60 protein-coding genes, 4 tRNA genes, 1 other RNA gene and 2 pseudogenes (1 of these 67 only partly in view) are annotated in these 53634 nt (G+C 71.4%); 43 read left to right on the top strand and 24 right to left on the bottom strand.

The window, feature by feature from the left end; genetic code table 11:
• Window positions 1-337: the end of a TSUP family transporter gene (locus LB823_RS13695; protein ID WP_224647781.1), read on the top strand. It extends 449 nt beyond the left edge of the window; 337 of the gene's 786 nt are visible here — the last part of the coding sequence; the start codon falls outside the window, past its left edge; its stop codon occupies window positions 335-337.
• Window positions 338-359: 22 nt separating this feature from the next.
• Here LB823_RS13695 and LB823_RS13690 read toward each other — a convergent pair whose 3' ends face one another.
• Window positions 360-917: a MaoC family dehydratase N-terminal domain-containing protein gene (locus tag LB823_RS13690; protein ID WP_224647780.1), complete on the bottom strand. Its 558-nt coding sequence runs from the start codon at window positions 915-917 to the stop codon at window positions 360-362.
• A gap of 155 nt (window positions 918-1072) precedes the next feature.
• Here LB823_RS13690 and LB823_RS13685 point away from each other — a divergent pair, with 155 nt between their 5' ends.
• The 3 genes from LB823_RS13685 to LB823_RS13675 all read left to right on the top strand — a co-directional run bounded on the left by LB823_RS13685 (window position 1073) and on the right by LB823_RS13675 (window position 3437).
• Window positions 1073-1780 (top strand): hypothetical protein, encoded by a 708-nt coding sequence (locus LB823_RS13685; protein ID WP_224647779.1) that lies wholly within the window; start codon window positions 1073-1075, stop codon window positions 1778-1780.
• Window positions 1781-1909: 129 nt separating this feature from the next.
• Window positions 1910-2707 (top strand): DUF6578 domain-containing protein, encoded by a 798-nt coding sequence (locus LB823_RS13680; protein WP_224647778.1) that lies wholly within the window; start codon window positions 1910-1912, stop codon window positions 2705-2707.
• A 184-nt stretch (window positions 2708-2891) separates the two neighbouring features.
• Window positions 2892-3437 carry a DUF6578 domain-containing protein gene (locus tag LB823_RS13675; RefSeq protein ID WP_224647777.1) on the top strand — a complete coding sequence of 182 codons (546 nt, stop codon included), beginning with the start codon at window positions 2892-2894 and terminating at the stop codon, window positions 3435-3437.
• Window positions 3438-3476: 39 nt separating this feature from the next.
• Here the strand turns inward: LB823_RS13675 and LB823_RS13670 are convergent, their stop codons facing one another.
• Window positions 3477-4802, bottom strand: a complete 1326-nt coding sequence (locus LB823_RS13670) for an MFS transporter (protein ID WP_374201325.1) — start codon at window positions 4800-4802, stop codon at window positions 3477-3479.
• Window positions 4803-4830: 28 nt separating this feature from the next.
• Between LB823_RS13670 and LB823_RS13665 the strand changes: the two genes are divergently transcribed.
• The 3 genes from LB823_RS13665 to LB823_RS13655 all read left to right on the top strand — a co-directional run bounded on the left by LB823_RS13665 (window position 4831) and on the right by LB823_RS13655 (window position 8185).
• A complete protein-coding gene (locus LB823_RS13665; protein WP_224647776.1) occupies window positions 4831-5796 on the top strand; it encodes a GlxA family transcriptional regulator in 966 nt (321 codons plus the stop codon).
• 78 nt (window positions 5797-5874) lie between these two features.
• Entirely contained in the window at window positions 5875-7017 is a 1143-nt protein-coding gene (locus LB823_RS13660) for an acyltransferase (protein ID WP_224647775.1), read from the top strand.
• Entirely contained in the window at window positions 6998-8185 is a 1188-nt protein-coding gene (locus tag LB823_RS13655; protein WP_224647774.1) for a hypothetical protein, read from the top strand. Before LB823_RS13660 ends, LB823_RS13655 begins: the two co-directional genes overlap by 20 nt.
• Here LB823_RS13655 and LB823_RS13650 read toward each other — a convergent pair.
• The 9 genes from LB823_RS13650 to LB823_RS13610 form a co-directional block, all read right to left on the bottom strand.
• Complete coding sequence (locus tag LB823_RS13650) at window positions 8158-8592, bottom strand: thioesterase family protein (RefSeq protein WP_082809595.1); 435 nt, start codon at window positions 8590-8592, stop codon at window positions 8158-8160. The two genes, LB823_RS13655 and LB823_RS13650, sit on opposite strands and share 28 nt — an antisense overlap.
• Complete coding sequence (gene hisC / locus LB823_RS13645) at window positions 8589-9647, bottom strand: histidinol-phosphate transaminase (protein ID WP_224647794.1); 1059 nt, start codon at window positions 9645-9647, stop codon at window positions 8589-8591. The genes LB823_RS13650 and hisC overlap by 4 nt, the downstream gene beginning before the upstream one ends.
• A gap of 120 nt (window positions 9648-9767) precedes the next feature.
• On the bottom strand, window positions 9768-9953 hold the full coding sequence (locus LB823_RS13640; protein ID WP_224647773.1) for a CsbD family protein: 186 nt from the start codon (window positions 9951-9953) through the stop codon (window positions 9768-9770).
• Between the two features lie 120 nt (window positions 9954-10073).
• Complete coding sequence (locus tag LB823_RS13635) at window positions 10074-10283, bottom strand: CsbD family protein (RefSeq protein ID WP_224647772.1); 210 nt, start codon at window positions 10281-10283, stop codon at window positions 10074-10076.
• 2 nt (window positions 10284-10285) lie between these two features.
• Window positions 10286-10876 (bottom strand): alkaline shock response membrane anchor protein AmaP, encoded by a 591-nt coding sequence (locus tag LB823_RS13630; RefSeq protein ID WP_224647771.1) that lies wholly within the window; start codon window positions 10874-10876, stop codon window positions 10286-10288.
• Complete coding sequence (locus LB823_RS13625) at window positions 10873-11664, bottom strand: hypothetical protein (RefSeq protein ID WP_224647770.1); 792 nt, start codon at window positions 11662-11664, stop codon at window positions 10873-10875. Before LB823_RS13625 ends, LB823_RS13630 begins: the two co-directional genes overlap by 4 nt.
• 2 nt (window positions 11665-11666) lie before the next feature.
• On the bottom strand, window positions 11667-11852 hold the full coding sequence (locus LB823_RS13620) for a DUF2273 domain-containing protein (RefSeq protein ID WP_224647769.1): 186 nt from the start codon (window positions 11850-11852) through the stop codon (window positions 11667-11669).
• Entirely contained in the window at window positions 11849-12172 is a 324-nt protein-coding gene (locus LB823_RS13615) for a hypothetical protein (protein WP_224647768.1), read from the bottom strand. Before LB823_RS13615 ends, LB823_RS13620 begins: the two co-directional genes overlap by 4 nt.
• The gene (locus LB823_RS13610) at window positions 12169-12645 is read right to left on the bottom strand and encodes an Asp23/Gls24 family envelope stress response protein (RefSeq protein ID WP_224647767.1); all 477 of its coding nucleotides are present in this window, start codon (window positions 12643-12645) and stop codon (window positions 12169-12171) included. Before LB823_RS13610 ends, LB823_RS13615 begins: the two co-directional genes overlap by 4 nt.
• Before the next feature lie 115 nt (window positions 12646-12760).
• Here LB823_RS13610 and LB823_RS13605 point away from each other — a divergent pair, with 115 nt between their 5' ends.
• From LB823_RS13605 to LB823_RS24085, 6 genes are all read left to right on the top strand, one after another.
• Window positions 12761-13321, top strand: coding sequence for an RNA polymerase sigma factor (locus tag LB823_RS13605; protein WP_224647766.1), 561 nt, complete (start codon window positions 12761-12763; stop codon window positions 13319-13321).
• 71 nt (window positions 13322-13392) lie between these two features.
• Window positions 13393-13914, top strand: coding sequence for a hypothetical protein (locus LB823_RS13600; RefSeq protein ID WP_224647765.1), 522 nt, complete (start codon window positions 13393-13395; stop codon window positions 13912-13914).
• Between the two features lie 130 nt (window positions 13915-14044).
• Window positions 14045-14136, top strand: a tRNA-Ser gene (locus tag LB823_RS13595).
• Window positions 14137-14173: 37 nt separating this feature from the next.
• Window positions 14174-14246, top strand: a tRNA-Arg gene (locus LB823_RS13590).
• Window positions 14247-14330: 84 nt separating this feature from the next.
• The gene (locus tag LB823_RS13585; protein ID WP_224647764.1) at window positions 14331-14708 is read left to right on the top strand and encodes a DUF779 domain-containing protein; all 378 of its coding nucleotides are present in this window, start codon (window positions 14331-14333) and stop codon (window positions 14706-14708) included.
• A 77-nt stretch (window positions 14709-14785) separates the two neighbouring features.
• Complete coding sequence (locus LB823_RS24085; RefSeq protein WP_224647763.1) at window positions 14786-15196, top strand: carboxymuconolactone decarboxylase family protein; 411 nt, start codon at window positions 14786-14788, stop codon at window positions 15194-15196.
• On the opposite strand, the gene LB823_RS13575 is transcribed toward LB823_RS24085, so the two are convergent.
• Complete coding sequence (locus LB823_RS13575) at window positions 15144-15854, bottom strand: phosphatase PAP2 family protein (protein WP_224647762.1); 711 nt, start codon at window positions 15852-15854, stop codon at window positions 15144-15146. The two genes, LB823_RS24085 and LB823_RS13575, sit on opposite strands and share 53 nt — an antisense overlap.
• Window positions 15855-15947: 93 nt before the next feature.
• Between LB823_RS13575 and LB823_RS13570 the strand changes: the two genes are divergently transcribed.
• Window positions 15948-16646 (top strand): hypothetical protein, encoded by a 699-nt coding sequence (locus tag LB823_RS13570; protein ID WP_224647761.1) that lies wholly within the window; start codon window positions 15948-15950, stop codon window positions 16644-16646.
• A 1-nt stretch (window position 16647) separates the two neighbouring features.
• On the opposite strand, the gene LB823_RS13565 is transcribed toward LB823_RS13570, so the two are convergent.
• Window positions 16648-17400, bottom strand: coding sequence for a hypothetical protein (locus LB823_RS13565; RefSeq protein WP_224647760.1), 753 nt, complete (start codon window positions 17398-17400; stop codon window positions 16648-16650).
• Window positions 17401-17469: 69 nt separating this feature from the next.
• On the opposite strand from LB823_RS13565, the gene LB823_RS13560 reads away from it, so the two are divergent.
• Window positions 17470-17724: an AbrB/MazE/SpoVT family DNA-binding domain-containing protein gene (locus tag LB823_RS13560; protein ID WP_224647759.1), complete on the top strand. Its 255-nt coding sequence runs from the start codon at window positions 17470-17472 to the stop codon at window positions 17722-17724.
• Complete coding sequence (locus LB823_RS13555; protein WP_224647758.1) at window positions 17712-18116, top strand: PIN domain-containing protein; 405 nt, start codon at window positions 17712-17714, stop codon at window positions 18114-18116. Before LB823_RS13560 ends, LB823_RS13555 begins: the two co-directional genes overlap by 13 nt.
• A 375-nt stretch (window positions 18117-18491) precedes the next feature.
• Here LB823_RS13555 and LB823_RS13550 read toward each other — a convergent pair whose 3' ends face one another.
• The 3 genes from LB823_RS13550 to LB823_RS13540 form a co-directional block, all read right to left on the bottom strand.
• Window positions 18492-20015: an aldehyde dehydrogenase family protein gene (locus tag LB823_RS13550; protein WP_068526037.1), complete on the bottom strand. Its 1524-nt coding sequence runs from the start codon at window positions 20013-20015 to the stop codon at window positions 18492-18494.
• 101 nt (window positions 20016-20116) lie between these two features.
• Window positions 20117-21349, bottom strand: coding sequence for a GAF domain-containing protein (locus tag LB823_RS13545; protein ID WP_224647757.1), 1233 nt, complete (start codon window positions 21347-21349; stop codon window positions 20117-20119).
• A 31-nt stretch (window positions 21350-21380) separates the two neighbouring features.
• Window positions 21381-23363, bottom strand: coding sequence for a CocE/NonD family hydrolase (locus LB823_RS13540; protein ID WP_374201323.1), 1983 nt, complete (start codon window positions 23361-23363; stop codon window positions 21381-21383).
• 244 nt (window positions 23364-23607) lie between these two features.
• Here LB823_RS13540 and LB823_RS13535 point away from each other — a divergent pair, with 244 nt between their 5' ends.
• The 3 genes from LB823_RS13535 to LB823_RS13525 all read left to right on the top strand — a co-directional run bounded on the left by LB823_RS13535 (window position 23608) and on the right by LB823_RS13525 (window position 25179).
• On the top strand, window positions 23608-24048 hold the full coding sequence (locus LB823_RS13535) for a hypothetical protein (protein WP_224647756.1): 441 nt from the start codon (window positions 23608-23610) through the stop codon (window positions 24046-24048).
• A gap of 2 nt (window positions 24049-24050) precedes the next feature.
• On the top strand, window positions 24051-24443 hold the full coding sequence (locus LB823_RS13530) for a RidA family protein (RefSeq protein ID WP_374201322.1): 393 nt from the start codon (window positions 24051-24053) through the stop codon (window positions 24441-24443).
• A gap of 121 nt (window positions 24444-24564) precedes the next feature.
• A complete protein-coding gene (locus tag LB823_RS13525; RefSeq protein ID WP_224647754.1) occupies window positions 24565-25179 on the top strand; it encodes a putative glycolipid-binding domain-containing protein in 615 nt (204 codons plus the stop codon).
• A 9-nt stretch (window positions 25180-25188) separates the two neighbouring features.
• On the opposite strand, the gene LB823_RS13520 is transcribed toward LB823_RS13525, so the two are convergent.
• The gene (locus LB823_RS13520) at window positions 25189-26148 is read right to left on the bottom strand and encodes a prephenate dehydrogenase (protein WP_224647753.1); all 960 of its coding nucleotides are present in this window, start codon (window positions 26146-26148) and stop codon (window positions 25189-25191) included.
• 79 nt (window positions 26149-26227) lie between these two features.
• Here LB823_RS13520 and LB823_RS13515 point away from each other — a divergent pair, with 79 nt between their 5' ends.
• The 3 genes from LB823_RS13515 (at window position 26228) to LB823_RS13505 (ending at window position 27344) form a co-directional block, all read left to right on the top strand.
• Window positions 26228-26746 carry a tRNA adenosine deaminase-associated protein gene (locus LB823_RS13515; RefSeq protein WP_224647752.1) on the top strand — a complete coding sequence of 173 codons (519 nt, stop codon included), beginning with the start codon at window positions 26228-26230 and terminating at the stop codon, window positions 26744-26746.
• 29 nt (window positions 26747-26775) lie between these two features.
• Window positions 26776-27210, top strand: coding sequence for a nucleoside deaminase (locus LB823_RS13510; protein ID WP_224647792.1), 435 nt, complete (start codon window positions 26776-26778; stop codon window positions 27208-27210).
• A 46-nt stretch (window positions 27211-27256) separates the two neighbouring features.
• A tRNA-Ser gene (locus LB823_RS13505) sits at window positions 27257-27344 on the top strand.
• Here LB823_RS13505 and LB823_RS13500 read toward each other — a convergent pair.
• Window positions 27326-28015 (bottom strand): DUF2306 domain-containing protein, encoded by a 690-nt coding sequence (locus LB823_RS13500; RefSeq protein ID WP_224647751.1) that lies wholly within the window; start codon window positions 28013-28015, stop codon window positions 27326-27328. The two genes, LB823_RS13505 and LB823_RS13500, sit on opposite strands and share 19 nt — an antisense overlap.
• Window positions 28016-28126: 111 nt before the next feature.
• Here LB823_RS13500 and LB823_RS13495 point away from each other — a divergent pair, with 111 nt between their 5' ends.
• Complete coding sequence (locus LB823_RS13495; protein ID WP_224647750.1) at window positions 28127-28966, top strand: arylamine N-acetyltransferase; 840 nt, start codon at window positions 28127-28129, stop codon at window positions 28964-28966.
• On the opposite strand, the gene LB823_RS13490 is transcribed toward LB823_RS13495, so the two are convergent.
• Window positions 28953-29342, bottom strand: a complete 390-nt coding sequence (locus LB823_RS13490) for a hypothetical protein (protein ID WP_224647749.1) — start codon at window positions 29340-29342, stop codon at window positions 28953-28955. The genes LB823_RS13495 and LB823_RS13490 overlap by 14 nt on opposite strands.
• On the opposite strand from LB823_RS13490, the pseudogene LB823_RS24080 reads away from it, so the two are divergent.
• The 4 genes and pseudogenes from LB823_RS24080 to LB823_RS13470 all read left to right on the top strand — a co-directional run.
• A pseudogene (locus LB823_RS24080) lies at window positions 29333-31783 on the top strand (MMPL family transporter); the annotation flags it as partial. The gene LB823_RS13490 and the pseudogene LB823_RS24080 sit on opposite strands and share 10 nt — an antisense overlap.
• A 558-nt stretch (window positions 31784-32341) precedes the next feature.
• Window positions 32342-33643, top strand: a complete 1302-nt coding sequence (tgt, locus tag LB823_RS24075) for a tRNA guanosine(34) transglycosylase Tgt (protein ID WP_374201326.1) — start codon at window positions 32342-32344, stop codon at window positions 33641-33643.
• A 34-nt stretch (window positions 33644-33677) separates the two neighbouring features.
• Window positions 33678-34667, top strand: a complete 990-nt coding sequence (locus LB823_RS13475; protein ID WP_224647748.1) for a GlxA family transcriptional regulator — start codon at window positions 33678-33680, stop codon at window positions 34665-34667.
• A 57-nt stretch (window positions 34668-34724) separates the two neighbouring features.
• Window positions 34725-34943: a hypothetical protein gene (locus LB823_RS13470; protein ID WP_224647747.1), complete on the top strand. Its 219-nt coding sequence runs from the start codon at window positions 34725-34727 to the stop codon at window positions 34941-34943.
• Here the strand turns inward: LB823_RS13470 and gluQRS are convergent.
• Together gluQRS and LB823_RS13460 are read right to left on the bottom strand one after the other, a co-directional pair.
• Complete coding sequence (gene gluQRS, locus LB823_RS13465; protein WP_224647746.1) at window positions 34932-35792, bottom strand: tRNA glutamyl-Q(34) synthetase GluQRS; 861 nt, start codon at window positions 35790-35792, stop codon at window positions 34932-34934. The genes LB823_RS13470 and gluQRS overlap by 12 nt on opposite strands.
• Window positions 35793-35801: 9 nt before the next feature.
• Window positions 35802-36752: a YafY family protein gene (locus LB823_RS13460; protein ID WP_224647745.1), complete on the bottom strand. Its 951-nt coding sequence runs from the start codon at window positions 36750-36752 to the stop codon at window positions 35802-35804.
• Window positions 36753-36813: 61 nt separating this feature from the next.
• Here LB823_RS13460 and LB823_RS13455 point away from each other — a divergent pair, with 61 nt between their 5' ends.
• The 7 genes from LB823_RS13455 (at window position 36814) to LB823_RS13425 (ending at window position 42725) form a co-directional block, all read left to right on the top strand.
• Window positions 36814-37350, top strand: a complete 537-nt coding sequence (locus tag LB823_RS13455; protein ID WP_224647744.1) for a DinB family protein — start codon at window positions 36814-36816, stop codon at window positions 37348-37350.
• An 80-nt stretch (window positions 37351-37430) separates the two neighbouring features.
• The gene (locus tag LB823_RS13450) at window positions 37431-38459 is read left to right on the top strand and encodes an ATP-dependent DNA ligase (protein ID WP_224647743.1); all 1029 of its coding nucleotides are present in this window, start codon (window positions 37431-37433) and stop codon (window positions 38457-38459) included.
• Entirely contained in the window at window positions 38459-39544 is a 1086-nt protein-coding gene (locus tag LB823_RS13445; RefSeq protein WP_224647742.1) for a DNA polymerase domain-containing protein, read from the top strand. Before LB823_RS13450 ends, LB823_RS13445 begins: the two co-directional genes overlap by 1 nt.
• Before the next feature lie 39 nt (window positions 39545-39583).
• The gene (locus LB823_RS13440) at window positions 39584-40051 is read left to right on the top strand and encodes a hypothetical protein (protein ID WP_224647741.1); all 468 of its coding nucleotides are present in this window, start codon (window positions 39584-39586) and stop codon (window positions 40049-40051) included.
• Between the two features lie 88 nt (window positions 40052-40139).
• The gene (locus tag LB823_RS13435; protein ID WP_224647740.1) at window positions 40140-41663 is read left to right on the top strand and encodes an esterase-like activity of phytase family protein; all 1524 of its coding nucleotides are present in this window, start codon (window positions 40140-40142) and stop codon (window positions 41661-41663) included.
• 73 nt (window positions 41664-41736) lie between these two features.
• Complete coding sequence (locus LB823_RS13430) at window positions 41737-42087, top strand: helix-turn-helix transcriptional regulator (protein ID WP_224647790.1); 351 nt, start codon at window positions 41737-41739, stop codon at window positions 42085-42087.
• A complete protein-coding gene (locus LB823_RS13425; RefSeq protein WP_224647739.1) occupies window positions 42084-42725 on the top strand; it encodes an SRPBCC family protein in 642 nt (213 codons plus the stop codon). The genes LB823_RS13430 and LB823_RS13425 overlap by 4 nt, the downstream gene beginning before the upstream one ends.
• 4 nt (window positions 42726-42729) lie before the next feature.
• Here the strand turns inward: LB823_RS13425 and LB823_RS13420 are convergent, their stop codons facing one another.
• Both LB823_RS13420 and LB823_RS13415 read right to left on the bottom strand, forming a co-directional pair.
• Window positions 42730-44229, bottom strand: coding sequence for a PE-PPE domain-containing protein (locus tag LB823_RS13420; protein ID WP_224647738.1), 1500 nt, complete (start codon window positions 44227-44229; stop codon window positions 42730-42732).
• A gap of 86 nt (window positions 44230-44315) precedes the next feature.
• Window positions 44316-45158, bottom strand: a complete 843-nt coding sequence (locus LB823_RS13415; protein ID WP_224647737.1) for an alpha/beta fold hydrolase — start codon at window positions 45156-45158, stop codon at window positions 44316-44318.
• Between the two features lie 86 nt (window positions 45159-45244).
• Here LB823_RS13415 and LB823_RS13410 point away from each other — a divergent pair, with 86 nt between their 5' ends.
• From LB823_RS13410 to LB823_RS13400, 3 genes are all read left to right on the top strand, one after another.
• Window positions 45245-45685 (top strand): SRPBCC domain-containing protein, encoded by a 441-nt coding sequence (locus LB823_RS13410; RefSeq protein ID WP_224647789.1) that lies wholly within the window; start codon window positions 45245-45247, stop codon window positions 45683-45685.
• Window positions 45686-45809: 124 nt separating this feature from the next.
• A complete protein-coding gene (locus tag LB823_RS13405; RefSeq protein WP_224647736.1) occupies window positions 45810-46523 on the top strand; it encodes a hypothetical protein in 714 nt (237 codons plus the stop codon).
• 79 nt (window positions 46524-46602) lie between these two features.
• Window positions 46603-47256, top strand: coding sequence for a DUF6226 family protein (locus LB823_RS13400; RefSeq protein ID WP_224647735.1), 654 nt, complete (start codon window positions 46603-46605; stop codon window positions 47254-47256).
• 98 nt (window positions 47257-47354) lie between these two features.
• Here the strand turns inward: LB823_RS13400 and LB823_RS13395 are convergent.
• Window positions 47355-47440, bottom strand: a tRNA-Ser gene (locus LB823_RS13395).
• A 61-nt stretch (window positions 47441-47501) separates the two neighbouring features.
• Here LB823_RS13395 and ffs point away from each other — a divergent pair.
• From ffs to LB823_RS13365, 6 genes and pseudogenes are all read left to right on the top strand, one after another.
• Window positions 47502-47596: signal recognition particle sRNA small type (gene ffs / locus LB823_RS13390), an RNA gene on the top strand.
• A gap of 35 nt (window positions 47597-47631) precedes the next feature.
• Window positions 47632-48918 carry an aminotransferase class I/II-fold pyridoxal phosphate-dependent enzyme gene (locus LB823_RS13385; protein WP_224647734.1) on the top strand — a complete coding sequence of 429 codons (1287 nt, stop codon included), beginning with the start codon at window positions 47632-47634 and terminating at the stop codon, window positions 48916-48918.
• 30 nt (window positions 48919-48948) lie between these two features.
• Entirely contained in the window at window positions 48949-50253 is a 1305-nt protein-coding gene (locus LB823_RS13380; protein WP_224647733.1) for a glycosyltransferase 87 family protein, read from the top strand.
• A complete protein-coding gene (locus LB823_RS13375) occupies window positions 50243-51466 on the top strand; it encodes a threonine/serine exporter ThrE family protein (protein ID WP_224647732.1) in 1224 nt (407 codons plus the stop codon). Before LB823_RS13380 ends, LB823_RS13375 begins: the two co-directional genes overlap by 11 nt.
• A gap of 65 nt (window positions 51467-51531) precedes the next feature.
• Complete coding sequence (gene phoA, locus LB823_RS13370; protein WP_224647731.1) at window positions 51532-53001, top strand: alkaline phosphatase; 1470 nt, start codon at window positions 51532-51534, stop codon at window positions 52999-53001.
• Window positions 53002-53122: 121 nt separating this feature from the next.
• A pseudogene (locus LB823_RS13365) lies at window positions 53123-53634 on the top strand (hypothetical protein); the annotation flags it as partial.

Below are 53634 nucleotides of genomic sequence, written 5' to 3'. Positions count from 1 at the left end.
CGGCGTCTACGACGGTGCGCTCGGCCCGGGCACCGGATCGTTCCTGGTCTTCGCGATGGTCGGCCTCATGGGCTACGCCTTCCTCGAGGCGTCGGCGAAGGCGAAGGTCGCCAACTTCGCGACCAACCTCGCCTCGCTCGTGGTCTTCCTGCCCCAGGGCGCGGGTTACTGGAAGCTCGGCGTCGCCATGGCGTGCGCCAACGTCGCGGGCGGCTACCTCGGCGCGCGGACCGCCGTCGCGAAGGGCAGCGGCTTCGTCAAGGTGGTCTTCCTCGTCGTGGTCTCGGCGTTCATCTGCAAGCTCGGCTACGACGTGGTGCGGCAGTTCGCGCTGTGACCGCCCGGCAGCGTCGCCGCGGTCAGGCGATGACGACGCCGTGCATCACCACGCTCTTCGCGGCCTCGCTGAAGTCCCCGGCCTCGTCGCCGTCGGGCGAGCCGCCGATGAGCGTGGTGGAGAGCGTGACCAGGTGTTCGCCGTCCTGCGCGTACATCTCGTTCCGGAGCGTCACCATGTCGTACCCGCCGACGCGGCGGTGCTTGTCGACGTACACATGGATGGTCAACTCGTCACCCGCGACCACGGGTCGGTGGTAGGTCATCGCCTCGTCGGCCTGGATCAGCTGGCTGGCGCCGTACCCGATCACGGAGTCGTCGAAGAGCGGGCGGTTGGAGACGATGCCCGCGACGCTCACGAGCATCGGCGGCGCGACCAGGTCGGAGTAGCCGGCGGCGCGCGCCGCCTCGACGTCGAAGTGCACCGGGGCCGAGAACTGAGACGCGAGGGCGTACTCGCGAATCTTCTCGCGGCCCACCAGGTAGGTGTCGCCGTACACGTAGTGGTGGCCGACGGCCCTCGCGGTGCGCTCGCTGATCTCGTCGGGGGTCAGCGGGGCGGTGGCGGTTTCATTCGGCATCCGACCACGGTATCGGCGCGCGCGTGCGGATGACTTGTCCGAACCTCCAACAATCCCCGCGCCTCCTTGGTCGCGGCGGGCGCGGGGGTGTGGCCGAGTTCACGTCGAGGTCGACGGTTTGCGTTGCACCCCATGGATCGCCGTAAAATGAGTCGGTGAGCGAAGCCGGTGCTGCAGTCCCCGAAGACCCGACCGACCTCGAAGCGTGGCGCACCGCCAACGAACTGTCCGTGCCCTTCTCCGAGGCGCTGGACCTCTGGGCCGACACCGCGCATGCCGCCCTCGTCGAGCTGGCCGGCCGGTACGGATCGTTCATCTCCTTCGCCGAGCTCGCCGCCCGCGCGCAGGCCGACGCCGGCATCGCTACCCGCGCCCCCGTGCGCCTGTGGGTCGCCGCGCTGCAGCGCCGCGTGACGGACCGCTGCGAGGCCGCCGGGGAGCCGCCGCTCGTCGCGCTGATGGTCGCGCACGACCAGACCGTCGGTGAGGGCTACGCCTACGCCGTCGCCGCCGCCGGGCTGCCCGTTCCCGAGAGCCTCGACCAGCACGCCGCCGCCGCGCGTTTCGCCTGCTACCTGCACTTCGGGGCGACGATGCCCGCCGGCGCGGCCCCGCAGCTCACCCCCAAGCTGGAGGAGGCCCGTCGGGTCGCCGCGGCGCGTGTCGCGAAGGTGAAGCCGGCGAAGGCCGCGTCGAACGGCCGCGTCGTCAAGGCCCGCACGCCTGCGGCGCCGCGCGCGGCGAAGGCGCCGTCGGCCCGGCCGGCTAAGGCCGCACCTGCCAAGCCCGAGCCCCGTCCGGCGAAACTGTGCCCCAACTGCTTCACCCAGCTCGCCGCCAACGGCGAGTGCGGCTTCTGCTGAATCTTGCATCCCGCGTGCGGCCTTCGCTAATCTGAACGCGGGTACACCGGGCCCCGGGGCCTTCGCGCCGCGGTCGTCGATCGCCCGGTGACTTCTGTGAACACTCCGTCGTCCTCTGACGATCCGCTGGTGTACGTCCACATCGACACCTGGGAGTACCAGTGCTGCGGCACGGTGCCCCGCGTCGGTGCCGAGCTCAGCGGAACCCTGACCGTCTACGAGAGCGGTATCCCCGGCTACCTCGCCCCGCCGGTCACCGGCTTCGACAAGCGCAGTGGCCTGGTGCAGCTCGGAGCCGTCGTCGCGCAGCTCGGGTACGGACTCGACGAGCCCGTCGGGGACCTGCGGCTCGGACTCGGTTGGCACGACCGCGACGCACGTCCGGCTGTGACCGGCGTCGTCGAGCATGTCCTCGAGGAGACGGGTCGGTTCCTCCCTGTCGGCGACGATCGGACGCTGCTGGTGGATCCCGAGTCGCGAGGGTTTGCCGCCGTCGACGAAGCGACGCGCTGGCCGGAGGAACAGCTCGAGGGCGGCGGTGCCGCGACCATCGGTGTCGTAGTCGGGCTGCGGGTCACGGAAGTGCGGGTCCCGACGCCGGACGAGATCGAGGCGCGCCTCGCCGACGAGGAACGCGGCCGTCGCACGGTGCACCTCACCGGCCCGACGGAATTGTTCGGGCCCGCGCTCCCGAAGGAGGGGAGCGTGATCGAGGTGGACCTGGGTGACGACCGGCTGGACAAGACCGGCTCCTTGGCGCACATGATCGGCGTGGTCCGTGGAGAGGTGCTCCAGGCGAGCGCGATGAGCGACATGGGCGGGCAGCTCTTCGGTGTGGTGTTCGTCCGACCCGATCCGGCGAATCCGCCCGCCGAACTGTTCGTCCGGCTACTCATCGATCCGCGTGACGCTGAGATGAGCGCCTGAGCGGCGCGACCCCCGGCGACACGCCGGGCCCGCGCCGCTGGAGCGCGCATCTCAGCGCCACGGCGAGTGCAATCGCATCAGTCCGACGACGGCGTGGCTACGATAGCCGCGGAGGTACGCCGGGACCCCGCGGAACCACTCCTGCGGGTCGCCGAACGCCCGGTGCAGAGTCGTGAATTCTCCTTTGTCGCTGGACGTATCGCTGCTGTACGTGCACATCTCCAACTGGGAGTACCAGTGCTGCGGCGCGGTACCTCGCGTCGGCGGCGCGGTGCGCGGTTCGCTCACCCTGCACCCCAGCCGGCGGCCCGGATATCCGGCGCCCGAGGTGCTCGACTGGGATCCCGAGACGGGGCTGGTCCGCGTGGGCGACCTGTACGCGCAGCTCGGCTTCTCCGTGACCGACCCGTACCGCACCGACCTCATCGTGAGCCTGGGCTGGCACGACGCCGGGCCGGCGCCGACGATGCTCGGCACCGTCGAGGTGCTGCTCGAGGAGACCGGCACCTACGCGCGCGAGCGTTCGGGCGAGCTCGACATCGACCCCGCCTCCGTGGACTACCGCGAGGTGCGTGAGGCCACGGTCTGGCCGGAGGACCGGCCCGAGGCGGGCGGGCCCGCGGCGGCGGGCGTGGTCGCCGGGGTCCGGCTCGCGGGCGTCGTCCCGGCAGCGGATCCGGCGCAGGTCCGGGCCGAGGGCCTGCGCCTGTTCACCGACGCCGCGGTCTGAGTCGTTGCGGGCCGCGTCGTCGCGGCCCCGACCCGGAGATCAGACGGCGACGGGCTCCGGCTCGGCCGCGCGGGAGCGGGCGCGCGGGATCACCCAGCACATCGCGGCGGCGCCGACGCAGAGCGCGCCCGCGGTGTAGAAGGCCGGGTCGTAGCCGCCCGAGGCGTCGCGAATGTAGCCGGCGCCGAACGCCGCGACCGCGGCGCCCAGCTGGTGCGAGGCGAAGATCCAGCCGAAGACCACCGGCGTCGACTCGCCGAAGTGCTCGCGGGCCAGCGCCATCGTCGGCGGCACCGTCGCGACCCAGTCGAGGCCGTAGAACAGGATGAAGACCAGCAGGCCGGGCGCGATGCCGGGGGAGAGCAGCGCGGGCAGCAGCGCGAGCGCGAGTCCGCGGCCGAGGTAGTAGACCACCAGCAGGATCCGCGAGTCGACGCGGTCCGTGAGCCAGCCCGACGCGATCGTGCCGACCACGTCGAAGACGCCGATGACCGCGAGCAGTGAGGCGGCGGTCGTCGCGGGCATCCCGTGGTCGCCGGCGGCGGGGATGAAGTGCGTCTGCAGCAGGCCGTTGGTGGTGGCGCCGCAGATGGCGAAACTCGCGGCGAGCAGCCAGAAGGCGGGACGCCGTGCGCCCATCGCCAGCCCCGCGAAGGCCGCGCGCACCGCACCGCGCGTCGGCTCCGGCGGGGGTGCGACCTCGTCGGCGCCGAAGGGAGGGAGCCCCAACTGCGCCGGCCACGACCGGAGGAACAGTCCGGCGACGGGGATCACCGCGACCGCCACGGCGGTCACCACCAGCGTGGCCGTCCGCCAGCCGTGCGCCTCGGACAGCGCCGCGACCACGGGCAGGAAGATCAGCTGGCCGGTGGCGCTGGCGGCGGTGAGGACGCCCGTCACCAGGCCCCGTCGGGCGACGAACCAGCGCATCGCGATGGTGGCGACGAAGGCCGTCGACAACGAGCCGGTGCCCAGGCCCACCAGCACGCCCCACAGCAGCACCAGCTGCCAGGCGTCGGTCATGAACACCGCGAGCCCGGTGCCGGCGGCGACGAGCGTCAGCGCGCCGATGACTACGGGGCGCACGCCCAGCTTGTCCATGAGCGCCGCGGAGAACGGCGCGGTGAGCCCGAACAGCGCCATGTTCACCGACATCGCCGCGCCGATCGTCGCGTGCGACCACCCGAACTCCATGTGCAGCGGGTCCATCATCACGCCGGGGACGGACCGGAAACCGGCCGCACCCAGCATCGTCACGAAGGCGACGCCGGCCACGATCCAGGCGTAGTGCGGCGCGCGCAGGCGCCTCAGCGGTGTAGTCACCGGACTAGATTCCCGGATCCGGCGCCCGCGAACCAGTGGCATTAATGACAAGATATGAAAGAATCATGCCATGCACACCGTCGCCGTCCTGCTGCTGGAACCCATCGTCGGCTTCGACGCCGCGATCCCGCCGCTGTGCTTCTCCGAGGCCACCGACGAGGCCGACCGGCCCCTCTACCGCGTCATCACCTGCGGCGTCGACCGGAATCCGGTCCGCGCGACGGGCGGCTACACGATCACGCCCGAGGCGGGCCCCGAGGCCCTCGCCCTCGCCGACACGGTGATCGTGCCGGGCACGAAGATCAACGGCCCCCGGTTCGACGGCACCCTCCCGGACGACATCCGCGCCGCCCTCGCCACCATCCGCCCGGGCACCCGCATCGTCTCCATCTGCACCGGCGCCTTCGTGCTCGCCGCCGCGGGCCTGCTCGACGGGCGGAGCGTGACCACGCACTGGAAGTACGGCGCGCAGCTGCGCAAGCTCTACCCCGCCGTCGGGCTCGTCGACCACGTCCTGTTCACCGACGACGGCGACGTCTTCACCTCCGCCGGGCTCGCCGCCGGCCTCGACCTGTGCCTGCACCTGATCCGCAGCGACCACGGCGCGGCCGTCGCCAACAAGGTCGCGCGACACTGCGTGGTGCCGCCCGCCCGCGAGGGGACGCAGGCGCAGTTCGTCGACGTCCCCGTGCCCGTGAGCGGGGCGGGCAGCACCGTCGAACCGCGGGACTGGGCCGTCCGGAATCTGCACGAGAACCTCTCGGTCGAGGTGCTCGCGCGGCGCGCGGGGATGTCGGTGCGCACCTTCAATCGGCGGTTCCGCGAGGAGACGGGACAGACGCCGGGGGCGTGGATCCTGCGCCGCCGCCTCGACCGCGCCCGCGAGCTGCTGGAGACCAGCGAGCTGTCGGTCGACGCCGTCGCCCGGGATTCCGGGCTCGGCACCGGCGCCAGCCTGCGGGCCCACCTGCGGCGCGATACCGGCATGACGCCGCTCGGCTACCGTCGCGTCTTCCGGGAGGCCCCGGTCGCGTGAGCCGCGCACCGTCGGGCCCGGGCGACCGCCGCCCGGGCGGCTGGACGGGGCCCGGGGGACACCGGGCAAAATGAAGGGATGCAGAGTCGGGTAGCGCCGCTCACCGGGCTGCGTGCCGTCGCGGCGGCCACGGTGTGCCTCACGCACGCCGCGTTCTCGACGGGGCACTACACCGACGACTTCGCCGGCCACCTCTGGGCGCGGTTCGAGATCGGCGTCCCCATCTTCTTCGCGCTGTCGGGCTTCCTGCTGTTCCGGCCGTGGGTGCGGCTGCTGCAGGACGGCACGGGCCACCAACCCGACCTGCGGCGGTACGCCTGGCACCGGTTCCGGCGCGTGGTGCCGGCGTACTGGGCGGTCGTCGTCGTGGTGTACGCGCTGGGGCTCGTCCGGCACGAGCCGAACCCGTCGGGCGGCGGGATCGACGGGCTCCTGCGCAACCTCACCTTCACCCAGATCTACGGCTTCGGGCACCTGCGGGTCGGGCTCACCCAGGCGTGGAGCCTCGCCGTGGAGGTGGCCTTCTACCTGGCGCTCCCGCTGATCGGCTGGGCGCTCACCGCGGTCCTGTGCCGGTACCGGTGGCGGCCCGCGCGGCTGCTGGCGGGCCTCGCCGGCGTCGCCGCGATCACGCCCGTGTGGATCATGATCGCCCCCGAGATCGAGCGCACCGCGCGCATGTGGCCGCCCGCCTACCTGTGGTGGTTCGTCGGGGGCATGGCCCTGACGGTCGCGGTCCCGCTGGTCCGACGGTGGCCGGCGTGGGCCACACCCGCGTGCCTCGCCGTCGCCCTCGCGGGGTTCGTCGTCTCCGCCCTGCCGGTGATCGGCGGCCCGCCGACAATGGTCCCGGCGAGCCAGGTGGAGGCGCTCGTGAAGTCGGCGCTGTACCTGCTGATCGCGACCGCGCTGATCGCCCCGCTCGGGCTGGCGCCGGGTGCGCGCTCGCCGTACCACCGGCTGCTCGGCAGCCGCCCGATGGTGTGGCTGGGCAGGATCTCCTACGAGTACTTCCTGGTGCACCTCATCGTCATGGACGTGCTGCTCCTCGACGTCTTCGGCTGGCGGCCGTTCACCGGGAACATCGCCGTGGCCTTCCTCGCGACCTCCGTCGTGAGCGTGGTGCTCGCGTGGGCGCTGCGCGCGGCCCTGCCCTTCGGGGATGATGAAGGTCGCACGTCGACGCAGAAGGGGGTGACGGATGTCCGCGCAGGAGCCTGAAGTGCACATCGAGGCGCCGGTGCGCCGCTGGTGCGACGCCCGCGCCATCCCCATGCCGCGGCGCGAGCTCTCCGACGAGGCCGCACTGCTCATCGCCGCGGGGCACCTGCAGCCCGCGGCCCGCGAGGTGGTGCTCAACCGGTTCGACACTGAGCGCGCCTTCCCCGACATCGGCGGCTACGCCAAGCTGCGCCGGCTCAGCCGGATCGCCGAGCACGAGGCACCGCCGCCCTCGGCCGACGGCCTCCCGCCGAACCCGTTGCAGCAGGCCAAGGCCGCCGCCGACGCGGTCCGCGGCGCCGACGCCCGCCGCAAGCTCGCCGGCTTCCGGCACGCCTTCACCCTCAACCGCATCTCGTTCGCCGCGGGCGTCCGCGCCGTGCGGCGGGCCCGCAAGGACGCCGTCCACCTCGACCTCGACGAGCGCGACGCCCTGTTCGACGCGCTGTGCCTGACGCCGCTCCCGGTGACTCCGTCGGCCGCGGCGGTCGCGGCGCGGACCGTCGCGCGGGTGGCCGGTCCGGCCCTGCGGCTCGCCCCGCAGCTCGCTGGCTGGGTCGACGGGCACGGCGCGCCCGACGAGGGCCTGCTCGTCTTCGAGGACCGGTACGACGTGCTGCTCTTCGTCGCCGGCCTGGTCTACGACAAGGTCAGCTACTCGCGGTCGGTGAGCTCCGGCGAGTTCGACGAACAGCTCGGCCAACTGGACCTCCCGACCGACCTGGTGCAGATCTCCGCCGACGTGGTGCAGCTCAAGTCCGTCTGGGGCCAGCTGCGGTACGCGCCGGGCCTCGCCGACGGCACCCGGTCGAGCGAGCTCGACACGGTGTGGGAGGAGCTCGTCGATCGGGTAACTGCGCTCACCCGCGTGGGTGACCTCGTGGACGTCGCCGATTCCAAACGGCCGCGCCGCCTGTCGATCGAGTCGATCGACCAGCAGATCCACGAGCTGGTGCAGCGCTCCGGCGAGCGCGAGATCTCCACGCAGAGTGCGCGTCGCGTCGCCGGGCAGATCATGGGCGCGCGGGGCGACCTCCCGCCCGCGCTGCCCGACGGTACGCGGCGCGCCCTGCCCGGTGCGGCGCTACCGGATTCGGCCCTTCCGGGGGAGGCGCCGAAGGCGTGGAAGCCCGCGCCGGCTCAGCCGCGCGACCAGGACGCGAGGTAGGTCTTCTCCTCGTCGGTGAGACGCCGCAGGCTGCGCTTCTCGATGTCGACGACCGCCATCTGCGTGGTCGCGAGGATCGCCGGCTTCGACTCCGGCGCGGCGTCTTTCGCGCGGACCTCGTAGCCGATGGTGAAGTCGACGCTGCGGTTCGACGCGATGTACATGCCCACCTGCACCGGCGAATCCTCGTGGTACAGCTGCGCCTTGTACTTGATCGCGACGTCCGCGATGAAGGCGCTCTTGATCAGCGGCGCGTACTTCTCGCCGGCGGAGAGCAGCCACTGGATGCGGGCCTCCTCCAGCAGCGTGACCATCCGCGCGTGGTTCACGTGGCCCAGCGCATCCATGTCCGACCAGCGGACGGGAACGTGTGCGGTGAAGGCGAACTCGTACTTGCCGAGGGTCATCGCTGCCACTTCGTGGCGAAGGCGAGGAAGGCGTCGTTCTCCTCGGGCACGGTGACGGTGACGCGGACGCCGGCACCGTCGAAGCCCCGGACCAGGAGGCCGGCCTCGGCGGCGTCGGTGGTGAACCGCACCGAGTCAGCGCCCAGCGGGAGCCAGACGAAGTTGGCCTGGGTGTGCGGGACCTCGAAACCGGCCTGCAGCAACGCGTCCCGGACGCGGGCGCGCTCGGCGACGACGGTCTCGGTGCGGGCCAGCAGCTCGTCGTTCGCGTGCAGCGAGGCGATGGCGGCGGCCTGCGCGGGCACGCTGACGGAGAAGGGCAGGTGCACCTTGGTGAGTGCGGCGATGAGCTCGGGATCGGCGATGGCGTAGCCCACCCGCAGGCCGGCGAGGCCGTAGGCCTTGGAGAAGGTGCGCAGGGCGATCACGTTGCGGTGCCGGGCGATCAGGGCGGCGCCGTCGATGCGCTCGCCGGTCTGCTCGTTGGCGCGGTGGTACTCGTAGTAGGCCTCGTCGAGGGCGACGATCACGTGCGGCGGCACCTTCTGCAGGAACGCCTCGAGAGCCTCCTCGGAGACCGTCGTGCCGGTCGGGTTGTTCGGGTTGCAGACGAAGATCAGGCGCGTGCGGTCGGTGATCGCGGCGGCCATGGCGTCGAGGTCGTGCACGTGGTCCGTGGTGAGGGGCACCTGGACCGGCGTCGCGCCGACGACGCGGGTCACGATCGGGTAGGCCTCGAAGCTGCGCCACGCGAAGATCACCTCGTCGCCGGGGCGGCAGGTGACCTGGACCAGGTCCTGGCAGAGGGCGACGGAGCCGCAGCCCGCGTGCAGCTGCTCCTCCGTGGCGCCGGTGAGCTTCGCCAGCTCGGCCTTGAGGGCCACCGCCCCGTTGTCGGGGTACCGGTTGGCGCTGCGCAGCACCCCGGCGAGGGCCGCGGCGACGGACGGCAGCGGACCGTCGACGATCTCGTTGGAGGCGAGCTTGATCGCGCCCGGCGCGGACTTCCCCGGAACGTACGCCGGGAGCGCGTCGAGATCGGAGCGGATGCTCAGCGGCGCGGGACGGGAGGAGTTCTCAATGGCCACTCGGCCAGGGTAGACCGACGGCCCGGCCCCCGGGGCCACCGAGGCCGGTCCGCGCGGACCGGCCCCGGTGGCCGTGGGTGCAACGGATCAGTTGCCCGAGAGCTTGTTCTTGAGGGAGTCAGCCTCGCCCTTGACCTTGTCGCCGAACTCGCCCGCCTTCTCCTTGGCGGCGGCGGTGGCCTGGTCGACCTTCTCGCCGGCGGCCGCGGCGGCCTCCTGGGCGCGGCCCTTGAGCTCCTCGGCCTTGTTCTTCGCGTCGTCTGCGATGCCCATGCGTGATCCTTCCGATACACCCGATGTGTTCCCCCGAGGCGGATCCCCGAGGCTTTGATTGTGCGCTGTTCGGCACAACCGCGCAGGGTTATCGATTGCGATAACGACGGACCTGCGGTTTCAGTTTCCGGAGAGCTTGTCCTTGACGGCGTCGACGCCCTCCTTGACCTTGTCCGCGACGTCGGCGATCTTCTCCTTCGCTGCGGCGAGGCCCTGATCCGCCTGCCCCTCGGCCTTGAGATCGTCGTCGCCCGTGGCCGCGCCCGCGGCCTCCTTGGCGCGCCCCTTGAGGTCCTCAGCCTTGTTCTTGGCGTCGTCTGCGATGCCCATGGTCACGTCCTCTCGATGGTCGTTGGATCTTCATCTCGGGGGAGTTCCCCAAGTCTTCTGTCGCCGCGCCGGTCGTTCACGAGGACCTGGAACGCGACGTCGGGCCCGGTCGCGGCGGCCACGTCGTGGCGGGCGGCGGCCGCCAGGGCGGTGAGCTCGTCGACGGGTGCGCCGGGGGAGATCGCGACCGCCACCCGGATGACGGGCCGGCCCTTCTCGATCACGGTCGACGGGCGGGCGCGCCGGATCAGGGGGCTGCGCCCCAGGTCAGCGGCGACGGCGTCGGCCACCCGCCCGAGGTCGACGGTGCCGTCGCCCGGGACGTGCGCGGTGCGCGAGGCGGAGCTGCGCAGGTGCCGGACCAGCAGCCACAGCGCCACCAGCACCAGGACCGCGCCGGCCGCGCCGGTGACGGCGGGCCACCACGGCTGGTCGGGCAGGCGCACGATCGTCGGGACCGAGACGCGGTCGGCGGCGTCGGCCGCGGTCCGCTGACCGAGCCGGTCGCCGAGCGCCCACAGGCCGCCGCCGAGCAGCACCAGCCCGACGAGGCCGGCGACGATCCGGTCGATGAAGCGGGTCGAGCCCTTCATCGGGCCACCTCCTCGGCGCTGCGGCGGTCGGGGTCGATCCGCCGGTGGAACCAGAGTTCGTCGGAGACGGGGGTGTGACTGCGCCGGCGCGGCTTCAGCGCGGCGATCAGCAGCAGCAGGCCGAGCACGATGGCGCCGACCGTCGCGGGCCAGGCCCACCACGACCAGCGGACGTCGTCGGCGATGCGGGGCACCGCGTCGATCCAGCGGCTCCCGGCGACCCAGCCGAGCGAGACGAGGGCGTCGCGGACCGCGATCACGCCGAGCGCGAGGACGGCGAGCAGCAGGGGCACCGTCGCGATGCTGGCGCCGGCGGTGCGGCGCGGCGCGTGACGGCGCAGGTCCCGGGCTGTGGGCGCGTCGTCCGTCGCGGCGACGGCGGCGTGGTGCGCGAGTGCGGCGCGAGACCCGGTGCGCTCGTCGCTGATCCGGGTGATGTGCACGTGCACCTCCTTCGGGGCCGTGCCCAGGCTGCGGGCGAGCTCGTCGTCGACCGCGGAGCGGACCGCGGGAACCAGCCGGGCGGAGTCGAGCGGCCACTGCGCGGCGATCTGCACGTCGACGTCACTGCGGGCGCGGTCGGCGAAGCGCACCGCGGGCAGCTGCCGCGTCGTGAGCCCGCGGACCCGCTCGGTGCCGGGCACCGAGAGCGCGGCGTGCTCGACCAGTCGGCGCCGCACGCGGTCGTCGATGACGGTGCGGCCGCGACCCGCGGTGTCGGCGGCACGCCCGGCGCCGGTGTCGTCGGGGATGCCCGGGGCATCCGGGGTCTCCGATTCGGTGGTCATGGTCAGCTCCGGTCGCGGCGCCGCAGGGCGGTGAGGTCGATGAGCCCGTCGAAGTGTGCGCCCACGGCCGCCCCGGCCGTGCCGAGGACGATCGCGAGGAGGAAGCCGACCAGGCCGCCGACCACGATGGCGATCGCCACGAGCAGGCCGATCACGCCTCCCCACACGGTGAAGTGTCCTGGCGTCATGCGGTGAACTCCTTCGGTGCTGCGGTGCCCTGGTCGGACACCGCGATGTCGGATACGACGACGTCCACGGGGACCCCCGCGGCGTCGGAGGCGGCCGCGCGGACGCGGTCCGCGAGGTCGACGAGGTCGAGATCGCGCCGGAACTCGAGCACGACGGAGACCTGTCCTCCGTCGTCGTCGAGCCGGACGCCGCGCACCGTCCGGCCCGGGAGGTACGTGGCGGGGGAGCCGGGCCCGCCCGCGTGGACGCCCACGACGCCGTCGATCGCCGTCACGGCGGCGACGACCCCGTCGACCCGGGCGGCGCGTGCGGAGCTCACTGGACCCGCGACTCCGCCGACGCCTCGCCGGTGGCGACATCGTCGTCGTCGGCGAAGTGGACGTCGTGGACGGTCACGTTGACCTCGGTCACTTCGAGACCGGTCATGGACTCGACGGCGTCGATGACGTTGCTGCGGATGCCGGCGGCCAGGTCGTGGATCGCGACGCCGTACTCGGCGACGATCGTCACGTCGACCGCGGCCTGCCGCTCTCCGACCTCGACGGTGACGCCCTGCGTGAGGTCCGGTGCGCCGGGGAGGGTCTCGCGGATGCGGCCGACCACGCGGGCGGCCTGGCCGCCGAGATCGTAGACACCGTCGACCTCGCGGGCCGCGATACCGGCGATCTTGGACACGACCACGTCGGCGATGTTGGTGCTGCCGCGCCCGACCTGCGTCGCGACCGCGGTCCCGGGCTTCGCGGCCTTCGACTCGTCGGCGGTCGCGGCGGGCTTGGTGGTGGTCGAGGTCATGTTCGGTCTCCCTTGTGTCGACTGATGTACCGGGATCCGTTCCGGCACACTGGGTGAGTCGCCGTCTCGCGGAGATCGGCACGCGATTGTGACCCATCTCACATTTGGAGGGTGGTTGTTCGACTCGGAGCTGCTGCCGTCGCTGTCCGACGAGACCCTGACGAGGCGCGCCCAGCGCGGCGACGCCGCGGCCTTCGACGTGCTCGTGCAGCGGCACGCGCCCGCCCTGCATCGCTTCGTCGCGCGGACGATGCCCGAACGCAGCGACTGCGACGACATCGTGCAGGAATCCCTCATCGCCGCGTGGAAGGCGCTCCCGAGCTTCGCCTTCCGCTCGACCCTGCGGACGTGGCTGTTCTCGATCGCGGCCCGCAAGACCGCTGACGTGCTGCGTCGCCGCGCGCCCGTGGTCGATTCGGAGGCCGTCGACGAGGCCGTCGCGCGGGAGCCCGGCCCCGTCGAGAAGGCGACCGATAGGGACTTCCTCGACGCGCTCGCCCGGGAGCTGGGGCGCCTGCCGTACCCGGCCCGCGCGGCGTGGTGGCTCCGCGAGGTCGACGGGCTGTCCATCGCCGAGATCGCGGGCGTCCTGCGGACCACGGAGGGGTCGGTGCGCGGCCACCTCCAGCGGACGCGGCAGCGGCTCGCGGAGACGCTGGGGGAGTACTGGCCATGAGCGATCCGACGCGGCCCACGGAGGCCGGACCGTTGTGCAATCCGACAGGACGTGGTCACACTGGGGGAGCGATGAGTTTCAGGCGAGTGGAGAGTGGCGACGCCGAACCGGCGCAGGCCACCGATTGGATTGCCGACGCGACGCGTCGGCTCGCCGGGCTGTCCGCACCCGATGCCGAGGCGCCCGAAGTCGATCCGCGCTGGGGTGCGGACGCGATCGACCGGCTGCGCGAGGCCGTCGCCCAGCAGGTCTCCGCGCTGCCCCGGCGCTCCCGCCCGATCCCGACGGTGCGGCGGGGGGTCTCGGTGACCGAGCTGGCCCTCTCGAAGGCGATCACGGCGGCGCTCTCCGACACCGCGGCCGCCGAGTCCGCAGCCGTCGCCGATGTCGCGCTCGATCTCGGTGGAGGTGCGCTCGCCGCCGTGCACGTCCATCTCGTCGCGGTGGGTGCCGACGGCCGGTCCCACACGCTGTTCGACGGTGGCGAGCGACTCCGCGCCCTGACGGCCGACGTCGTGCGGCGCATGGTCGGCACCGCCGACGTGCGCATCGACCTCACCTGGGAGGACGTGCTCACGCCCGAGCCGATCTGAGCGCACCGCGCGGCCCGCACGTGAACGGAAGATGACCAGCGGTTTTGTGGGTTGCGGAGAGGTTGTGTAATGTAGCTGCTCGGCGGTTGCGCGTGACCCGTAAGGATCGCTCGCGCATCGCGTCCGATTTGGAGGCGTGCCAGAGCGGCCGAATGGGACTCACTGCTAATGAGTTGTCCGGCCAACACCGGACCGGAGGTTCAAATCCTCTCGCCTCCGCCACGTCGGTCTTCGGACCGGCGAGAATTGAATAGGGTATGCGCCCGTAGCTCAGTGGATAGAGCATCTGACTACGGATCAGAAGGTCAGGGGTTCGAATCCCTTCGGGCGCACAGGCAGACGCCGGGTCAGTTCATCTGACCCGGCGTTTCTGCGTTCCGGCTGCGTTACCGTCGAAGGCGACGACGGGAGCGGGCATGGACGAGCGGGTGGAATCGACGCAGGCGGCGCGGGCGATGCTGGGCGAGCTGTGGGACGGCAGCGGCCCGCTGCTGATCCACCAGAGCGGCGGCTGCTGCGACGGCTCGGCGCCCATGGTGTTCGCCGTCGACGAGTTCCGCGTGGGCGATGCCAACGTGCGGCTCGGCACCGTCGAACTCGGGGACGGGCGCGACGTGCCGGTCTGGGTGTCCGACGGCGAGGCGCGGGTCTGGGAGAACAGCGTGCTCGTCCTGGACCTCGAGCCGGGCCGCGCCGCCGGCTTCTCGCTCGAGGGCTCCACGGGCAAGCGCTTCGTGTCGCGGGTCCGGATCGCCGGCGCCGACGGTGCCGCCTGCCCCGTCCCGCAGGCCTGAACGAGCGTGACCGGAGGCGCGGGGATACCGTCGATCGTGAGACATGCGAATGACATGTCGTCGACGGAGGTGGGACCGTGCCCGAGCAGTACGACATCGATAGCGAGGCGTCGATCGCCCGCCGGGAGGCCGGCGTGGAGGTGCTGGAGGGCATCGACGGGTCCGCGGCCCGGACGGTGATCGACGGGCTGGCGGAGGTGAACCCCGCGCTCGCGCACCACATCGCGGCGTGGGGATTCGGCGACGTCTACGCCCGGCCCGGCCTGAACCCGCGCGACCGTCAGCTGGTGACGCTGGGCATTCTCACCGCGCTCGGCGGGACCGAGAACCAGCTGCGGGTGCACGTGAACACCTCGCTCAACGTGGGCATCACCCGCGAGGAGATCAACGAGGTCCTCCTGCATGCCGCCGTGTACACGGGCTTCCCGCGCGCGATCAACGCGACGCTGGTCGCGCGGGACGTGTTCGCGGAGCGCGACCGCGCCTGACGGTGTCGGCCAGCCGGCGGTCCCAGCGCGGCCACGATGCGGGCGGGAGCAGCGCGAGCCCGACGGCGACGCCCGCGAGGCCGATCGCGAACCCGGCCGCGGTGTCGGAGAACCAGTGCACGCCCAGGTACAGGCGGCTCGCCGCGACGGCGCCGATCACCACCGCGGGGGCGAGGAGTGCGAGCAGCCGCCGGCGGGCGGTCCAGCCGGCGGTGACGGCCACCGTCGTGGCCAGGAGCAGGGCCGTCGTGCCCGTGACGTGGCCCGACGGGAAGCCGTAGTCCGTCTCGTTCGCGAGATGGTCGACGAGCGGCGGGCGTTGGCGGGCGAAGGCGTACTTCAGCGCGAGGGTCGCCGCGGAGGCGACGGCGGTGCTGCCGAGCACGAAGACAGCGGAGCCGGCGGACCGTCGCCACGCCAGGAGCGCGGCGACGAGCACGCCGAGTGCGATGGTGCCGCCCGGCGAGAAGACGTCGGTGATGAGGGTCATCACCGACGTGGTGGCAGAGCCGCGGTGCTCGATCATCTCCTCCAGCACCTCGCCGTCGGCCTCGGTGACGGGCCGCCACCCGACGAGCAGGCCGAGGGCGACGACGGCGCCGACGAGCGCGACGGCGGCGGCCAGGTAGTACCGGCCGAGCCGGTCGAGAGTGGGCATCAGTCCAGATTGCCCGCGCGAAAGTCGTTCGCGCAACCCAAGACCGGGTAAAGCACGCCTCATGACCGGGGGTGGTACGGGTAGCGTGAGGCCATGCGGAAGCGACTGAGGCGGGCGCGCGCGGCGCGGCTGCAGCGCGACACCCTGTACGCGGACGTCTCCGAATGGCAGCCGGAGCTGCCCGAGAAGTACCCCTACCGATGGGTGGCGATCCGCTCCAACGACGGCACCTACCGCGACCGCAGGTTCGCCGCCAACTGGGACACGGTGCGGCGCATGCTCGACGACGGCCGGCTGGTCGGCGCGATCGTCTACGCCGTGGTCCGCCCCAACTGGGAGGAGACCCTCGCCGTGCACAAAGAGATGCAGGGCGAGGACCGGCCCGACGTGGTGACGATGGCCGACGCGGAGTCCTGGGGCGGGCAGATCGTCGGCGACCACTCGGAGGCCTTCAACGGCTTCACCTGGGGCGCCTCGGACTGGCGCGGCGGCGGTGCGGACCCGCGGCCCACCCGGTGCATCGGCTACCTCAACCCCAACGACATCAGCATCTGGCCGACGCTGCCCGACATGCCCTTCGTGGTGCCCTCCTACGGCGCGCTGCCCGACTTCGCCCGGGCGCCGGAACTGGGGCGGCGCTTCGCGATCCACCAGTACACCGACGGCAGCGGTTACGGCGGTGGGCTGCCCGAGGGCTACGGCCGCGTGCGGTGCGACATGAACGCCGCCAACGGCCTCGATCCGTGGCAACTCGGGGATCTGCTCGGTACCACCACCATCCCGGTGGACTGAGTCACTCGCACCACGGCGTGAATGTCACGTCCGGTAGCGTCGGCAGCCAGCCGTCGACCCACGCGCCCGCGTAGACGGGGACGTCGCCGGTCTGCAGTTCGACGACGTGTCCGGGGAGTTCGGCGGCCACGAGCGGGAGGAGCCGACGCCCCTCGGCGGCATGGGTCGCCGCGAGTTCGTCTCTCCGCCAGCCGGTCTCCCAATGGAACTCGCGGTCGAACTCGGCCTGCCAGGCATCGAGCTCGAGGCCCAGAGCTTCGGGCAGGTCGAGGTGTTCCGGCCCGATACCGCCGTAGGTGGCCCACAGCGGCGGGCCGGAGTAGTCGTTCATCAGGCGGACCCAGCGCTCGGGTGCGACGTCGAACTGGCGCACCTGTGTGCCGGCGAGGAGCGGCGTCTCGCCCGACGGTGACCACCCCGTCGCCCAGCCGCCGGCGTAGCCGCGCTCGGCGATCGGCCAGAGGCTGTACTTGATGACGAAGCCGGGTAGCTCGGCGACCAGGCCGTCGAGGATCGCGTGAGCCTCACGCGCGTAGTCCGCTTCGGCTGTCGCCGTGCGCCAGCCTTCGCGGCCGCCCAGGTGGTCGGTCTCCAACAGCGCCTGCCAGGCGTCGACGCGGCCGGCGAGTGCGCCCGAGAGGCCGAGGTCCTCACCGCTCAGCGGGTGCAGTTGGTCGACACCGACCAGCGGGGGCCGGTCGACGTCGGGCCACACATGGAGGACGCGGTCCGGGACGAGCGGAGAATCGGGCATCCGCCCAGGCTACGTGGGTGATTGTGCGACCGCATCGACATATTACAGGCGTGATGGTAGGAAAATGGTATGAGAACTACCATCGACGGAGCGGGCCGGATCGTGGTGCCGAAGGCGATCCGGGACGCGATGGGGTTGAGCGCGGGGAGGGCGGTGGACGTGACGTTCGCAGACGGGCGCATCGAGATCGAGGTGGCACCCGTCGAGATCGATATCGTGCCGGGCGACCCGTTTCCGAAGGCTGTACCGCGGGAGCCGGTTCCGCCACTGACCGACGAGATGGTCCGTCGGACCCTCGAAGAGGTCCGGCAGTGGCCTCGCTAGCGTGCGACACCAGCGTTCTGCTTCCGTCGTTGCTGTCTTGGCACCATGCGCACACCAGGTGCGCCTTCGCGTTGGCGCAGCAGGAGTTCGCGGTGCCCGCGCATGCGCTGATGGAGACCTTCAGCGTGCTCACCAGGCTCCCCGAGAATCGGCTCTCGCCGGAGCAGGCCGCCGCGCTCATCGCGGGTGTCGACGCACCGTTGATCGATCTTCCCGGCAGTGAGCACGGGCGAGTGGTGGCGGCCCTAGGAGCGCGCGGGATCGGTGGCGGCGCGACCTACGACGCACTGGTGGGCGCAACTGCAGCGCACCACGGAATGACTCTCCTGACCGCCGACCTGCGGGCGCCGCGGACCTACGAGGCGGTCGGGGCAACCTACCGGACGGTGTGAGGCGGCACCGTCGGGCGGAACAACGGGAACCGCCGTCCGCGCGTCCGCCCGAGCCTCGGTGCGTGTCGGCGACGGTTCGACGGCGTGTCGTCGCAGGACTGCACCGAAGATGGGAGCGCGTTCGAGCGCTCGGGGCCTGATCGAGGTTGCGGGTGAGGGGTATGCGTACCACGCATCGTCTTCTCCCTGAATATCGCTGTGACCTGCATGTTCATGGGTATGCGCAGGGTGCATCACCTGCGCGAACAACGACGCCTCCCTCCTCGGGGACAGGTTGCCCCAGCTGCCCAAGAGAGCACCCGGACATGCGAGCGGCGCCGCCCCCGGATGGGAGACGGCGCCGCTGACACCCTCAGGCGTAGCCCGGGCAGGGGATCAGAAGAAGCCCTGCGCGCCCGGTGCGTACGAGACCAGCAGGTTCTTGGTCTGCTGGTAGTGATCGAGCATCATCTTGTGGTTCTCACGGCCGATGCCCGAGTCCTTGTAGCCGCCGAACGCCGCGTGCGCGGGGTACTGGTGGTAGGTGTTCGTCCAGACGCGGCCGGCCTGGATGTCGCGGCCCGCGCGGTAGGCGACGTCACCGTTGCGCGACCACACGCCGGCGCCGAGGCCGTAGCGGGTGTCGTTGGCGATCTCCATCGCGTTGTCGTAGCCGTCGAAGGACGTCACCGCGAGCACCGGGCCGAAGATCTCCTCCTGGAAGATCCGCATGTCGTTGGTGCCGGAGAAGATGGTCGGCTGGATGTAGTAGCCGCCGGAGAGATCGCCGCCCAGGTCGGCCGCCTCGCCGCCCGTCACCAGCGTCGCGCCCTCGTTCTTGCCGATCTCGATGTACGACAGGATCTTCTCGTGCTGCTCCTTCGACGCCTGCGCGCCGATCATGGTGTCGGTGTCCAGCGGGTCGCCCTGGATGATCGACTTGGTGCGGATGGAGCCGAGCTCGAGGAACTCGTCGAAGATCGGCTTCTCCAGCAGCGCGCGCGACGGGCACGTGCACACCTCGCCCTGGTTCAGCGCGAACATCGTGAAGCCCTCGAGGGCCTTGTCCTGGTAGTCGTCGTTCGCGGCCATGACGTCCTTGAAGAAGACGTTCGGGCTCTTGCCGCCCAGCTCCAGGGTCACGGGGATGAGGTTGTCGGCGGCGTAGCCCGCGATCAGCTTGCCCGTGGTGGTCTCGCCGGTGAAGGCGATCTTGCGGATCCGCTTCGACGAGGCCAGCGGCTTGCCGGCCTCCAGGCCGAAGCCGTTGACGATGTTCACCACGCCCGCGGGCAGCAGGTCGCCGATGAGCGACCACAGGTACAGCACCGACACCGGCGTCTGCTCGGCCGGCTTCAGCACGATCGCGTTGCCGGCGGCCAGCGCGGGCGCCAGCTTCCACACGGCCATGAGGATCGGGAAGTTCCACGGGATGATCTGGCCGACCACGCCGAGCGGCTCGTGGAAGTGGTACGCGACGGTGTTCTCGTCGATCTCCGAGATCCCGCCCTCCTGGGAGCGCAGGCACGACGCGAAGTACCGGAAGTGGTCGATCGCGAGGGGGATGTCGGCGTTGAGGGTCTCGCGGATCGGCTTGCCGTTGTCCCACGACTCGGCGAGCGCGATCGACTCGAGATTGGCCTCCATGCGGTCGGCGATCTTGAGCAGGATCCCCGCGCGGACGGCCGGCGCGGTCTTGCCCCAGGCGGGGGCGGCGGCGTGCGCGGCGTCGAGCGCCAGCTCGATGTCCTCGGCGGTCGATCGCGCGACCTCGCAGAAGCCCTGGCCGGTGACGGGGGTGACGTTCTCGAAGTACTGCCCCTTGACGGGCGCGACCCACTCGCCGCCGATCCAGTTGTCGTAGCGGGACTGGTAGCTCATGAGCGAGCCGGCTGCCCCGGGGCGTGCGTAAACGGTCATGGAGGACCTCCAGAAGAGTGGCGTGATGTCAGTCACATTCCACCCTACGCAGTGACCGTTGCAACAACGTTGCAGTCGGTTGCAACGTCGATCCGCCCAGGTCAGGCCAGGTCGATGGCGATCGCCGCGAGGCGGCCGTCGGCCTCGGCGCGCGCCCGCGCATCGCCGTGCGCGCGCAGGACGCGCCAGCCGTGCTCGTCGTCGCGCGCGTCGGGGAGGTCGAGCCACCGTCGGAGCAGGCCCAGGTCCCGGCTCGCCAGCACGGCCGAGCGGAGGCTCTCCGCCAGCTCGGTGCGCAGCCGCGCGACGCCGGGTGCCGCGGAGTTGGGGAGCAGGGGCCCGCGGTAGACGGCGAGGGCGTCCGCGACACGGCCCGCGCGGATGGCGCGCGCGGCGTCGTCGGCGTCGGAGGCCAGGGCGCCCAGCAGCCGGTAGGGACGCGAGCCCAGCAGGTCGGCGCCGACGGTCTTGCGCAGCCGCGAGACCTCCGCGCGGACCGTCACCACGTCGAGGTCGCGCTCGTCGAGCAGCAGGGCCAGGTGGTCGGCGGTGAGACCTTCGGGGTGCCGTGCGAGCAGGGCGAGGATGTCGGCGTGCCGTCCCGTGAGCGGCACCTCGCGGCCGTCCCGCTCCAGCACGGGGCGGCCGCCCAGCAGTCGCAGCCGCGGGCCCGCCGCGGGGGCGGGCGGGGCCAGCCGGAGGATCGCCAGCTGCCCCTCGACGGCCAGCGCCGCGGCCCGCACCAGGGCCAGGGCCTGCGGCGTCGCGACCTCGGGGCCGCCGGTCACGTCGAGCACGCCGATCGGCGCGCGGGTCACCGGATCGTGCACGGGCACGGCGGTGCAGTTCCACCGGTGGGCCCGCCGGGCGAAGTGCTCCGACCCGGCGATCTGCACCTCGGTGTCCAGCGCCAGCGCCGTGCCGGGCGCGTTCGTGCCGGCCGCGGTCTCGCTCCAGTTCGCGCCCGGGATGAAGTTCATCGCGGCGGCCCGGCGGACGGCGGCACCGTCGCCCTCCACCCACAGCAGCGTCCCGTCCCGGTCGCCCACGGCCACCATCGCGCCGGCGGAATCGTCGACGAGCAGCCTGCGGATCACAGGCATCACGCCCGACAGCGGGTTGCGGGCGCGCAGCGCGTCGAGCGCACCGTCGCCCGACGGTGCCTCCCCGTCCGGGTTCACGCCCAGGTCGCGGCTGCGCTGCCAGCTCTCGGCGATGAGGTGCCGCAGCTGGGACGCGCGCAGCGCGGACTCGTCGACCGCACCGTCGACGAACATGCTGTGCAGCCGCGCGGCCGCACCCGCGGACGCGACGGCTCGGGAACCGGTCACCATCGTGCTTCCGACGATAGCCCGGAAGAGGCCGTCACCAGCCCGGATCGCCCACGATCTGCAGGCTCACGTAGGACGGCTGCTCGGGGCTGAGCAGCACGGTCTGCTTGCCGAACCGCGTCTTCACCAGATCGGGGACCGTCGCCAGGTAGCGCGGCACGCTGCCGGCGTAGACGTCCACCCGCAGGCGGTGGCCCTCCTCGAGCAGGGCGTCGGTGGGGACAACGTCGACGTCGATCTCGATCGTCTCGCCCGGCACGACCTTCTGCTTCGCCGACCAGGTGAGCGGGTGGAAGGCGCCGAGCAGCTCGCCGTCGAGGTCGTAGGTGCTGCGCGCCGGATCCAGGGCGCGGTTCGAGGCCATGACGGCGCCGCCCGAGAGCACCGTCGACGTGCCGTCGGGCGCCACGTCGTTGACGGTGACGGTCCAGATCGCCTCCTCGCCCTCGCACTGCGTCACCAGGTGCACGTTGATCGCGCCGCTGATCTGCACCGGCACCGCGGCCGGCGGGGAGGTGAAACAGATCGCGCCGCGCTCCTGGACGCCGGCGTGCCCCAGCGCGGGGACGGCCTTGGTCAGGCCCGCGAGTACCTGCGTCAGGTCGGGCGAGGCCAGGCCGCGCAGGTCGATCCGCGTGGACGCGGACGCGTGCCGGCGCGCCGGGAAGGTCGCGAGGCCACCGTCGTACTTCGCGTGCTCCGCCGTGCCCGACGGTGCCGGGGTCGCGTAGAGCCGCCGGGTGCGGGCGCCGGGGCGCGGGAAGGACTCGCCGGCGGTCCAGCCGCCGCCCTGCTGCTGCAGGGTGACGGGGCCGTAGCGGTCGACGCCGTTGTCGATGCCCTTGAGCCAGCGGTCGTACCAGGCCCGCTCGAGGACGTCGATGCGCGGCGGCGCCTGGGTGCCGCCGAAGCCGGCGCCCATGTCGACGTGGAAGCCGTCGGTGATCACCATCTGCTTGCGCCCCGCCGGCAGGTTCAGGCGGTCGAAGGTGCGGGGCGTGCTGCGGCCGAAGAGGTCGTGCCAGCCGCCGAACAGGAAGGTCGGGGCGGTGATGCCCTCGATCTTCGCGTTCCGCTCGGTGAAGTACGGGTTGTCGTTGACGCGGGGGTCGCGGCCGGTGAGTACGCCGGTCACCACCGACGGGATCTCCGTGGCGGGCGAGACGATGCGGCTGTGCAGCCAGCGGAAGACGTTGCCGTTCACGGTGTCGCGGAGCAGCGTGCGGGGGTTGTAGAGCCACTTGAGCGCGTTCACAGCGCCGAGCCACAGCGGGATGAACACCGACGGGAGGCCGCCTGTGATGTAGATGTCGCGGACGATGTCCTCGCTGCCCTCGATCGCGAAGACCGCGCCCAGGCCCTCCGGCGCGTGCCCGGCGGCCTGCAGCGAGTTGATCGCGGAGTACGACCAGCCGCCCATCCCGAGCTTCCCGTCGCACCAGTCCTGCCCGCGCGCCCAGCGCAGCACCTCGACCGAGTCCTGCTGCTCGCGCGGCCCGAGGATCTGCCACACGCCGTGCGACGTGCCGGTGCCGCGGACGTCGACGATCACCTGCACGTAGCCGCTGCGCACCAGGCGGCGGTTGATGCCGAAGCCCTGCAGCAGGCCGCCGGAGAAGTCGACGGTGCCGCCCGTGAGCGCCTTCGAGGCGTTGGTCAGCGCCGGCCCGACGAACGCGGCGTGCGTGGTCTCGTCGATCGCGTCGACGATCATCCGGTTGTATGGGTTGAGGTTGAGGATCGCGGGGTACGGGCGCTCGACGGCCACCCCGTCGAGCTCCGCGGGCCGGACGACGGTCGCGCGCAGGACGACACCGTCGGACATGCGGATGTCGATGTTGCGGTCGATGTGGACCCGCGGGTAGGTGAGCCGGCCGTCGACGGCCTCGCGCCAGGCGAGGGCGTCGGCGCCGCCGGTGGGATCGCCGAGGGGGAGCGTGTGGTCGACGCGCGAGTGGTGCTCGCCGCCCGACGGGGACGGCAGCACGGGGCTGCGGTCCCAGAGCGGGAAGCGCACACCGGACAGTCGTGCGTTCGCTCTACCGGATCGGCTGGTCACCATTGCAACCCCTTCCTTCAATCGTCAACTTAGATCACGGGTGACGTACCTCACAAACCGCGGTGGCTGTTGTTGCAGATCCGATGCAGAACGGTTGCATTCCCGGCGGGTCCGGCTCAGCGTGGATTCAGCACTCCGCACGCCGCCGGAAGGCCCGATAAGCTCGTCATCGCAATCGACCGCGAAGACTCGGAGGTACCCCATGTCGCTGACCACCACGCTCCTCGACCCCGCGCGCCAGCCGGCCGTCGTCGCCGACTTCGCGTCGGTCGTCGAATCGGAGGTGGGCGACAAGAGCGGGCTGTCGGGCACCGTCATCAAGACCGCGTACGCCGCGGTCAAGAAAGTCTCGCCGAACGTCATCGAGTCGGCGCTGACCAAGCTGCTCCCCGACTTCGCCGCCGCACTCGACCCGTTCTGGACCGACTTCCAGGCCCAGGGCCCCGGCGACTTCGGCCAGTACCTCGCCGCCCGCGGCGACGCCGTCGGCGACGCGCTGCTCGCGGTGACCGACAAGAAGGCCGAGTCCACCAGCCAGCCCGCGCTGCGCAAGGCCTACTCGAGCCTGCGCGGCAAGGCCAAGGAGAACGTCGTCGCGGCGCTCCCGCGCGTCGGCGCGGCCGTCCAGAAGAACGCCGCCTGATCATGGGCGGGGTGCAGCTCCACGGCTCGGACCAGCTGACCACCGCGGTCGAGCACGCCTACAGCGCGACGGTGCCCGCGGGGGCCACGGTCCACGTCGCCGGTGTGGCGCCGCTCGACCAGGGCGGCACCACCGTCGCCCCCGGTGACGTGCAGGGCCAGGTCCGCGCGGCCGTGGCGAACCTCCGGGTGATCCTGGGCGAGCGCGGCGCGCAGCTGTCCGACGTCGCGCGACTGACCGTGTTCGTCGCCGAGCACCTGCAGGTGGACCTGCAGGTCGCCTCCGAGACGCTGGCCGAGGTCTTCGTCGACCTGCCGCCCGTGTCGATCATCGGCGTCAGCCGCCTGCGCTACGACGATCAGGTGGTCGAGATCGAGGCCGTCGCGGCGCTCTGAGCGGGCCCGACGGACGCGCGTGACGGGCGGCCCCCTGTGAGCGCCGGCACAGCGACAGCGCTGACCGAGTGGCGGCCACAGGGGTTCGTTCGCGCCGGATGCGAGGGGTTACCGTAGGGGCGTGAGTACCCCTACATCCGCAGACGCAGTGGCCACCGTGATCACCGGCGCGAGCTGGCCCAGGATCCTCACCTGGCGTTCCGAGGACGGGAACCTCCTGGAGTCGGTGCGCGTGCAGCTCACGGGCGACCGGATCAAGGCCTACGGTCGGATCATCGCGGCCCCGTCGGCCGACGGCCCCGCCTTCAACGCCTCGTACGACCTGGTCACCGACGACGAGGGCGTCACCAAGCGGCTCTCCGTGCACGCCCTCACCGAGGCCGGCGAGGCGCAGGTGACGATCGCGCGCGACGGCGAGAACCACTGGCTGGTCCAGGGCGCCCAGGGCTCGGAGCGCGGCTTCTTCTCCGGCGCGCTCAGCGTCGACGTGCTCAAGTCCGCGTTCTTCAACGCCCTCACGATCCGCCGGTTCGACCTGCAGAGCCACCCGGAGGAGATCGACGTGCCGGTCGTGTACGTCGACCTGCCGACGCTTGCGGTCAAGGAGACGGTCATCAACTACGACGGTGCCGCCGACGGCATCACGGTGATCTCCCCGATCAGCAGCTCGAAGATCTCCGTCGACGCCGATGGCTTCGTCGTCGACTACCCGGGCCTCTCGCGCCGCGTCGAATAAGTCGAATAGTCAGTCGAGCGCGGTGATCACGCCCCCGGCGTGACCGGCCTCGCGCAGCGCCCGCTGCCACCCCGCCCCGTCGAGCACGGGGGTGAAGGGGGTGCGGCGGGCGTTCTCGTACCGCCTGCGCGCCGCGTAGCCGCGCTCGGTGATGTCGCCGACGGTGCCCTGCTCGGCCAGCTCGGCGCGGGCGGCGATGAGCTCGGCGATGGTGTCGTCCAGCGCGTCCAGCAGGGCCTCCGCGTTCGCCTCGCACATCGCGTTCACCAGCGACGGGGCCGTGCCCGCCACCCGCGTGACGTCGCGGAAGCTGCTCGCGGCCAGCGACAGGGCCAGTTGCTTGGCGGCCGGGTCGAGCTCCGCTGTGATCGCGACGGCCTCGGCCACCACGTGCACCGAGTGCGAGATCCGCGCGACGGCCGCGTCGTGCTCGGTGGAGCCCGCGGGCACGATCACCGCGCCGCAGTCCAGGCCCACGGAGGCGGCGAGCCGCCAGGCCTCCGCCGGGGTCTCGTCGTCGGCGGTGACCACCCAGGTCGCGCCGTCGAACAGCGCGGCGTCGGTGGCCTCCCAACCGGAGAAGGCGGTCCCGGCCATCGGGTGACCGCCCGCGTACCGCCCCGTCAGGCCGGCGTCGGCGACCCGGCGCGCGACGTCGCCCTTGACGCTCACCGCGTCGGTCAGCCAGGCGTTCGGGGCGTGCTCGGCGACGGCCGCGAGCACCCCGTCGAGCGCGGGGACGGGCACCGCGACCACGACCACGTGCCCGCCCTCGTCCGCGCGACGGAGCGTCGCCGCGAGGTCCGACGAGGCGTCGAAGCCCGCGGCCCCGGCATCGTCGACGGCGGCGGCGGAGCGGTTCCAGCCGTAGGCGGGGCGTCCCGCGCGGCCGAGGGCGCGGAGGATGGATCCGCCGATCAGGCCGAGGCCGAGGACGCACACGGGGACGCCGGAATGAGGTGTGGACACCCCGCTAGCGTTCCACAGCGGCGTGAGGAAGCCGTATGAGACGTGTCGCGGACGCGCGTTTACGGATACGGTTCTCTGCATGGCCGCAGAGACCTCACCGGAGCGTTACGACGACACCGACGGCTACGCCGTGGCCGTGATCCGCGGGGAGACCGCCTGGACGGTGCACCTGCTCGACCCCGGCGCGTTGGGCAGCATCGCCAAGGCCGAACAGGAGCTCAAGGCGCTGCGCGCGACCGGCGCCGTGATCGGCCTGCTCAACGTGGACGACGAGTACTTCGTCATCGTGCGCCCCGGGCCGTCGGACTCGCGGATCCTGCTCTCCGACGCGACGGCCGCCGTCTTCGACGAGCTGGCCGTGCAGGCGCTCGACCGGCTCAACGTCGACGTGCCGGACATCGACCCCGAGGAGATCGAGGACACCGACCCCTGGCCCGAGGGCGATCTCGGCATCCTCGGCGACCTCGGCCTGGGCGAGCAGGAGCTCAGCGTGCTGCTGGCCGACCCGGACCTCTATCCCGACGAGCAGCTCCAGGTGATCGCCGAGCGGCTCCAGTTCGACGCAGAGCTGGGCGCGATCCTCGACTCGCTGGGCTAGTGGCACTGCTCGACGCCGAACGCGCGGCCATGGGCGCCGCCCTGGAGGCCGCGGGCCTCGCGGGGCCCGACGACGTCCCCGTCGGCGCCGCCGTCATCGCGCCCGACGGTGCCGTGCTCGCGCTGGCGGGGAACCGCCGGGAGGCGCTGGGCGACCCGACCGCCCACGCGGAGATCCTCGCGATCCGCGAGGCCGCCACGCGGTTCGGCGACGGCTGGCGGCTCGAGGGCTGCACCCTGGCCGTCACCCTGGAGCCCTGCGCCATGTGCGCCGGCGCGCTGGTCTCGGCCCGCATCGGCCACCTCGTCTTCGGCGCCTTCGAGCCCAAGACCGGGGCCGTCGGTTCCGTGTGGGACGTGGTCCGCGACCCCCGCGTCACCCATCGAGTGACGGTGCGCGGCGGGGTCCGGGAGGCGGAGTGCGCGGCGCTGCTGCACCGGTTCTTCCAGCCGCACCGGTCCTGACCAGCCGATTTATCTCCCGGGGTGACTTCCGGTAAAGTACTCCGACGGTGGCGTGTCCGAGCGGCCGAAGGTGCAGCACTCGAAATGCTGTGTGCGGTAACCCCGTACCGAGGGTTCAAATCCCTCCGCCACCGCCGAGAGAGACCCTCTCCGACCCCGGTCGGAGAGGGTCTTCTCCGTTCCGGGCCGGCGTGCCCGCCACACGGCGCCGCTTCGGCGGGGTGCGCCGCAGCCACCACTCGCAGAAGCCGATCGCGATCAGCCAGCTCGGCCAGGCGACGAGCGCGGGGCCCACGGCGTCGGTCATCGAGCTGGGTGCCCCGGCGGCATCGAGGACCAAGAAGATGATCGGCCCCAGGATCCGGTTGATGATCACCGAGTACATGAGCGCCGCGCTGCGCAGCATCCAGCGCCGGTGGGCGGCCACGTCGCCGCCCACGATCGCGCGGACGCCGAGCGCCGTGAACAGCAGCATCAGCGAGCCCAGCGTGACGTTGGACGCGGCGTTCACCGGCCCGAAGGGCGTCACGGTGCCGATCGCGATGGCCGCGAGCCCGACGGGCAGCGCGCACGCGACGTAGATCCGGCCGGCGATCCAGTGGTACTTCGCGAACCAGCGACGCCCCAGCTGCACCAGCCCGGCGAGCATGGCCACGGACCCGAGCAGGATGTGCCCGACCAGCAGCCCGTAGTACCAGTTCGGCTGATCGTCGAGCGGGACGCGGCTGCCGCCCGTCAGGTAGGGAGGAAGGGAGTAGGCGAGGAAGACGAGCACCAGCAGGGCGCCCACCAGCAGTTTCTTCATACGGGGAACGCTAGGGACGGAGCCCGCGGCGGCGGATCACCCGCGCGGGTGGACCTGCGTAGTCCGCACGGGTGAGGCACGATGGTCGCGGGATCCTTCGAGGGGGAAACGATGAACGACGACGGTGCCTGGGGCGCGCCCGCCCTCGACCTGCCGCGGTACCTGGAGCGCGTCGGCCTCAGCGCCCCGCCCGCGCCCGACCTCGCCGGCCTGTCCACGCTGGTCCGGGCGCACGCGACGACCCTGCCGTGGGAGAACTTCGACGCCGTCCGCGGGATTCCCGGCGACCTCACTGTCGGCGCGCTGCAGCGGCGCATGATCGGCGGCCGCCGCGGTTACGGCTGCACGGGCCACGTCCCGCTCCTGGCCGCGGTCTTGCAGCGCACGGGCTTCCGGTTCGGCGCCGCGTCGGGCCGCGTGCTGGTCGACGGCCGCCCCTCCGCGAGCACGCACGCCCTGCTCGTCGTCGAGGTCGACGGTGCGCCGCACCTCGCCGAGGTCGGCTTCGGCGCGGTCCCGCTCGCGCCGCTGCGGCTGGAGAGCGGCCTCGAGCAGGACGCCGACGGCTGGCGATACCGGCTCACGGCGTCGACCGTCGGCTTCGCCGAGGAGTGGCAGCTCGACTTCCTCGACCCGAGCTCGGCCCACCAGTGGCGGCCGCAGTACCGGTTCGCGCTCACCGACCGCACGTGGTCGGACCTGCGGATGACCAACTTCTACGTCGCGACCTCGCCGCACTCGCCCTTCCGCGGGCGGCTCATGGCGGTGGTCAACCGGCCCGGCGAGCGGCACGTGCTCACGCGCGACGCGGTGATCACCACCCGCCCCGACGGGTTCAAGGAGTCCATGCCGTACGCGGCGGCGGACCGTCAGGCGATCCTGGCCGCGACCTTCGCGATCGACCTGCCCGAGGACGAGGCCGCCGCGCTCGCGGCGGTCAGTGGGAGCTGAAGAAGCCGATCGCCTTGTCGCCGCTGTCGCAGCGCGCGAGCATCCCGGGGGTCTGCGGGAAGGTGCAGTTCCAGCCGTCCACGGTGACGGGCTTCGCCATCGCGATCTGCGGGCCGAAGGCGTTCGCGACGCGCATCGCCTCGGCGCAGTCCACCTTCACGGTGCCGAGCGCGTGGACGTACAGGGCCCCGTCGGGGCCGCGGGTCTGCCCGCACATCTCGGCGCGGGTCTCGGCCACCGTCGCCGTGGCCGACGGTGCGCCCGACGGCGCGGGTGCGGGGTCGGACGAACTGCCGCAGCCCGCGAGGAGCAGGCCGCACACTGTTGCAGTTGCGACGGCTGTGACAGGCGTTGCGAAGTGCTGAAATGCGGTCATGCCCTGCACGCTACCCGCGTTTCGGTGATGAGCCTCACAAAAGTGCCGGTCAGCGACATTATTGCGGGCGGCAACGATCGGTACACTCGAACACGACCCGCATCGCGCAGCCCGTCGCGCCTCGACGACTCGGAGTGACTCGCATGGCACTGTTCCTGTACCGGCTGGGGAGGTTCGCCTACCTCAATCGTTTCAAAGTCATCGCGGCCTGGCTGCTGATCTTCGTCGGCATGCTTGCGGGCGGCGCGCTGCTCAGCAAGCCCACGGTCGACAACTTCTCGCTGCCGGGCCTGCCCTCGGCGAAGGCGACGGACATCGTCTCCGCGAACTTCGGCGACAACGGCGGCGACCCGTTCACCACCGCCTCGGCGACCATCGTCTTCCACACCAAGGACGGCAAGCTCACCGATCCGGCGGCCGCGGCGGGCATCGACCGGACCATCGCCGACATCAAGAACCTCACCAAGGACGAGGACGGCCGGAAGGTCTCCGTGGTGCAGGACCCCGAGCTGCTGCACAACCCGACGGGCAAGCTGGACACGAACGCCCTCACCCCGGACCAGCGCTCGAAGCTCGAGACGATGACGGCGCAGGGCAAGGACATCGCGTCGACCAAGACGCAGGCGCAGAAGGACGCCGACGCGGCGGCCACCTCGTCGGTGAGCCCCGACGGCAAGACCGCCAAGATCACCGTGAACTTCATCGGCAAGGTCACGGAGCTCCCGGACACCCTCTCCGAGGACATCAAGAAGGCCCGCGAGGCCGGCGAGGCCGCGTCGAACGGCACCCTGCAGGTCGAGGCCGACGGTTCCGCCGCCCGCGGCGCCGAGGACATGGGCATGACCAGCGAGATCATCGGCATGATCGTCGCCGCGATCGTGCTGATCATCACCTTCGCCTCGCTCGTCGCGTGGGGCCTGCCGCTGATCAACGCGATCATCGCGGTCCCCGTGGCCATCGGCGGCGTCATGATCGCCACCCACTTCGTCGAGCTCGGTACCTTCCCGACGGTGCTGACGTCGATGATCGGCCTGGCCGTCACCATCGACTACGCCCTGTTCATCGTCTCGAGATACCGGCACGAACTCCGGCGCCTGGGCGCCACCACCAAGGAGCAGCGGGCCGAGGCCGCGGGCATCGCCGTGGGCACGGCCGGCACCGCCGTGATCTTCGCCGGCCTGACGGTGATCATCGCGCTCGCCGCGCTGGCCTTCATCGGCATGGACTTCCTCGGCCAGATGGGCGTCGCCGCCGCGTGGGGCGTGTTCATCGCCGTCATCGTCGCGCTGACCCTGCTCCCTGCCCTGCTCGGCCTGTTCGGCTCCAAGGTCTTCGCCGGCCGGGTCAAGGGCCTGCACCCGCAGGACACCGACCAGGGCGAGGGCCGCGTCGCCAACGGCCTGCGCTGGGCCAACCTGGTGAAGAAGGTCCCCGTCGTCACCCTCGTCGCGGGTGTCGCCGTCCTCGGCATCCTCGCCATCCCGATGAAGGACATGAAGACCGCCCTGCCCGGCTCGGGCATGAGCGAGAAGAGCACATCGGAGCGCCAGGCCTACGACCTGATCTCCGACGCCTGGGGCAAGGGCGCCAACGGCACCCTCCTCGTCGCGGTCGACGGTGCCGGGGCCCAGCCCAACCAGCGCCTCGGCGCCTACAAGCAGATCGTCGACCAACTGAACAGCAACCCCAACATCGCGCCGCTGATCGCGAACGCGCAGATCGCGCAGCTCGCGGCGGACAACGCGGCGGCCACGATCATCGTGACGCCCAAGTCCGGGCCGAACGACGACGAAACGAAGACCCTGGTGACCAAGCTCCGCACCATGGTCAACGGCGAGGCCGGCACGAAGGCGCGGCTCGGCGTGGACCTCGGCGTCGCGGGCAGCACCGCCATCGAGATGGACATCTCGGAGGAGCTCAACAAGAACGCGCTGCCCAAGTACCTGGCGATCGTCGTCGGGCTGGCGTTCCTGCTGCTGCTCGTCGCCTTCCGCTCGATCCTGGTGCCGCTCACGGCCGCGCTGGGCTTCCTGCTGTCCGTGGTCGCGACGTTCGGCGTGACCTCCGCGATCTTCACCGACGGTGCCCTCGGCCTCATCGACAACACGCAGCCGTTGGTCTCGTTCCTGCCGATCTTCATGATCGGCATCGTTTTCGGCCTCGCGATGGACTACCAGGTCTTCCTCGTCTCCCGGATGCGCGAGGAATTCGTGCACACCGGCGACGCCACGCAGTCCGTGGTGACGGGCGTGCAGTACGGCGCCCGCGTCGTGACCGCCGCGGCGATCATCATGATCTCGGTCTTCGCCTCGTTCATCCTCAACGAACAGGTCTTCATCAAGGAGATCGGCTTCGGCCTCGCCGCCGCCGTGCTGCTGGACGCCTTCGTGGTGCGCCTGGTGATCATCCCGTCGGTGATGATGCTCCTCGGTAAGTGGGCATGGTGGCTGCCGAAGTGGCTCGACAAGATCCTGCCCAACGTCGACATCGAGGGAGAGGCGCTCGTCGCCCAGCTCGGCCGCGGCGACGCGAACGCCGACACCGCCGCGATCCCCGCGCAGACCACGGCCGAGATCCCGGTCCCGACCGAGCAGCTCGTCGCCGCCGGCGCGACCGACGTGCACGCCCGCGGCAAGGCGCGGGTCGCGCAGGCCGGCGTGAACGGCCACGCCAACGGCCACGCCAACGGCGCCGAGCTCCCCACGGCCGCACCGACGGTGCCCGTGCCGCTGGTGCCCCTCGGCAAGGACGACGAGCACGTCACCGAGCAGGCGCCCGTGTACGCCGACACGGAACAGGTGGCCACCGCGGCACCGGATACGGTCGCGCCGGACACCGGCGAGTACCCGGTCGCACGGCCCGGCGTCCCGCGCCCGGACCAGACCGCGACCGGCCCGATCGTCGCCCGCGACCGCACCCGCGACGAGATCGCCCAGCTGCGCGAGCAGAACAAGGCGATCGCGGCAGAGCTCAGCGCGCTGCGCTCCGACTACCGCTCGATGACGAGCCGCACGCGGCTGCAGAGCGAGCACATCAGCGACCCCACGCGGTTCGAGATCGAGGGGCGCCTCGAGGGCCCCGACGGTCCGCTCGGCCGCGCCGGCCGGCTGCTCACGCCGCACGGCGAGATGCTCACCCCCGCCTTCATCCCCGTCGGCACCAAGGCCACGGTGAAGACGGTGCTGCCCGAGGCGGTCTCGGAGCTGGGCGCGCAGGCGGTGCTGGCGAACGCCTACCACCTGTACCTGCAGCCCGGCCCGGAGATCGTGGAGCAGGCCGGCGGCCTCGGTGCGTTCATGAACTGGGACGGCCCCACCTTCACCGATTCCGGTGGCTTCCAGGTGATGTCGCTCGGCTCCGGGTTCAAGAAGGTCATCGACATGACCGGCGGCGAGGAGCTGCAGGGTGACGACGCGATCGCCGAGGGCAAGGACCGGCTCTCCCGCGTCGACGACGACGGCGTGACCTTCCTGAGTCACCTCGACGGCACCGAGCACCGGTTCACGCCCGAGGTGTCGATGCAGATCCAGCATCAGCTGGGCGCCGACGTCATCTTCGCCTTCGACGAGCTGACGACGCTGCACAACAGCCGCGCGTACCAGGTGGAGTCGCTGGAGCGCACCCGCCTGTGGGCGCGGCGCTGCCTCTCCGAGCACAACTGGCTCACCGCGCAGCGGCGGGACGCGATCTCGTTGTGGGGCGTCGTGCAGGGCGCGCAGTACGAGGACCTGCGCCGCAAGGCGGCCCGTGACCTGCGCGCGCTGAGCGAGGAGGACCGGCTCTCCGGCGGACTCGGCTTCGGCGGCTACGGCATCGGCGGCGCGCTGGAGAAGGCGAACCTGTCGACCATCGTGCGCTGGGTGAACCAGGAGCTCGAGGAGGACCGGCCGAAGCACCTGCTGGGCATCTCCGAGCCGGACGACATCTTCGCCGCGGTCGAGCAGGGCATCGACACCTTCGACTGCGTCTCGCCGTCGCGGGTGGCCCGCAACGGCGCGATCTACTCGCTCGACGGCCGCTACAACGTGACCAATTCGCGGTTCAAGACGGACTTCCGCCCGCTGGACCCGGAGACGCAGAACTACACCTCGCAGTACACCCGCGCGTACATCCATCACCTGTTCAAGGCGAAGGAGGGCCTCGCGGCCACGCTGGCCACCATCCACAACGAGCAGTTCATCGTCTCCCTGGTCGCGAAGATCCGGCAGTCGATGCTCGACGGCACGTACTGGGACTTCAAGGAGGAGTTCCTGGGTCGCTACTACAAGGGCACCCAGCAGCACCTCGCCAAGTCCGACTAGGCCGCGGGGGCCCGCCGCCCCGTAGGATTCGGACATGTCCCACGTGGTGGCGCTGCCCGTCTGCGACGGGATGACGATGCTCGAGTACGGCACCGTGCTCGAGGCGCTGAGCTTCGAGTGGAACGACCTCCCGTCGCTCGGGTACGACGTGCGCGGCTGCGGCCCGGCCGACGGGGTACGGACGCTCGGCGGCGCCGTGCTGCAGCCCGCGTACGGCCTCGACGAGATCGCGGGCGCCGACACCGTCATCATCACGGCGGTCTCGGACCCGCGGACCGATTCGAACCCGGAGTGGCACGAGCCGCTGCGCGCGGCGGCGGCGAACGGCGCGCGGATCGTCTCCATCTGCACCGGCGCCTTCGCGCTCGCCGCGGCGGGCCTGCTCGACGGCCGGCGGGCCACGACGCACTGGCGGCACGCGGGGCTGCTGCAGTACCGCTTCCCGCGGGTGCACGTCACGCCGTCGGAGCTGTACATCCAGGACGGCCCGGTGCTCACCGGCGCGGGCTCCGCGGCGGGGCTCGACCTGTGCCTGCACCTCATCCGCACCGACCACGGCGCCGCCACCGCGAACGAGGTCGCCCGACGCCTGGTGGTCGCGCCGCACCGCGACGGCGACCAGTCGCAGTTCGTCAACATCGACACCCTGCGGCCCGACATGGACAAGCGCTTCGCCGACTTCCTGCAGGGGCTCGCGCACGGCATCAGCGGGGTCAAGGGCCTCGACGACATGGCGGCCCGCGCGGGCGTCTCCCGCCGCACCCTGCACCGCCGGTTCCGGCAGTACACCGGCATCGCTCCGCTGGAATGGCTGATGCGGCAACGGGTCTACCGCGCCATGCGGCTGCTGGAGACGACCAACGACTCCGTCGCCGTGATCACCGGCCGGGCGGGCTTCGACGCCGAGGAGACGCTGCGCTACCACTTCAAGCGACAGACCGGACTCGCGCCGACGGCCTACCGCGAGCGCTTCCGCGGCAGCGAGGTGGGCCGCAGCTCCGCCCGGCCCGTGGCCGGATCTTGAGGAATTCCGGCACCGCACACCTGGGCGGCGCGGCGCACCCCGGATAGCGTTTGGGACATGAGGATTCAGCAGATGAGGAAGGTCTTCGGCGGCACCCGGGCGGCCCCGACGACGACGAACCGGTCCCCGGGATGGTTGCGGGAGTTCGCCTCCGGCGTCGCGGCGGGCAACCTCGTCCGGCACGGCGCCGGCGTCCCCGGCGCGCACGGGTCGCGGATCTGCGAGCGGCCCCGCCTGGGGCAGGCACCCGCGGGGCGGCACGCGTCAGAGCGGTAGCGTCCAGGGCTCGCGCGGTAGCCGCGCGGGGTCGAAGCGGTCGAGCATCTCCTGCGGCGTGCGGCCCTGCAGCCCCAGGCTCGCGGCGAGCTCCGGCAGCACGACCGACGGCCCGCCGCGCTCGGCGAGGGTGACGGCACCGTCGCGCTTGGCGAGCCGGACGCCGGTGGGCCCCAGCACCATCGGCACGTGGGCGTAAGTCGGCGGCGTACCGCCCAGCAGGCTCGTCAGGTAGGCCTGCCGCGGCGCGGAGGAGAGCAGGTCGTCGCCGCGCACCACCTGGTCGATGCCCTGCGCGGCGTCGTCGACCACGACGGCGAGGTTGTAGGCGTACGTCCCGTCGCCCCGGAGGAGCACGACATCGTCGACGGCGCCGGTGAACTCGCCGTGCAGCACGTCGGTCACCGTGAACCGGTCGACGGTCGCGCGCAGGCGCACCGCCGCGGGCCGCTCCCCCCGCCGCCGCACGTCCCGCTCGGCCTCGGTGAGATCGCGGCACGTGCCCGGGTACGCGCCTTCCGGGGCGTGCGGCGCCGACGGGGCGGCGAGGATCTCCCGGCGGGTGCAGTAGCACTCGTAGACGTCGAGCCGCTCCAGCGCGGCCGCGTAGCGCTCCGTCCGCGACGACTGGCGCACCACGTCGCCGTCCCAGTCCAGGCCCAGCGCGGCGAGGTCGGCGAGCTGGCGCGCCTCGGCACCGTCGGCCGTGCGCCCGGTGTCCAGGTCCTCGACGCGCATCAGGAAGTCCCGCCCCGTCGAGCGGGCGAAGAGCCAGGCGAGCAGGGCCGTGCGCAGGTTGCCCACGTGCAGGTCGCCCGACGGGCTCGGCGCGTACCGTCCAGCTGTCACCGCCCCAGCTTACGAGCGCACCCGCGCGAGGTTCCCGGCCCAGCGCGCGAGGTGGGCCGTCAGTTCCGCCGGCTCGACGACGGTGACCTCCGCGTCGAGCACGGCGATCGCCATCGCGGGCCAGTCCAGCGTGTCGGCCTCCATCCGCACGACGGTGCCGTCGGGCACCTCCTCGAGCCGCGCGTACCGGCCGATGAGCGGCCGCACGTGCTCGACGGGCGCGGCCACGTGGAACTCGATCCGGTGCGCGGGCGTGCGTTGGCCGACGGACGCGCGGACGTAGGCGGCGGCGTCCTCGGCGGGGAGCTCGCGCGGCCGGAAGCGCACGCCCGTGCTCGACGGTCCGCTGATCCGGTCGAGCCGGAAGCTGCGCCAGTCGTGGCGGTACAGGTCGTAGGCCACGAGGTACCAGCGGCGCCCGAGCGGCACGAGCCGCATCGGCTCGGCGAGACGGTCGGTGCGCGCACCGTCGGCGGCGGTGTAGCCGAACTCGATCCGCTCCTCCGCGCGGCACGCCTCCGCGAGCCCGGTGAGGATCCGCGGATCGACGGCCGGGCCACCGGTGAGGACGGCGGGCTGGGTCACGGCGCCCAGCGCCTCGACGCGTTTGCGCAGCCGCGGCGGCATCACCGCGGCCACCTTGCCCAGCGCGCGCACCGAGGTCTCGGCGATGCCCGCGATCCCGCCCTGCGCGGCGGTCTGCAGGCCCACGGCGATCGCCACCGCCTCCTCGTCGTCGAGGACCAGCGGCGGCAGCGCGGCGCCGGCCGCCAGCTGATAGCCGCCGTCGACGCCGCGGGACGCGGAGACGGGGTAGCCGAGGTCGCGCAGGCGCTCGATGTCGCGCCGCAGGGTGCGCACCGACACCTCGAGCCGGTCCGCCAGCTCGGAGCCCGGCCAGTAGCGGTGGGTCTGCAGGAGGGACAGCAGCCGCAGGGTTCGGGAGCTCGTGTTCGCCATGTCTTTCAGAATTCCTTCAATTGAGGACAGAAACTGGCACTTGGCTCAATAGTCTTATCTCATGAACGAGACACAGCAGACCGCCACCGGCGAACGCGCCGACATCCTCAGCCTCCTCGCCGATCGCCGGCAGTTCCTCCGCCACACGGCGGAGGGCCTCACCGACGAGCAGGCCAACACCCGCAGCACCGTCAGCGAGCTGACCGTGGGCGGACTGATCAAGCATTGCGCAGAGGTGGAGAAGAGCTGGGCCGATTTCGCGGAGGCCAAGCCCGACAACGCTTATGCGGACGTCGACTGGGAGAACCCCAGCCCCGAGGTGCTCGCGCAGTGGGCGGACAAGTTCCGGATCGCCGAGGGCGAGACCCTCGCGGGCATCCTCGCCGATTTCGACGCCGCGGCTGCCCGCACCGATGAGCTGGTGCGCACCCTCGACCTCGACGCCTCGTACGAGCTGCCCGAGGCGCCCTGGCAGCCCGCCGGGGTGTTCTGGACCGTGCGCCGCGTGTTCCTGCACGTCGCCGCCGAGACCGCGCACCACTCGGGTCACGCCGACATCATCCGCGAGGCCATCGACGGCCAGAAGAGCATGGGCTGACGGATCCTCGCAGCGGGACCCCGCGGGTGCGGGGTCCCGCTTTCGGGCGTTTCGTCGGTGCTCGCGCCTAGGATCGAGGCGTGGACCTCCCCGTGAACCCGCCGCTCGATCCGATGCTCGCCAAGGCCGCGAAGGCGGTGCCCGGCGAGGGCTACTCCCACGAGCCCAAGTGGGACGGCTTCCGCGCCCTGATCTTCCGCGACGGCGACGAGGTGTTCATCGGCTCGCGCAGCGGCAAGGACCTCGGCCGCTACTTCCCCGAGGTCGTCGCGGCCGCACGGGAGGAACTGCCCGAGCGCTGCGTGCTCGACGGGGAGATCGCCGTCGCCGTGCACCGCGAGGGCCGCAAGCGGCTCGACTGGGAGTCGCTCTCCGCGCGGATCCACCCCGCCGAGTCGCGCATCACGAAGCTCTCGGAGGAGACCCCGGCGATCTTCATCGGCTTCGACGCGATCGCGATGGCCGACGTCGACCTCACCGGCAAGCCCTTCAGCGCGCGCCGCCAGGTGCTCGTCTCCGCGTACGCCGGCACCGGGACCTGCAAGATCAGCCGTGTCACCACCGACGCCGAAGCCGCCGCCGACTGGTTCGAGCGGTTCGAGGGCGCGGGCCTCGACGGGGTGATCTCCAAGCGGATCGACGGCCACTACCTGCCCGGCAAGCGCGAGATGATCAAGGTCAAGCACGCCCGCACGGGCGAGGCCGTGGTCATCGGCTACCGCCCGCACAAGTCGCAGCCGAACGCCGTCGGCTCGGTCCTGCTCGGCCTCTACCAGGACGGGCAGCTGCTGCCGATCGGCGGCATCGGCGCCTTCACCGCTGCCAAGCGGGAGGAGTACCTGCAGCTCCTCGAGCCCATGCGCACCGCCGACTCCGTCCAGGGCGAGCCCAACCGCTGGGCCACCCCGGAGAAGACGGGGGAGTGGGTGCCCGTCCGCCCCGAGCTGGTCGTCGAGTTCGACTACGACCAGATGGAGGGCATGCGCCTGCGGCACACCGCCAAGTTCAAGCGCTGGCGCCCCGACCGCGAACCGTCGAGCTGCGGCTACGACCAGCTCGAGGTCCCCGTCAACTACGACCTCGACGACGTCCTGCAGGAGGGTGAGTGATGGTCAAGGCCCCGGCAGCCGAGGTGATCGTCCTCGGGCCCGACGGTGACCGCCCCGTCCGGGTCTCGAGTCCGGATCGGATCATCTACCCCGGCACCGACCTCACCCCCGAGGTCTCCAAACTCCAGGTGGCGCAGTACTTCGCGGCCGTCGGCGAGCCGCTGCTCGCGGCCATCGGCGACCGCCCCACCGCGCTCGAGCGGTGGCCCGGCGGTGTCCACCCCGGCGGCCGGCTCGCGCAGGGCCCGCAGGACAAGGACGCCGACGGCTTCTATCAGAAGCGGATGATGAAGGGCGCGCCTGAGTACGCGCAGACGGTGCGGATCGCCTTCCCGTCCGGCCGCCCTGCCGACGAGCTGTGCCCCTCCGAGATCGCGATCCCGGTGTGGTGCGCGCAGATGGGCACCATCACCTTCCATCCGTGGCCGGTGCGCAGCGCCGACGTCGACCACCCCGACGAGCTGCGGATCGACCTCGATCCCCAGCCGGGCACCGATTTCCGCGACGCCGTGCGGGTCGCGGGTGTCGCCCGCGAGCTCGCCGACGACCTCGGCCTCCGGGCGTACTGCAAGACCTCCGGCAACCGCGGCGTGCACGTCTTCATCCGCATCGCGCCGCGCTGGGACTTCGTGGACGTGCGCCACGCCGCGATCGCCTTCGGCCGCGAGCTGGAGAAGCGCGACAGCGGCGTCACCACCGCGTGGTGGAAGGAGGAGCGGGGGGAGCGGATCTTCGTGGATTACAACCAGAACAGCCGCGACCGCACCATCGCCTCCGCGTGGTCGCTGCGCGCAGTGCAGGGCGCCACCGTCTCCACCCCGCTCACGTGGGATCAGTTGGCCGAGCTGCAGGACCCGCACGAGCTCAACCTGTTCACCGTCCCCGAGCGCCTCGCCGACGGGAACCCGTGGGCCGACATGGACGAGGTCGCGCACGACCTCACGCCCCTGCTGGACCTGTGGGAGCAGCACCCCGTCGAGCTGAACTACCCGCCCGACTACCCCAAGATGCCCGGCGAGCCCCCGCGCGTGCAGCCCAGCAAGAAGGTCGCCGAGCACTGGGACGCCGAGGGCAACAGGCTGTAACCGTCGGTGCTGACTCTTCGAGACTTCTCCCTCGTCCACATGGACCGGGGTACCTACATGTGGGTCGACCTCAAGACGTTCGTGATCACGGCTGCCGCCACCGACGCCGAGCTGCTGGCCGCACTGATGGCGACGTCCGCCTATCGCGACGACTACTGCTCGCCCTTCGACCCGGCACGCATGGACTATCCCGGCGCCTCGCGCCATGCCAATTGGTGGCTCGACCGCCTCGCGCCGTCCATGTTCACGCGAGTCGCGGCCGATGACGCAGTGGACACAGTGACGTCGTGGGCGGTGGACCAGGAGTGGAGCGACGGCTACACCGGTCCCACTGACGAGACCCGCGACACCCTGCGGGACGAGGTCCTCTCGCTGTTCGCCGGGGGCGAGGTGTTCGAGCTCCGGCCGCCCGGGGACGAGGCCTTCCATGATTCGGCGGCATCGTCGGCTGTAGCGGCTACCACGAGTTCGTCGTCATCGACCGCGGGTCGGGAGTGCTCCACCTGATCGTGGCTGCGGACGACTGATGCGTGGCGGGTCCCGCCCAGACGGCGCGATCCACGCACGGTTCATATGGGTCTGGTAAGCACAGGGCATGCGCTCGAACCGCCGCCTCGCCGTTGCCCTCGTCGCCGTCCTCGCGGGCGGCTCGCTCGCCGCCTGCTCCTCGGGTGGGGGTGACGACGCCGCCAAGCTCGACCTCAAGACCGGCACGAATTCGCCGCTCACCATCACCGCGGCGCAGCTCGCCGGGCTCGCGCAGGGCGGCGCGGTCGTCGACGTCAAGCCCACGCCCGACGGTACCGTCGAGGCGGCGAAGGGCGGCGCCCTCGTCTTCAAGCCCAAGGCGGGCTTCACCGGCTCGGTGCAGCTGAAGGCCGTCGTCTCGCCGGCGGTCGCGCTGTACTCGTCGGACATCCCGCCGCTCGCCACCGTCGGCGGCGTCTCCATCGACGGCAGCGGCTACGGCTCGTCGTGGACGCCGGTCCCGGGCGCGCCCGGCGAGTTCTACGGCCTCACCGACCGCGGGCCCAACGTCGACGGCCCGGGCAAGGACGAGAAGATCGCCGCTACGCCGGACTTCACCCCGCAGATCGGCCGGTTCAAGCTCGAGGACGGCGCCGCGGTCCTGCAGAGCGTCATCACCCTCAAGGGCCGCGACGGCCGCCCGCTCAACGGCCGCAACGATACCGCCGCGCCCACGGGTGAGAAGATGCTCGACCTCGACGGCGCCGAGCTCCCGCCCACCGACCACGGCATCGACTCCGAGGGCCTCGTCGCCCTGCCCGACGGCTCGTTCTGGGTCTCGGACGAGTACGGGCCCTTCCTCGTCCACTTCGACGCCAACGGCCAGGAGCTCGAGCGCCTCCTGCCCGGCAAGGGGCTGCCCGAGGTCCTCCGCAGTCGCACGCCCAACCAGGGCATGGAGGGCCTGACGGTGACCCCCGACGGCAAGCGGCTCGTGGGAATCATGCAGTCCGCCTTGAACGTTCCCGGCCTGAGCGGCAACGCCAAGGAGGTGCCCGTCACGCGGATCGTCGCGATCGACCTCGCCACCAAGGCCGTCCAGCAGTACGCCTACCTCCTGGACAACCCGAAGGACACCAAGAAGGCCGTCTCCGAGATCACCGCGATCTCGAACACGGAGTTCCTCGTCGACGAGCGCGACGGGAAGACCGCGCCCAAGGCGAACAAGACGATCTACCGGATCAGCCTCGACGGCGCGACCGTGCTCGGCGAGCAGAACCCCGAGACCATCGCCGGCGTGACCGGCACCGCGGAGGCGGAGGCCGCGCTCAAGGGCGCGGGCATCACCCCGGTCCGCAAGTCGGTGGCCCTCGACCTCAGCGGGCTGGTCGACAAGCTCAACCCCGCCGGGACGTTCTTCGGCCACGACAAGGTGGAGGGCCTCGCCTCGCCCGACGGCGGCACGACGCTGTTCATCGCCAATGACAGCGACTTCGGCCTGGCCGGCATCGCGGGCCCGAAGACGCCGTTCCAGCTCAAGGCGAAGATCCTCGCCAACGGTCTGCAGGACAGCCTCGAGGTGCTCAAGGTCGACACCACCAAGCTGAACGAGCCCACCGCCGAGCGCACGATCACCGTCACCGTCGGGTAGCGCGGCCCGGCGGTCCGCGTCCGGTCTATTTCATCCTTGACTTATATAAGTGACGAATGAAATACTCGATCACGTGCACGCCTTCGACGTCCTCGGTGATCCCGTCCGCCGCCACCTGATCGAGCTCCTCGCTCAGGGCGAGCTCTCGGCGGGCGAGCTGAGCGACGACGTGCGTGCACGTTTCGGCATCAGCCAGCCCGCGGTCTCGCAGCACCTGAAGGTGTTGCGGGAAGCGGGATTCGTCACCGTCCGGCCGGAGGGGACGCGCCGCCTGTACGCGGTGCAGCCCGAACCCCTGCGGGAGGTCGACGACTGGCTGGTCCCGTTCCGGCACTTCTGGGAGCCCAAGCTGTGGGCCCTGGGGACGGAGATCTCGCGCGGCAAGAAGGCGCGCCGAACGGCTACCGAGAAGGACGAATCATGACCTACGACATCGACGATCTCGCCGCGGCCCAGCCCGCAGCGGTCACCCGGCGCGCCGAGGTGCGCGACAGCGGCGAGGGGGACGTCTACGTCTCCGGCTCGCTCGGCCAGACCTATCCCACTGACGTCGCCGACCTCTGGGACGCGGTGACCAGCGCCGAGCGCCTGCCGCGCTGGTTCGCGCCCGTCCACGGGGAGCTCGCGCTGGGCGGCCGCTTCCAGGTGGAGGGCAACGCCGCCGGCACCGTCCTCGAATGCGACGCCCCGCACCGCTACCTCGTCTCGTGGGAGATCATGGGCGGCACCTCGCAGGTCGAGGTCGTCGTCGAGCCCGACGGTGACGGCGCGCGCCTGACGCTCACGCACTCGGGCGAGAACGTGCGGGACTTCTACGAGCAGTTCGGCCCCGGCGCCACCGGCGTCGGCTGGGACCTCGCGTTCCTGGGCCTGAACGCACTCCTCACCACGGGGCAGGACCGCCCGGAGGACGCCGAGGCGTTCTTCACGACGCCCGCCGCCAAGAACCTTGTCGCGGCGTCGGCGAAGGCGTGGGCCGAGGCGACGATCGCCGCCGGCGTGCCCGCGGATCAGGCTCTCGCGCAGGGTGAGCGCACCGCCGCCTTCTTCTCGGGCGAGTAGTCGCTCAGGCTGCGGACGCCGCCACCGTCGGCTCGTCCGCGGCGGGCCCGGCGGTCTCGGTCTTCGGCTCGGTCGCCGTCGGTGCCGTGGTCTTCTCCGTCGCGCTCGCAGCCGGCTCGGTGGTCTGCTCGGCCGTCGTGCTCGGCGCGCTCGGCTCGCTCGTCCCGACGGTGCCGGTCGTCCCGACGGTGCCGGTCGGTGCGGTCGTCGGGGACGGATCGGACTGCGGCTCCGTGGTCTTCGGCTCCGTGGTCTTCACGAGCTGCAGCACCGGCGACTGCTCCTGCGTCGTCTGCGGCGCGGAGGTCTCCGTGGTCTTCGACGCGGCCGTGTCCGCGGCGTCGGTCGCTGCGGGGGCTGTGGGCTTCGGCGCCAGGAACTTCGAGGCGTCGCCGGTGCCGGTCGTGGCCTGGCCGATGCCCTGCACGGCGGCGCCGATCAGGTCCACGCCGAGGCGCAGCGGATCGATCACCGGGAACAGCCCGAAGGGGCTCGCGGCGCCGTAATCGCGACGGTCGTAACCGGTCTCGATCAGCACGCGGGCCACCGGTGAGACCAGATCGACGAAGGGTGTCACCAGTCCGGTGGTGCCCGTGGCCTTACCCAGATCCAGCAGCGGCAGCATGAGCGGCAGGATCTTCGCCGGCAGCGTCACGTAGCGGGTGTCGCCGCTGACCTGGCAGTGGTTTCCGGCGGTGCAGTTCGCGGTGGCCGCCTCGACGGCCGCGCGGACCTCGTCCGGGGTGTAGCCGATCGGCGTGGCGGACGGGGCGTCGGAGCCCTTGGGAGCCAGCATCTTCCCGTGCACGTACCAGAACCCCGCGAGCGCGTTCGCGGTCGCCAGCAGGTTCGCCGGGTACTTGGGGAAGTCGGTGACGCCGTCGTATTGGAAGCCCACGTCGGTGGTGTTGATCGGACGGGTCGGGGTGCCGGTGTTCGTGGGGGTGCCGGTTCCGAAGGTGACGTCGAGGATCGGGATGTGCCCGAGGAAGGACGGCCGGGTGAAGAGACCGCCGTTGGGGCGGCTGGCGTTGCCGATGACCACGAAGGAGACGTTGTCGGGGATGCCGCCGTTCTCGGCCAGCTGCTTCTTCACCGCCGTGACCACGGTGCCGCCCTGGGAGTACCCGAAGATCACGATCGGGGAGTCCTTGTCGGCGGCGGCGTACTGCTCGTTCAGGCTCGTCACGCCGCTCGCGACCGAGTCGTCCCACTTCGTTCCCTCGAGCCCGCCCCAGCCCTCGAGCGGGATCGGCCAGAACTCGGCGATGTAGGGCACCGGCTTCGCGACGCAGGCGGTCGCCCCGCACGCGCCGGTCGGTTGCACGTAGTAGCCGATGACGTTCTCCTGGTAACCCGTCACCTTCGACGGGTCCTTCGTCCCCGTCCCGGGGACGACGAGCACCGTCGTGGCCGCCCAGGCGACCGCGGAGACGAAGGTGAGGGCGATCGCACCGAGTACTGCGACCAGGGCGTATCCGAGCTTGCGGGCGGTATCGCGCATGACGGGGCGACCTCTCGTGTTCAGGTTGCGCTCAGTTTCGCACGACTCGTCTCGTTGTGCTTGCGAACTCAATCGCTCGCAGGCGGCTACCGGTCGGCGGCCGCCAGCGCCCGGTTCGCGCGGTCGGGGAGCAGGTGCCCCGCGCCGGGCAGCAGGGTCACCGCGTCGTCGCCGAAGGCCGTCCGCGCATGCGCGGCGGCCCGCGGACCGTCGAGCATCTTGTCCCGGCCGCCGAACGCGGCGGTGACCGGCGCGGTGATCCGCGCCAGGGCCTCGTCGGCGAAGACGGGCAGGCCGTCGGTGCGCGGCCGGAAGGCCCGGAACGTGAGGTCGCTGAAGGCGGCGAGGTCGCGCTCGAGGCCCGGCTCGTCCGACGGCGTCCAGCCCGTGAAGTAGCGCATCGCGGCCCGCCGGCCGGGCGCGCCCAGCAGGCTCAGCAGGCCCGCGACCAGGAGCGGAGCCGTCCGGCGCGGCCCGAGCCCGCCCGGCACCAGCAGGCCCAGCGACCGCACGCGGGACGGGTGCTCCGTGGCGTAGTCCAGCGCCACCCAGCCGCCCAGGGACTCGCCGATCACCGCGGCGTGCGGAGCGCCCAGGGCGTCGGTCACGCCTGCGAGCCACGCGGCGTGCGCCCCGGGCTCCAGCGGCAGCCGCTCGACGACGGTGCCGCCCGGCTCGCCGGGCAGGTCCAGGGCGTGCACGCGGTGGGACTGCGCCAGCCGTGGGATCTCGGTCGCCCAGTTCAGCGACGTGCCGCCCGAGCCGTGCAGGAGTACGACCGCGGGCGCACCGTCGGGCCCGGCGCTGAGGACGTGCGTCCCGTCGACGACGGTGCGCTCCACGTCCGGCAGGTGTGCCGACAGCAGCCGGTCGTACTCGTCGCGCACCGCGCGGGCGCCCTCGTTGCTGCGGAATCGGTCGTCGGTCATCGCATCCCCCTCGTCCGCACCAGTCTGGCAGCACCGAAGCGCCCGGGCGCAGGACAGGACCGTGCTGTACTGATCGCGTGTTCGAGATGGAGCGCGACCCGGCGATCGTGGAGCTGGACCGCTTCGTGCCGTGCGCGCCTGCGGTGGTGTGGCGGGCGCTCACCGAGCCCGAGGTCGTGGAGCAGTGGCTGGTGCGCTCCGTCGGGCTCCGGCCCGAGGAGGGCACGACGTTCATTCTCGAGATCCCGTCGGATCCGCCCGGGGAGGTGTCCTGCGAGGTCACCGCCGCCGTCGCCGGCGAGCGCTTCACGCACAGCTACACCGACCTCCGCGCCGCCCGGCCCGCGCGCTGGATCGTGGACTGGCGGCTGGTTCCGGAGGGGAAGGGCACCCGTGTGGTCCTGACGATGTCGGGCTTCGACGTCGACGATCGGCAGCAGTTGTTCGCCCGCAACGCCGCCGAGCGCGGCTACCGCAACACCCTGATCCCCAAGCTGGCTGACGCCGCCCTCGCCCTCGACGGCTGATCGCAGTACCGAACCAGTGGCCAACTCGTCCGTGGCGATGGGCATCATCGCGATGTCCACGACGGGTCGAAATGGGTGGAAATCCCGATGCGTTCGCGCCCGCGGTCTCGATAGGTTCGCTGTCATGAGCGAGAGCCGTGTTCTGTTCGATGTGCTTATCCGACCGGGTGATGAGACCCGTGTGATCGAAGCGGTAACCGCCGCTTCGGGTGAATCGGCACCTCGGTTCGAGTTTGTGGACGCCGTCGCCGATGAACCTTCGCATGAAGCCCTCGCCGAGCAGTGGAAAGTCGAGCATCCGAACGAGCCCCTGAACGATCGACGAGTGCGCCACCTGGCTGCCGATGTCACGGAGGCGGATGCGCGGAAGGTGGCAGAGTCGGTCCTCGATGTGATCTGCCCTCACGCGCGGGAGGAGGGTGCGCGCATCGAGCGCGGCGAGCGGTTCCCGGTGACCCCTGATGAGTTCCCGTGGTTCGCATATGTGTCCGTTGCCAGCGGTGATGTGGTTCCAGCAGATTCTCCGACCGTAGGCATCTCGGCGACGCGCGTCAGCATTGTGCGGTGGCACTGGGATGGATACCCAGGCTGGGTCGAGGTGGAGGTGACGGACGCGGACGGTCGGACGCATCGGATCAGCGAGAAGGTGCCCGTTCTGACCGCACTCGATCTGTATCCCGACACTCCCGTCTCGGACTTGCCGACCGAGCTGTGGATCGACGCGGACCTGGTTCAAGCCGCGGACGAGCGCGTGACGATTTCGCTGAGGCACGGGGTCGAGACGGTCGAGGGTCTGAGCGTGCTCACTCTCCCGCCGGCGGCAGTGCGACACATCTAGGCAGTTTCGCTCTGCGAAGTCGCTGCTCCAAAGGAAATCTCATCGCGACGGCGCACCGTCGCGCCATAGGGTTACGAGTGTGAACGGCTACGTGAGACCGTCGGTGCCTGAGCAGGTGTACCGCGACGAGTCGGGCGCGGTGATCGACTACGGGAATCGCTGGGGTGTCGAGTCCCCGCCCGACGACAGCTATACCCGCACGAGCAACCTGGACAGGTTCGAGCCCCTGCTGCTCGTTGCTGAAGCGCTCATCGACCACCTGGTGAGCACGTACGAGGTCACGAGCGCGCCCTTCGATTTCGATGACACCGGATGGAACTGCTCGACGATCAGAGCAGTGAGGCTGACACCCACCGGCGAGGGTCGGGCGTCCCTGCGGTTCCGTCTCACCGACTATCCGTCGGTGGATGTGGATTCGGGGCTCGCTCACCACGTCGACTTCCCCAGGTGTTCGTGCGATGCGTGCGATGAGACGTGGAAGACCTGCGCTGAGGACATCGAGCACCTGGTGCTCGCGGTCGCAGCGGGAAGGTTCAACGAGGCGATCGAGTCGGACACGGACTGGGACGTGCCGGGCGAGAGGTGCACGGTCGGATACAGGATCGAAGACCCTGCCAGGGGAGCGTCCGAGGACGGCACGACCTATGTGGCGATGACCGACGAACGACGTGCGGCCGCCGCGCTCCTCGATGCCCGCCCAGACCGCCGGTGGCAGCCGTGGTCCCTGCGATGACCAGGGGCAGCAGGCAAGAGCGGTGGTTTTCGCCGGTCGATCGGGGTGGGAATGACTCAGGGGCGGCCTCCGATTGCTCGGAAACCGCCCCTGATCTGCGGAGGATAGGGGATTTGAACCCCTGAGGGCTATTAACCCAACCCGCGTTCCAGGCGAGCGCCATAGGCCACTAGGCGAATCCTCCGTGGACCACTGTAGACGAAGGCCCCCGTCGACCCAAACCAGCCCGGACCCGTATAGTGGTCCACGGACTCCGCGCGGCGTCCATCCTGTGAACTCCCCCAGGGCGGGAACGCAGCAAGGGTCAACGGGCTCTGGCGGGTGCGCGGAGTCCCCTTTTATGTCCGGGCCCGAAGACCGCCGGAGGCGCATCCGATGTCCACGTACGTGTCCCTGAGTCAGTCCGAACTCGCCGACGTCCACGCGAAGCTGACGGGGCTGTTCGAGACGCTGAAGGCGCAGGGGCTGAAGCTGGACCTCACCCGCGGCAAGCCCGCCCCCGACCAGCTGGACCTGTCGAACGCGCTGCTGGCGCTGCCCGGCGAGGGCGACTACCGCGCCGCCGACGGCACCGACACCCGCAACTACGGCGGCCTCGCAGGCCTGCCCGAACTGCGCGCGATCTTCGGCGAGTTGCTGGGTATTCCGGCCGCGAACCTCTACGCGCAGAACAACTCCAGCCTGGAGATCATGCACCGCCTGATCACCCTGGCGTGGATCCACGGCACCGTCGACGGCGAGCGTCCCTGGGGCGCCGAGGAGACGGTGAAGTTCCTCTGCCCCGCGCCCGGCTACGACCGGCACTTCGCGATCACCGCCGAGTTCGGCATCGAGATGATCGTGGTGCCGCTCAACCCCGACGGCCCCGACATGACGGTCGTCAAGGAACTCGTCGCGAACGACCCCGCGATCAAGGGCATCTGGGCCGTCCCGAAGTTCTCCAACCCGACGGGCTCGGTGTTCTCCGAGGAGATCACCCGCGAGCTGGCGTCGATGCCGACCGCCGCGCCCGATTTCCGGATCTTCTGGGACAACGCCTACGCCGTCCACGCCCTGGTGGGCGACGCACCGTCGGACCCCGACATCCTGGGCCTGGCCGCCGAGGCCGGCCACCCGAACCGGCCGTACGTGCTGGCCAGCACCTCGAAGATCACCTTCGCGGGCGCCGGCGTCAGCTTCTTCGGCGCCTCCGCTGAGAACCTGGCCTGGTACGGCAAGTACACGGGCCTGACCTCGATCGGCCCGGACAAGGTCAACCAGCTGCGGCACGCCCGCTTCTTCGGCGACGCCGAGGGCGTGCGGGCGCACATGCGCAAGCACCGAGACCTCATCGCGCCCAAGTTCGCGCGCGTCCTGGAGATTCTCGAGGACCGGCTCGGGGCGGCGAAGGTCGCGTCCTGGAGCGAGCCGACGGGCGGCTACTTCATCAGCCTCGACGTGCTCGACGGGACGGCGAAGCGGACCATCGCGCTGGCGAAGGAGGCGGGCATCGCCCTGACCGCCGCCGGCGCCACCTTCCCGCACGGCGAGGACCCGCACGACCGCAACATCCGGCTCGCGCCGACCTTCCCGTCCATCGCGGAGCTTGAGACCGCAATGGACGGCGTGGCGACCTGTGTACTCTTGGCTTCTGCTGAAAAGCTGATGTCGCAGCCCGAATAGGGGCCGCGCCTGAGCAGGAGGATCGCGCCGGTGGCGGACGAGAACAGCCGGCGGTTCCCCCGGCAGTGGTGGGTGCTGGCCCTCTTCGCGGTCGCCGCGGGCGTGGCCGTGTGGCAGCAGTTCGTGCGGATCCCGTTCTCCACGCCGATGTACGGGCTGTTCCACAACCAGATCGACGCCGAGGTCTACCGCAAGGGCGGCGAGATCGTCGCGCACGGGGGCGACGGGCTGTACGACGGTCCGCTGCTCAACGAGATCCTGCCCTTCACCTACACCCCGTTCGCCGGCGTGCTGTTCGTGCCGCTGAGCTGGATGTCGACCGACGTGCTGCGGTGGGTGTGGTCCATCGCCGTGATGCTCGCGCTGCTCGCCTGCATCCTCATCGCGCTCCGGCTCGTCGGCTTCGTCCGCGACGGGCGGGTGTGGTTCGCGGCGATCTGCCTGACGCTGGTGGCGACGGTGCTCGAGCCCGTCCGCACGACCCTCTGGTTCGGCCAGATCAACGTCTTCCTCATGCTGCTCCTGCTGTGGGACCTCGGCCGGCCCCCGGGCGCGCGGTTCAAGGGCTTCAGCATCGGCATCGCCGCCGGCATCAAGCTCACGCCGCTGTTCTTCCTCGCCTACCTCGTCGTCACCCGGCAGTGGCGCGAGGCCCGCACGGCGCTGGCGACGCTGGCCGGCACCGTCGTGATCGGTTTCATCGTGATCCCGCAGCAGTCGTGGCAGTACTGGTCGGGCACGTTCCTCGACGCGAACCGCGTGGGCGAGCCGAACCAGGTGGGCAACCAGTCGATCAACGGTCTCATCGCCTACCTCACCAACGCGGAGAAGCCGTCGACGGTCGTCTGGCTGGCGGTCGCCGTGCCCGCGGCCCTCGCGGGCCTCGCGGTCGCGGCGTGGGCCTATCGGCGTGGGGTGGTGCTGCTCGCAGTCACCGTCGTCGGGCTCACGGCGTGCGCGGTCTCGCCCTTCTCGTGGGGCCACCACTGGGTGTGGATCGTGCCGCTGCTGGTACTCCTCCTCGCCCTCGCGATGCTCACCGACGACCCGCGCCGGCGGGTGCTCGCGCTGGTCGCCGCCGCCGGTCTCGTCGCCGCGACCTTCATCTGGGTCACCTACTTCCCGACGCTGCAGCCGACGGGGGTCGACGACGTCCACGACACTTACGCGATCGGCATCTTCCTGCGGCCGATGGACAACCCGGTGCTCAAGGCCCTCGCGGGCGGGGTCTACGTGTGGATCTTCGTCGCGACCCTGATCGGATCGGCCTGGTACCTGCGGAGCACGGACGGGTCCGTGCCGGCGAGCGCGGAGCCGGCCGCCCGTGCAGCCTGACCGGGTCGAGGACGACCGCCGCCTGCTCGCCTACCTCGGCGCCGCGATGATCGCGGGCGGCCAGCCCGTGCACGAGGTCGAGGACGAGCTCAAGAGCGTCGCCACCGCGATGGGGCACCCGCTCGCGCAGATCGGCGCCACCCCCACCGGGCTCACGCTGGGCCTCGAGCCGGGCGCCGCCGCGACCTTCGAGTCCGTCGACGGGCCGATGCGGCTCGACCAGTCGGCCGTGGTCGCCGACGTGCGCCGGGGCCTCGTCGCCCGGACGCTCTCCGTCGACGAGGCCTTCGCGCGACTCGGGACCCTGCGCTCGCTGCCGCACCACTACCCCCAGTGGGTGCAGGACGTCTCGTGGCCGGTGATCGCCGTCGGCATCGCGATGCTGCTGCAGCCCGGCTGGCCCAACATCGCGGCCGCGGCGATCGGCGGTGTCGTCGTGATGCTGTTGGTCAAGCTGGCCGGCCGGGTGCGGCTGGCCGCGACGCTGCTGCCCACGATCGCCGCCTTCACGGTTGGCGCGGGGGTCTTCGCGGCCGCGCAGGCGGGCTGGCTCGACGGTCCGCTGCGCACCCTCCTCGCGCCGCTCGCGGTGCTCCTCCCGGGCGCGCTCATGGTGACGGGGATGTCGGAGCTCGCGGCCGGCGCGATGGTCGCGGGCAGCGCCCGCCTCACCTTCGGGACCGTCCAGCTGCTGATGTTCTCGCTCGGCATCCTCGCCGCGACGACCGCGCTGGGCGTCGGGCCGGAGCTGATGGTCAACGAGCGGGTGAACCAGCTCGGGTGGTGGGGGCCGCCCGTCGGGCTCGCGCTGATCTGCGTGGGCGTGTGCCTCAACGAGGGCGCGTCGATGCGGCTGTTCCCGGCGATCGGCCTCGTGGTGGCGGCCGCGTTCGGGGCGCAGCTCGCGGGGCAGCACGTCTCCGGCGCCGTGCTCGGCGGCTTCCTCGGGGCGATCGCGGGCAGCCTCGGCGCCTCGCTGGTCGCGTACGTGCGGCCGCAGTTGCCGCGTCTGGTGGTCTTCCTGCCGGCGTTCTGGGTGCTGGTGCCGGGCAGCCTCGGGTTGCTGTCCGTCACGTCGGTGGGGATCGATCCCGAACAGGGCGCGCGTACCGTCGTGGACGTGGCGGCCGTGATCTGCGCCCTCGCCCTCGGCCTGCTGTTCGGCTCGGCGCTCGCGCAAGCGATGATCGGGCGCGCCGAGCGGGTTCGTTAGCCGCGATCACGGAAAGTTCACCCGCGCATGGACTTATGTTCACATGCGCATGTTTCGCTGCAGCAATGACGAATCTCGGTAGGGGCAAGGCTCGGACGGCGCTCGCCGTCAGCGCGGTGGCGGTTCTCGGCGTGGTCGGCGCGTGCGGGAGCAACGACGGTGGCCCCGGCACGTCCGGCGACACCGCGTCGAAGGTGGAGATCAACCGCCAGGCCGCGGGCGACATCACCACGCACGGCGGCGCCAAGCGCCTCGCCGGCGACCAGACGCAGGCCATCGCCGAGTCCATCCAGCGCTCCAAGGCCAAGAACGTGATCCTCGTGATCGGCGACGGCACCGCCAACCAGGAGCTGACCCTCGCCCGGGACTACCAGTGGGGCGCGGGCGGGAAGATCCCCGGCATCGACGAGCTGCCGCTGTCGGGCGACTACACCACGTACGCGCTGGACAAGACGACGAAGAAGCCCGACTACACCACCGATTCCGCCGCCTCCGGCACCGCGTGGTCCACCGGCACCAAGACCTACAACGGCGCCGTCGGCGTCGACGTGAACGGCAAGCCGCAGCGTTCGATCCTCGAGATCGCCCGGGCCAACGGCCGCAAGACCGGCAACGTCACCACCACCGAGCTGCAGGACGCCACCCCCGCCGTGCAGGTCGCGCACGTGGCCCAGCGCAAGTGCTACGGCCCCGTCGCCACCAAGGAGAAGTGCAGCTCGGACGCGCTGGAGAACGGCGGCCTCGGGTCGATCACGGAGCAGCTGATCGCGGCCCGTGCCGACGTCACCCTCGGCGGCGGCTGGAAGACCTTCCAGGAGACCGCGACCGGCGGCGAGTACCGGGACAAGACGCTCGAGGCGCAGGCCAAGGAGCGCGGCTACCAGATCGTGCGGTCGGGCTCCGAGCTCGACGCGATCAGCACCGCGAACCAGGACAAGCCGGTGCTCGGCGTCTTCGCCGACGGCAACCTCCCGCGCCTGTGGGACAAGGCCACCGCCACCAAGGACGGCGGCAGGGAGCCCGCCGTCACCTGCGCGCCCAACCCCGCCTTCGGCGCCACCCCGAAGCTCGCGTCGATGACGAAGAAGGCCATCGACCTGCTCAAGGGCGACAAGGGCTTTTTCCTTCAGGTGGAGTCCGGATCCGTCGACAAGGCCAACCACGACGCCGACCCCTGCGGCCAGATCGGCGAGACGGTCCAGCTCTCCGAGGCGGTCACCGCGGCGCTCGAGTTCGCCAAGCAGGATAAGGACACCCTCGTCATCGTCACCGGCGATCACGCGCACACCAGCCAGATCATCGAGGCGGGCACCGTCACGCCCGGGCTGACCCGCACGCTGAACACGAAGGACGGCGGCCTGCTCACCGTCAACTACGGCACCTCGCTCGAGCCGGGCGAGGAGCAGCACACCGGCGGCCACGTCCGCATCGCCGCGTACGGCCCCGGCGCCGCCAACGTCGTGGGGCTGACGGACCAGACCGACCCGTTCTTCTACATCACGGATGTCCTGGGCCTGGACCGCGACAAGAAGTAGCAGCTGCTGAGCGGCGGCCCGGATCGGTTTCCGGGCCGCCGCACGCGGCTTTCGCCCTTCTCCGGCGACGGTCCGCCCGCTACCGTGGGTGCAGACGCAAACGTCGAGGGGGAGGGCCCGCATGTATCCGAACGCCGTACCGATTCCGCGCATCTATCGCGCGCTCGCGCTGATCCAGGCGATGATCGCCGCGCTCACCCTGGTGGGGCTCGTGATCTGGTGGATGTCGTCGTACTCGTCGATGGGGGACGACTACGAGGACGACCTCGGCTTCGGCGGGATGATGTTCATCCTGCTGGCGCCCACGCTGATCCAGGTCGCGCTCCTGTTCGTGCCGCTCATCGGCCTCTCCGTCTTCGTCGCGCGCGGGTCGCTCCCGGCCCGCGTCGCCAGCTGCTGCATCTGGGGTGTGCTCATGCTGTTGGGTCTGGTCGCGGTGCAGGTGCACCCGGCCTACGTCCTGGTCCTGTTCGTCTCGCTCTGCATGCTGCTCGCGATGTCCTTCGCCGACCGCCTCGGCGGCGCCCGCCCGCCGCAGCCGCCGGTCCCGGGCCCGGGACCGGGACCGGGGCAGTTCGCGCCCCCGCCCCCGTATCCGACGGGGCAGTTCCCCGCGGTCCCGGTCCCGGGCCC

It is taken from the genome of Tsukamurella sp. M9C, from assembly GCF_020169415.1.
In the GTDB taxonomy this organism is placed as follows: Bacteria; Actinomycetota; Actinomycetes; order Mycobacteriales; family Mycobacteriaceae; genus Tsukamurella.
Note: the sequence above shows the minus strand (reverse complement) of the source record. Positions and strands in the feature narration are given on the sequence as shown.

Bases quoted from the DNA above. Each gene is read 5' to 3' on its own strand.
- LB823_RS13690 (WP_224647780.1), bottom strand. From the start codon at position 917: ATGCCGAATGAAACCGCCACCGCCCCGCTGACCCCCGACGAGATCAGC.
- LB823_RS13670 (WP_374201325.1), bottom strand. From the start codon at position 4,802: ATGCCACTGGTTCGCGGGCGCCGGATCCGGGAATCTAGTCCGGTGACT.
- LB823_RS13665 (WP_224647776.1), top strand. From the start codon at position 4,831: ATGCACACCGTCGCCGTCCTGCTGCTGGAACCCATCGTCGGCTTCGAC.
- LB823_RS13660 (WP_224647775.1), top strand. From the start codon at position 5,875: ATGCAGAGTCGGGTAGCGCCGCTCACCGGGCTGCGTGCCGTCGCGGCG.
- LB823_RS13655 (WP_224647774.1), top strand. From the start codon at position 6,998: ATGTCCGCGCAGGAGCCTGAAGTGCACATCGAGGCGCCGGTGCGCCGC.
- LB823_RS13650 (WP_082809595.1), bottom strand. From the start codon at position 8,592: ATGACCCTCGGCAAGTACGAGTTCGCCTTCACCGCACACGTTCCCGTC.
- LB823_RS13640 (WP_224647773.1), bottom strand. From the start codon at position 9,953: ATGGGCATCGCAGACGACGCGAAGAACAAGGCCGAGGAGCTCAAGGGC.
- LB823_RS13635 (WP_224647772.1), bottom strand. From the start codon at position 10,283: ATGGGCATCGCAGACGACGCCAAGAACAAGGCTGAGGACCTCAAGGGG.
- LB823_RS13630 (WP_224647771.1), bottom strand. From the start codon at position 10,876: ATGAAGGGCTCGACCCGCTTCATCGACCGGATCGTCGCCGGCCTCGTC.
- LB823_RS13625 (WP_224647770.1), bottom strand. From the start codon at position 11,664: ATGACCACCGAATCGGAGACCCCGGATGCCCCGGGCATCCCCGACGAC.
- LB823_RS13620 (WP_224647769.1), bottom strand. From the start codon at position 11,852: ATGACGCCAGGACACTTCACCGTGTGGGGAGGCGTGATCGGCCTGCTC.
- LB823_RS13610 (WP_224647767.1), bottom strand. From the start codon at position 12,645: ATGACCTCGACCACCACCAAGCCCGCCGCGACCGCCGACGAGTCGAAG.
- LB823_RS13600 (WP_224647765.1), top strand. From the start codon at position 13,393: ATGAGTTTCAGGCGAGTGGAGAGTGGCGACGCCGAACCGGCGCAGGCC.
- LB823_RS13585 (WP_224647764.1), top strand. From the start codon at position 14,331: ATGGACGAGCGGGTGGAATCGACGCAGGCGGCGCGGGCGATGCTGGGC.
- LB823_RS13575 (WP_224647762.1), bottom strand. From the start codon at position 15,854: ATGCCCACTCTCGACCGGCTCGGCCGGTACTACCTGGCCGCCGCCGTC.
- LB823_RS13570 (WP_224647761.1), top strand. From the start codon at position 15,948: ATGCGGAAGCGACTGAGGCGGGCGCGCGCGGCGCGGCTGCAGCGCGAC.
- LB823_RS13565 (WP_224647760.1), bottom strand. From the start codon at position 17,400: ATGCCCGATTCTCCGCTCGTCCCGGACCGCGTCCTCCATGTGTGGCCC.
- LB823_RS13560 (WP_224647759.1), top strand. From the start codon at position 17,470: ATGAGAACTACCATCGACGGAGCGGGCCGGATCGTGGTGCCGAAGGCG.
- LB823_RS13550 (WP_068526037.1), bottom strand. From the start codon at position 20,015: ATGACCGTTTACGCACGCCCCGGGGCAGCCGGCTCGCTCATGAGCTAC.
- LB823_RS13545 (WP_224647757.1), bottom strand. From the start codon at position 21,349: ATGGTGACCGGTTCCCGAGCCGTCGCGTCCGCGGGTGCGGCCGCGCGG.
- LB823_RS13535 (WP_224647756.1), top strand. From the start codon at position 23,608: ATGTCGCTGACCACCACGCTCCTCGACCCCGCGCGCCAGCCGGCCGTC.
- LB823_RS13530 (WP_374201322.1), top strand. From the start codon at position 24,051: ATGGGCGGGGTGCAGCTCCACGGCTCGGACCAGCTGACCACCGCGGTC.
- LB823_RS13515 (WP_224647752.1), top strand. From the start codon at position 26,228: ATGGCCGCAGAGACCTCACCGGAGCGTTACGACGACACCGACGGCTAC.
- LB823_RS13510 (WP_224647792.1), top strand. From the start codon at position 26,776: ATGGGCGCCGCCCTGGAGGCCGCGGGCCTCGCGGGGCCCGACGACGTC.
- LB823_RS13500 (WP_224647751.1), bottom strand. From the start codon at position 28,015: ATGAAGAAACTGCTGGTGGGCGCCCTGCTGGTGCTCGTCTTCCTCGCC.
- LB823_RS13495 (WP_224647750.1), top strand. From the start codon at position 28,127: ATGAACGACGACGGTGCCTGGGGCGCGCCCGCCCTCGACCTGCCGCGG.
- LB823_RS13490 (WP_224647749.1), bottom strand. From the start codon at position 29,342: ATGACCGCATTTCAGCACTTCGCAACGCCTGTCACAGCCGTCGCAACT.
- tgt (WP_374201326.1), top strand. From the start codon at position 32,342: ATGACGAGCCGCACGCGGCTGCAGAGCGAGCACATCAGCGACCCCACG.
- LB823_RS13475 (WP_224647748.1), top strand. From the start codon at position 33,678: ATGTCCCACGTGGTGGCGCTGCCCGTCTGCGACGGGATGACGATGCTC.
- LB823_RS13470 (WP_224647747.1), top strand. From the start codon at position 34,725: ATGAGGATTCAGCAGATGAGGAAGGTCTTCGGCGGCACCCGGGCGGCC.
- LB823_RS13460 (WP_224647745.1), bottom strand. From the start codon at position 36,752: ATGGCGAACACGAGCTCCCGAACCCTGCGGCTGCTGTCCCTCCTGCAG.
- LB823_RS13455 (WP_224647744.1), top strand. From the start codon at position 36,814: ATGAACGAGACACAGCAGACCGCCACCGGCGAACGCGCCGACATCCTC.
- LB823_RS13445 (WP_224647742.1), top strand. From the start codon at position 38,459: ATGGTCAAGGCCCCGGCAGCCGAGGTGATCGTCCTCGGGCCCGACGGT.
- LB823_RS13440 (WP_224647741.1), top strand. From the start codon at position 39,584: ATGGACCGGGGTACCTACATGTGGGTCGACCTCAAGACGTTCGTGATC.
- LB823_RS13435 (WP_224647740.1), top strand. From the start codon at position 40,140: ATGCGCTCGAACCGCCGCCTCGCCGTTGCCCTCGTCGCCGTCCTCGCG.
- LB823_RS13425 (WP_224647739.1), top strand. From the start codon at position 42,084: ATGACCTACGACATCGACGATCTCGCCGCGGCCCAGCCCGCAGCGGTC.
- LB823_RS13420 (WP_224647738.1), bottom strand. From the start codon at position 44,229: ATGCGCGATACCGCCCGCAAGCTCGGATACGCCCTGGTCGCAGTACTC.
- LB823_RS13415 (WP_224647737.1), bottom strand. From the start codon at position 45,158: ATGACCGACGACCGATTCCGCAGCAACGAGGGCGCCCGCGCGGTGCGC.
- LB823_RS13410 (WP_224647789.1), top strand. From the start codon at position 45,245: ATGGAGCGCGACCCGGCGATCGTGGAGCTGGACCGCTTCGTGCCGTGC.
- LB823_RS13405 (WP_224647736.1), top strand. From the start codon at position 45,810: ATGAGCGAGAGCCGTGTTCTGTTCGATGTGCTTATCCGACCGGGTGAT.
- LB823_RS13385 (WP_224647734.1), top strand. From the start codon at position 47,632: ATGTCCACGTACGTGTCCCTGAGTCAGTCCGAACTCGCCGACGTCCAC.
- phoA (WP_224647731.1), top strand. From the start codon at position 51,532: ATGACGAATCTCGGTAGGGGCAAGGCTCGGACGGCGCTCGCCGTCAGC.